General features: G+C 32.4%; 50 protein-coding genes and 1 other RNA gene. 50 read left to right on the top strand and 1 reads right to left on the bottom strand.

Going from position 1 to position 57,671, the window contains the following annotated elements; translation table 11 throughout:
• Positions 1 to 237: 237 nt before the first annotated feature.
• The 49 genes from ACO5GE_RS00255 (at position 238) to ACO5GE_RS00015 (ending at position 55,361) form a co-directional block, all read left to right on the top strand.
• Positions 238 to 1,446 (top strand): AI-2E family transporter, encoded by a 1,209-nt coding sequence (locus ACO5GE_RS00255; RefSeq protein ID WP_484828911.1) that lies wholly within the window; start codon positions 238 to 240, stop codon positions 1,444 to 1,446.
• Between the two features lie 50 nt (positions 1,447 to 1,496).
• Positions 1,497 to 3,053, top strand: coding sequence for an ABC-F family ATP-binding cassette domain-containing protein (locus ACO5GE_RS00250; RefSeq protein ID WP_484828910.1), 1,557 nt, complete (start codon positions 1,497 to 1,499; stop codon positions 3,051 to 3,053).
• A gap of 87 nt (positions 3,054 to 3,140) precedes the next feature.
• Entirely contained in the window at positions 3,141 to 3,425 is a 285-nt protein-coding gene (locus tag ACO5GE_RS00245; protein ID WP_484828909.1) for a DUF503 domain-containing protein, read from the top strand.
• On the top strand, positions 3,422 to 4,057 hold the full coding sequence (gene nth / locus ACO5GE_RS00240) for an endonuclease III (protein ID WP_484828907.1): 636 nt from the start codon (positions 3,422 to 3,424) through the stop codon (positions 4,055 to 4,057). Before ACO5GE_RS00245 ends, nth begins: the two co-directional genes overlap by 4 nt.
• Before the next feature lie 18 nt (positions 4,058 to 4,075).
• A complete protein-coding gene (locus ACO5GE_RS00235) occupies positions 4,076 to 5,473 on the top strand; it encodes a VanW family protein (RefSeq protein WP_484828906.1) in 1,398 nt (465 codons plus the stop codon).
• 121 nt (positions 5,474 to 5,594) lie between these two features.
• Positions 5,595 to 6,065 carry a tRNA (cytidine(34)-2'-O)-methyltransferase gene (locus tag ACO5GE_RS00230; RefSeq protein WP_484828905.1) on the top strand — a complete coding sequence of 157 codons (471 nt, stop codon included), beginning with the start codon at positions 5,595 to 5,597 and terminating at the stop codon, positions 6,063 to 6,065.
• Between the two features lie 29 nt (positions 6,066 to 6,094).
• Entirely contained in the window at positions 6,095 to 7,192 is a 1,098-nt protein-coding gene (locus ACO5GE_RS00225; protein WP_484828904.1) for an AI-2E family transporter, read from the top strand.
• A gap of 181 nt (positions 7,193 to 7,373) precedes the next feature.
• Positions 7,374 to 8,645: a UDP-N-acetylglucosamine 1-carboxyvinyltransferase gene (gene murA, locus ACO5GE_RS00220; protein ID WP_484828903.1), complete on the top strand. Its 1,272-nt coding sequence runs from the start codon at positions 7,374 to 7,376 to the stop codon at positions 8,643 to 8,645.
• A 20-nt stretch (positions 8,646 to 8,665) separates the two neighbouring features.
• The gene (gene mreB, locus ACO5GE_RS00215; RefSeq protein ID WP_484828902.1) at positions 8,666 to 9,685 is read left to right on the top strand and encodes a rod shape-determining protein MreB; all 1,020 of its coding nucleotides are present in this window, start codon (positions 8,666 to 8,668) and stop codon (positions 9,683 to 9,685) included.
• A 66-nt stretch (positions 9,686 to 9,751) separates the two neighbouring features.
• Entirely contained in the window at positions 9,752 to 10,696 is a 945-nt protein-coding gene (locus ACO5GE_RS00210) for an AEC family transporter (RefSeq protein WP_484828901.1), read from the top strand.
• Positions 10,697 to 11,296: 600 nt separating this feature from the next.
• Positions 11,297 to 11,803 carry a tryptophan transporter gene (locus ACO5GE_RS00205; RefSeq protein WP_484828900.1) on the top strand — a complete coding sequence of 169 codons (507 nt, stop codon included), beginning with the start codon at positions 11,297 to 11,299 and terminating at the stop codon, positions 11,801 to 11,803.
• Between the two features lie 288 nt (positions 11,804 to 12,091).
• Positions 12,092 to 12,649 (top strand): biotin transporter BioY, encoded by a 558-nt coding sequence (locus ACO5GE_RS00200; protein ID WP_484828899.1) that lies wholly within the window; start codon positions 12,092 to 12,094, stop codon positions 12,647 to 12,649.
• A 313-nt stretch (positions 12,650 to 12,962) separates the two neighbouring features.
• On the top strand, positions 12,963 to 14,390 hold the full coding sequence (locus ACO5GE_RS00195) for an alanine/glycine:cation symporter family protein (protein WP_484828898.1): 1,428 nt from the start codon (positions 12,963 to 12,965) through the stop codon (positions 14,388 to 14,390).
• Between the two features lie 128 nt (positions 14,391 to 14,518).
• Positions 14,519 to 14,701, top strand: a non-coding RNA gene (gene ssrS / locus ACO5GE_RS00190) — 6S RNA.
• 178 nt (positions 14,702 to 14,879) lie between these two features.
• A complete protein-coding gene (gene mtaB, locus ACO5GE_RS00185; protein WP_484828956.1) occupies positions 14,880 to 16,154 on the top strand; it encodes a tRNA (N(6)-L-threonylcarbamoyladenosine(37)-C(2))-methylthiotransferase MtaB in 1,275 nt (424 codons plus the stop codon).
• A gap of 34 nt (positions 16,155 to 16,188) precedes the next feature.
• Positions 16,189 to 16,524, top strand: a complete 336-nt coding sequence (locus ACO5GE_RS00180) for a histidine triad nucleotide-binding protein (protein WP_484828897.1) — start codon at positions 16,189 to 16,191, stop codon at positions 16,522 to 16,524.
• 618 nt (positions 16,525 to 17,142) lie between these two features.
• A complete protein-coding gene (gene pyrR, locus ACO5GE_RS00175; RefSeq protein ID WP_484828955.1) occupies positions 17,143 to 17,679 on the top strand; it encodes a bifunctional pyr operon transcriptional regulator/uracil phosphoribosyltransferase PyrR in 537 nt (178 codons plus the stop codon).
• A 13-nt stretch (positions 17,680 to 17,692) separates the two neighbouring features.
• Positions 17,693 to 18,937, top strand: a complete 1,245-nt coding sequence (locus ACO5GE_RS00170) for a uracil-xanthine permease family protein (RefSeq protein WP_484828896.1) — start codon at positions 17,693 to 17,695, stop codon at positions 18,935 to 18,937.
• Between the two features lie 178 nt (positions 18,938 to 19,115).
• A complete protein-coding gene (locus ACO5GE_RS00165; RefSeq protein ID WP_484828895.1) occupies positions 19,116 to 20,339 on the top strand; it encodes a dicarboxylate/amino acid:cation symporter in 1,224 nt (407 codons plus the stop codon).
• A gap of 219 nt (positions 20,340 to 20,558) precedes the next feature.
• Positions 20,559 to 21,920, top strand: a complete 1,362-nt coding sequence (rsmB, locus tag ACO5GE_RS00160; RefSeq protein ID WP_484828893.1) for a 16S rRNA (cytosine(967)-C(5))-methyltransferase RsmB — start codon at positions 20,559 to 20,561, stop codon at positions 21,918 to 21,920.
• A gap of 12 nt (positions 21,921 to 21,932) precedes the next feature.
• Positions 21,933 to 22,970, top strand: coding sequence for a dual-specificity RNA methyltransferase RlmN (rlmN, locus tag ACO5GE_RS00155; RefSeq protein ID WP_484828892.1), 1,038 nt, complete (start codon positions 21,933 to 21,935; stop codon positions 22,968 to 22,970).
• A 5-nt stretch (positions 22,971 to 22,975) separates the two neighbouring features.
• The gene (locus ACO5GE_RS00150) at positions 22,976 to 23,722 is read left to right on the top strand and encodes a Stp1/IreP family PP2C-type Ser/Thr phosphatase (RefSeq protein WP_484828891.1); all 747 of its coding nucleotides are present in this window, start codon (positions 22,976 to 22,978) and stop codon (positions 23,720 to 23,722) included.
• A 21-nt stretch (positions 23,723 to 23,743) separates the two neighbouring features.
• Complete coding sequence (gene pknB, locus ACO5GE_RS00145; protein WP_484828890.1) at positions 23,744 to 25,642, top strand: Stk1 family PASTA domain-containing Ser/Thr kinase; 1,899 nt, start codon at positions 23,744 to 23,746, stop codon at positions 25,640 to 25,642.
• A 27-nt stretch (positions 25,643 to 25,669) separates the two neighbouring features.
• Positions 25,670 to 26,560: a ribosome small subunit-dependent GTPase A gene (rsgA, locus tag ACO5GE_RS00140; protein ID WP_484828889.1), complete on the top strand. Its 891-nt coding sequence runs from the start codon at positions 25,670 to 25,672 to the stop codon at positions 26,558 to 26,560.
• Between the two features lie 46 nt (positions 26,561 to 26,606).
• Positions 26,607 to 27,260 carry a ribulose-phosphate 3-epimerase gene (gene rpe / locus ACO5GE_RS00135; protein WP_484828888.1) on the top strand — a complete coding sequence of 218 codons (654 nt, stop codon included), beginning with the start codon at positions 26,607 to 26,609 and terminating at the stop codon, positions 27,258 to 27,260.
• Positions 27,261 to 27,289: 29 nt separating this feature from the next.
• Positions 27,290 to 27,952, top strand: coding sequence for a thiamine diphosphokinase (locus ACO5GE_RS00130; RefSeq protein ID WP_484828887.1), 663 nt, complete (start codon positions 27,290 to 27,292; stop codon positions 27,950 to 27,952).
• A 171-nt stretch (positions 27,953 to 28,123) separates the two neighbouring features.
• Complete coding sequence (locus ACO5GE_RS00125) at positions 28,124 to 29,011, top strand: DUF1385 domain-containing protein (RefSeq protein WP_484828886.1); 888 nt, start codon at positions 28,124 to 28,126, stop codon at positions 29,009 to 29,011.
• A 39-nt stretch (positions 29,012 to 29,050) separates the two neighbouring features.
• Positions 29,051 to 29,890, top strand: coding sequence for a peptide chain release factor N(5)-glutamine methyltransferase (gene prmC, locus ACO5GE_RS00120; protein WP_484828885.1), 840 nt, complete (start codon positions 29,051 to 29,053; stop codon positions 29,888 to 29,890).
• A gap of 27 nt (positions 29,891 to 29,917) precedes the next feature.
• Entirely contained in the window at positions 29,918 to 30,982 is a 1,065-nt protein-coding gene (gene prfA, locus ACO5GE_RS00115; protein ID WP_484828884.1) for a peptide chain release factor 1, read from the top strand.
• Positions 30,983 to 31,019: 37 nt separating this feature from the next.
• Positions 31,020 to 32,039 (top strand): L-threonylcarbamoyladenylate synthase, encoded by a 1,020-nt coding sequence (locus tag ACO5GE_RS00110; RefSeq protein WP_484828883.1) that lies wholly within the window; start codon positions 31,020 to 31,022, stop codon positions 32,037 to 32,039.
• Between the two features lie 198 nt (positions 32,040 to 32,237).
• Positions 32,238 to 32,681, top strand: a complete 444-nt coding sequence (gene rpiB, locus ACO5GE_RS00105; RefSeq protein WP_484828882.1) for a ribose 5-phosphate isomerase B — start codon at positions 32,238 to 32,240, stop codon at positions 32,679 to 32,681.
• Positions 32,682 to 32,703: 22 nt separating this feature from the next.
• Positions 32,704 to 33,339 (top strand): uracil phosphoribosyltransferase, encoded by a 636-nt coding sequence (gene upp / locus ACO5GE_RS00100; protein WP_484828881.1) that lies wholly within the window; start codon positions 32,704 to 32,706, stop codon positions 33,337 to 33,339.
• 148 nt (positions 33,340 to 33,487) lie between these two features.
• Positions 33,488 to 33,793 (top strand): 50S ribosomal protein L21, encoded by a 306-nt coding sequence (rplU, locus tag ACO5GE_RS00095; protein ID WP_484828880.1) that lies wholly within the window; start codon positions 33,488 to 33,490, stop codon positions 33,791 to 33,793.
• A gap of 5 nt (positions 33,794 to 33,798) precedes the next feature.
• On the top strand, positions 33,799 to 34,131 hold the full coding sequence (locus ACO5GE_RS00090) for a ribosomal-processing cysteine protease Prp (RefSeq protein ID WP_484828879.1): 333 nt from the start codon (positions 33,799 to 33,801) through the stop codon (positions 34,129 to 34,131).
• On the top strand, positions 34,131 to 34,415 hold the full coding sequence (gene rpmA, locus ACO5GE_RS00085) for a 50S ribosomal protein L27 (RefSeq protein ID WP_484828878.1): 285 nt from the start codon (positions 34,131 to 34,133) through the stop codon (positions 34,413 to 34,415). The genes ACO5GE_RS00090 and rpmA overlap by 1 nt, the downstream gene beginning before the upstream one ends.
• Before the next feature lie 540 nt (positions 34,416 to 34,955).
• Positions 34,956 to 36,245, top strand: a complete 1,290-nt coding sequence (locus tag ACO5GE_RS00080) for a serine hydroxymethyltransferase (protein ID WP_484828877.1) — start codon at positions 34,956 to 34,958, stop codon at positions 36,243 to 36,245.
• A gap of 18 nt (positions 36,246 to 36,263) precedes the next feature.
• Positions 36,264 to 37,148 (top strand): pyridoxamine kinase, encoded by an 885-nt coding sequence (locus tag ACO5GE_RS00075; protein WP_484828875.1) that lies wholly within the window; start codon positions 36,264 to 36,266, stop codon positions 37,146 to 37,148.
• 91 nt (positions 37,149 to 37,239) lie between these two features.
• Positions 37,240 to 38,028 (top strand): prepilin peptidase, encoded by a 789-nt coding sequence (locus tag ACO5GE_RS00070; protein ID WP_484828874.1) that lies wholly within the window; start codon positions 37,240 to 37,242, stop codon positions 38,026 to 38,028.
• Positions 38,029 to 38,827: 799 nt separating this feature from the next.
• Complete coding sequence (uvrB, locus tag ACO5GE_RS00065; protein ID WP_484828873.1) at positions 38,828 to 40,798, top strand: excinuclease ABC subunit UvrB; 1,971 nt, start codon at positions 38,828 to 38,830, stop codon at positions 40,796 to 40,798.
• 12 nt (positions 40,799 to 40,810) lie between these two features.
• Entirely contained in the window at positions 40,811 to 43,669 is a 2,859-nt protein-coding gene (uvrA, locus tag ACO5GE_RS00060; protein WP_484828872.1) for an excinuclease ABC subunit UvrA, read from the top strand.
• A complete protein-coding gene (locus ACO5GE_RS00055) occupies positions 43,666 to 44,304 on the top strand; it encodes a regulatory protein RecX (protein ID WP_484828871.1) in 639 nt (212 codons plus the stop codon). Before uvrA ends, ACO5GE_RS00055 begins: the two co-directional genes overlap by 4 nt.
• Before the next feature lie 68 nt (positions 44,305 to 44,372).
• Positions 44,373 to 46,220 carry a translational GTPase TypA gene (typA, locus tag ACO5GE_RS00050; protein ID WP_484828870.1) on the top strand — a complete coding sequence of 616 codons (1,848 nt, stop codon included), beginning with the start codon at positions 44,373 to 44,375 and terminating at the stop codon, positions 46,218 to 46,220.
• Positions 46,221 to 46,558: 338 nt separating this feature from the next.
• A complete protein-coding gene (locus ACO5GE_RS00045; RefSeq protein WP_484828869.1) occupies positions 46,559 to 47,296 on the top strand; it encodes a C40 family peptidase in 738 nt (245 codons plus the stop codon).
• Positions 47,297 to 47,487: 191 nt separating this feature from the next.
• Positions 47,488 to 49,470, top strand: coding sequence for a DNA gyrase/topoisomerase IV subunit B (locus tag ACO5GE_RS00040; RefSeq protein WP_484828868.1), 1,983 nt, complete (start codon positions 47,488 to 47,490; stop codon positions 49,468 to 49,470).
• Between the two features lie 21 nt (positions 49,471 to 49,491).
• Positions 49,492 to 51,693, top strand: coding sequence for a DNA gyrase subunit A (locus tag ACO5GE_RS00035; protein WP_484828867.1), 2,202 nt, complete (start codon positions 49,492 to 49,494; stop codon positions 51,691 to 51,693).
• Between the two features lie 22 nt (positions 51,694 to 51,715).
• Complete coding sequence (gene mnmL / locus ACO5GE_RS00030; RefSeq protein WP_484828866.1) at positions 51,716 to 52,651, top strand: tRNA modification radical SAM protein MnmL/YtqA; 936 nt, start codon at positions 51,716 to 51,718, stop codon at positions 52,649 to 52,651.
• A gap of 174 nt (positions 52,652 to 52,825) precedes the next feature.
• Positions 52,826 to 53,509 carry a phosphoribosylaminoimidazolesuccinocarboxamide synthase gene (locus tag ACO5GE_RS00025; protein WP_484828865.1) on the top strand — a complete coding sequence of 228 codons (684 nt, stop codon included), beginning with the start codon at positions 52,826 to 52,828 and terminating at the stop codon, positions 53,507 to 53,509.
• 211 nt (positions 53,510 to 53,720) lie between these two features.
• Entirely contained in the window at positions 53,721 to 53,990 is a 270-nt protein-coding gene (locus ACO5GE_RS00020; protein ID WP_484828864.1) for an ACT domain-containing protein, read from the top strand.
• A 15-nt stretch (positions 53,991 to 54,005) separates the two neighbouring features.
• The gene (locus tag ACO5GE_RS00015) at positions 54,006 to 55,361 is read left to right on the top strand and encodes a DUF711 family protein (protein WP_484828863.1); all 1,356 of its coding nucleotides are present in this window, start codon (positions 54,006 to 54,008) and stop codon (positions 55,359 to 55,361) included.
• Between the two features lie 256 nt (positions 55,362 to 55,617).
• On the opposite strand, the gene ACO5GE_RS00010 is transcribed toward ACO5GE_RS00015, so the two are convergent.
• Entirely contained in the window at positions 55,618 to 56,520 is a 903-nt protein-coding gene (locus ACO5GE_RS00010; protein WP_484828862.1) for a hypothetical protein, read from the bottom strand.
• A gap of 300 nt (positions 56,521 to 56,820) precedes the next feature.
• On the opposite strand from ACO5GE_RS00010, the gene ACO5GE_RS00005 reads away from it, so the two are divergent.
• Positions 56,821 to 57,513, top strand: a complete 693-nt coding sequence (locus ACO5GE_RS00005; protein ID WP_484828861.1) for a TMEM165/GDT1 family protein — start codon at positions 56,821 to 56,823, stop codon at positions 57,511 to 57,513.
• Positions 57,514 to 57,671: the final 158 nt, after the last annotated feature.

Genomic DNA, 57,671 nt, shown 5'->3' with positions numbered 1-57,671 from the left:
TTGCTTCATTTATTGAAGAAAACTCTTTTTGTATATTTACATAATATGTTTGATAAAATTATCATACTTTCAAAAAGAATAATCAGTAAATCTGACTTTTTTATTATTTCAATAATATGTTATTAAAAGTTAAAAAACTAATGTTATAATTAGATAAAATAATAGGTATGTACATTTATTTATGATATAATGATATGATGGAAATAAGATTTAGAAAAAATTGAAACAGGAGTTGTTATGATAGATAATTTAAAAGAAAAAGAATTTAAGAAAGAGCTGATTGCAAAAGGAATTTTGATTTCATTTGCCATACTTTTTTATTTCTTTGTAAAAAATATACCTTCTGCACTTGAAAGTATTAGAGTTTTTTTTGGTACAATGAGTCCATTTATTTATGGGATGGTAATAACATATTTGATGTTTCGACCTGTATGTTTTATTGAGCGACAATTATTTCGCTTATTAAAAAAGAATGAGAAACGTCGTCAACTTTCTCGAAATTTATCGATATTCATTGTTTTTTTGATGACTTTTGGGATTTTAATTTTTATTGGAAATGTATTTATTCCACAGTTAGTGGAAAGTTTGACAGCTTTGACGGAAAAAGTTCCTGAGTATATTAAGCAATTTGAAACGATTTGGGAAGATGTTCTTCAAAATCAAAAAATCTTGCATCAATTACGGTCATTCGGTTTTACTAATATTTCACAATACAAAGTTGACTTTTGGGACAATTTGAATCAAAAAATAATTGAATTTTTTCAATTTTTAATACCAAGTGTAATTTCTATTTCCGGGACTTTTACCGGAAAAATAGTGAATATTCTTATGGGAATTATTGTATCTATTTACTTGTTGAGTGGAAAAGAAGTTTTTGAGGCACAAAGTAAAAAGGTATTGTACGGTTTTTTTCCGAATACAGTTGTTCAAAAAATATTTGAAATTGGTAGGTTGACAAATGAAACATTTCAAAATTATATTGTCGGGCAGATAACGGATGCAGTTGTTCTTGGAATTATCACTTTTATTTGTATGTTAATACTTCGTTTGCCTATGGCTTTTATGATTAGCTTTTTGGTAACAGTTTGTAATGTGATTCCGATGATTGGGTCTATTTTGAGTGGAATTATTGGCGTTTTTTTGATTCTTGTAATCAATCCATCTCAAGCAATTATTTTTGCAATTTTGATTCTTGTGTTACAACAGATTGATGGAAATATTCTTTTGCCAAAGATTGTTGGAGATTCGACAGGATTGTCCGGCTTTTGGGTGTTTCTTGCTATCTTTTTGGGTGGAGTCATCGGAGGTTTGCCGGCTATGATAATTTCAGTTCCAACTATGGCAGTAATATATACTTTGATTAAAGAACAAGTGGAGAAACGATTGAGCAATAAAAAAATGCCCGTCGAAACGGAGAAATATTTTTCAAACAGAAAACAATGTTAGGTTTAATATGATAGATAAAGTTGAAGGTGTAAAACGATAAGGAGTCAAGTATGAGTTTGTTGACAGTAAAAAATGTAAGTCATGGATTTGGAGGAAGATCTATTCTAGAAGATGTATCGTTCCGTTTGTTGAAAGGGGAGCATGTTGCTTTGATTGGTGCAAACGGAGAAGGAAAATCTACATTTATGAATATTATTACAGGTCATTTGATGCCTGATGAAGGTACGGTAGAATGGTCGAATCGTGTAGAAGTCGGTTATTTAGATCAGCACAGTGTTTTGGAAGATGGAACAACGATTCGTGAAAATTTGAGATTAGCTTTTTCACACATGTATGAGTTGGAAGAGGAGTTAAATGCAATTTACGATAAGATGGGTTCGGCTGATGAAGAAGAATTAAATCGATTGATGGATGACTCGGCAGAGATTCAGACAATATTAGAAAACAGCGGATTTTATGTTTTAGATTCCAAAATTGAAGAGGTAGCAGGCGGTTTGGGATTGAGAGATATCGGTTTGGATAAAATGGTCAATGATTTGAGTGGTGGGCAACGTTCCAAGGTATTGTTAACTAAATTATTATTACAAAATCCAACTATTTTATTATTGGACGAGCCAACTAACTACCTGGATTTTGAACATATAGAATGGTTAAAGAGGTTTTTAAGTGAATATGAAAATGCTTTCATTTTAATTTCTCACGATATTCCATTTATTAATGCGGTAACAAATATTATTTACCATGTGGAAAATGGATATTTAAATCGTTATGTCGGAAATTATGATGAGTTTCAAAGATTGTATGAGTTGAAGAAATTGCAACATGAAAAAGCATACGAAAAACAACAAAAAGAGGTTGAGAGACTAGAAGACTTTATTGCACGAAATAAAGCAAGAATTTCTACTACCGGTAGAGCGAAGAGTAGAATGAAACAATTGGATCGGATGGATATGATTGAAAAACCGAAAGAGAAGATAAAACCTACGTTTTCATTCAGAGAAGCAAGAACTCCTTCAAAGGTAGTAATTGAGGCGAAAGGGTTGGTACTCGGATATGATGAACCTTTGACAAGGTCTTTCGATTTGGAAGTTGAACGTAATAAAAAGATTGCCATTAAAGGAGTTAACGGTATTGGAAAATCTACATTATTGCGTACCTTGCTCGGTAAGCAGAAGCCCTTGGCAGGAGAAATTCATTTAGGACAACATGTTGCAGTTGGATATTTTGAGCAAGAAGATAGTAAGAAGAATACAAATACTGCAGTAGAGGAAGTATGGAATGCATTTCCTTCTATGACTAACCATGAAATTCGATTAGAATTAGCCCGTTGTGGCCTTACTAATGAACATATCACTTCTCAGATGATGGTGTTATCAGGAGGAGAGAACGCAAAGGTACGTCTTTGCAAGGTCATGTTGGAGGAAATTAATCTACTGGTATTGGATGAACCTACAAATCACTTGGATGTTGAAGCAAAAGATGAACTTAAGAGAGCGTTGAAAGAGTTTAGAGGGACCGTTCTTTTAGTTTCACATGATCCGGAATTTTATGAGGGTGTAGTAGATTCAATTTTGAATGCAGAAGAGTGGTCCACAAAAATTCTTTAATTGTATAAAAATAAATTTTTTGGTAGAAAATTTTGGGTATCAATATTTAAAATGTGATAATAAAAAAAATATGGTGGGCATTTGGATATGAAAATAGGAATCTTAGAAATCACATTATTGTTGTATGAAGTAAATTCTTTGAAAGAAAAAAGAATTATTTTGAAAAGTTTGATTCAGAAGTTAAAAAACAGATATAATATCTCTATTTCGGAGATATCGTACAATGATATTTGGAGAAATGCAAAAATTGGAATAGCAGCTGTTTCAAACGATCACGCACATTTAGATTCTACATTAGATCATATTCTTGATTATATTGATGCAGATGGTAGAGTGGAAATGATTGATGTGAAAAGAGAGGTTATATTGTGAACAAGGCAAGAAAGATAATTTCTATTCTTCAAGAGACGTATCCGGATGCAAAGTGTGAATTGAACTATGGGACACCATATGAGTTGCTTATTGCGACAATGTTAAGTGCCCAGTCAACAGATAAGCGAGTTAACATTATTACAAAAGACTTGTTTTTGAATTACAATACGCCGGAAAAAATGGTTTCTCTTTCAGAGGAAGAATTGATTGAGCTTATTCGTACAATTGGATTTTATAATAATAAAGCAAAAAATATTTTGATGACCTCTCATATTTTATTGGAAAAGTATGGGGGAGAGGTCCCAAAAACGAGAGAAGAATTGGTGAAATTACCCGGAGTCGGTAGAAAGACAGCAAATGTTGTTATCAGCAATGCTTTTGGAATTCCTGCATTTGCTGTGGATACACATGTCGGAAGAGTTACAAATAGGTTGGGATTAACGACATCCCAAAACCCAAATCAGATTGAGATTGATGTAACATCACAGTTACCAAAAAAGCTATACACACAAGCACATCATTTATTTATTTTTCATGGAAGAAAGTGTTGTAAAGCGATTCGGCCACTTTGTGATATCTGTCCTTTGACAGTAAACTGTACCTATTACAAACAAAATAAAATAGAAAAATGATAAGAAGGAAGTGTTGTTATGAAAAAAATGGTGGGTATAGCCGCAGGAGTCATTTTAATTGGAATTGTTGTAGGAATTTATCTGAATTACTATATGCAACAAGATATCATTTATTCAAACGTATTTGTCAATGATATTTCTGTTGGAAATATGACAAAAGAGGAAGCGCTAAATACCTTGTCTGAAACAGAGAAGTTTCAAACAGTTGTGTTTCAATTTGAAGATAAGGAATTTAGATATCCGTTAGAAAAGTTAGGTTTTTCCTATAATTATGAAGATGCGGTAGAACAAGCATATTCCATAGGAAAAAATGGATCTTTTTTTGACCGTGCTAAAAATATTTTTTTATTAAAAATCTTACATCATAAGCAAAATATTGAATTACAATATATAGAAGACAACTCTAAATTACAAGAAATAGCTACGGAAATAAACGGGAAGATTTATCGACAAGCACAAGACGCAACAATTGCGGTGGACTCGAATTTTGCAATTACACCGGAAGTTGTTGGAAGAAAGCTAGAGATTGATAAAATAGAAGATCTCGTTAAACAAAATTTAAAATCGAATGAAGATGTAGTCATTACGTTACCGGTAAAAGAAGTAGTTCCTAAAGTAAAAAAAGAAGATTTGAATCATATTAATGGTAAATTAGGTGAATTTTCCACTCGCTTTAACAGCTCATTAACGGGAAGAACTGAAAATATTCGTGTGGCTACCAGTACAATTAATGCAACTGTTTTAATGCCGGGAGAAGAATTTTCGTTTAATAAAAAGACTGGAAATAGAGGACTTGATGATGGTTATAGAGAAGCATCCATTATTTTGAATGGAAAATATGAAAAGGGTGTTGCAGGAGGAGTGTGTCAAGTATCGACTACGTTATACAATGCTGCACTATATTCCGGATTGGAGATTACACATCGTCAAAATCACTCAATTCCTGCATCTTATGTAGATATTGGAAGAGATGCCGCTGTCGTTTCAGGCGATTTTGATTTAAAATTCAAAAATCCTTATGATTATCCGATTCTTTTAAAAGGTTTTGTTTCCGGAAATCATGTGACCTTTCAAGTTTATGGAGATCTTTCTCAAGTGCCGAAAGTTGTGTTGTCTTCTAAGGTAGTTAGTAGTATTCCTAAAAAAGTTGTGTATCGAGATGATCCTGCTTTGCCAATAGGACAACAAGTGGTAGAAGAGCCGGGAAGACCGGATATTCGATCTGTCACATATATTAGTGTCAATGGAGAAAGTAAGATTTTAAGCCGTGACAGATATCCAGGAAAAACAGAAATAATAAGACGTGGAACAAAACCTGTGACTCCGGTAGTTGCTCCGACTACTACTCCCGGCACAGTACCAGCACCTGCACCTACTTCGGATCAGGATAATAATCAGAACAGTATTGTAGGTTAATAGTTTGAAATATGGTATGCTTGTGCAAGTATTTGAAATAAATAACACTAAAATTGGAAGAGTATGTCTTTATGATTTACTTAAGTTCAATTAAATGTGATTGGAATGAGGAGAAAAGCGGATGGCAATAAATATTGTGTTAATTGAACCTGAAATACCAAGTAATACGGGTAATATTATACGAACCTGTGCATGCACGGGCTCAAGATTACATTTGATACGCCCGTTAGGATTTTCTATGGAAGAAAAGAAATTACGAAGAGCAGGATTGGATTATTTAGATTTAGTTGAAATCTTTTATTATGATAGTTTCGAAGACTTGGAGAAAAAGTATCCGAACGGACAGTTTTTTATGTATTCTACAAAATCAAAGAAGAATCATACAGAAGCAACGTATGAGGATGAGTGTTTTCTTGTTTTTGGAAAAGAAACGAAGGGAATTTCGACTGAAATTTTAGATAGATATTCAGATTGTATGGTTAGAATTCCAATGTTAAATGAAGAAAGAATGCGTTGTTTAAATTTATCAAATTCAGTTGCGATTGGTGTCTATGAGGTAATTAGACAGTTGGGTTATCATCAGTTTAGATAAGGTTTTTTCTTGTTAGGAGGGTATTTTGAATGCTTAAAAGACTGGAGAAGAATAAAGATATTATTTTTATTGTTACTATTCTTTTAGTGATATATCAAATTATTCAAAATTATGAATGGTTTTTTTCGTTCGCATATCTCATTTTGAGTATTTTAGTTCCATTTTTTTGGGCATTTGGAATTGCATTTCTACTAAATCCTTTGATGGTATATATCGAAAAAAAGAGAAAGTTCAATCGGATTGTGACCTTACTTTTTATCTATACATTCTTAATAGGTCTACTTACACTATTACTTGTAATTGTAACACCTCAATTAGTAAAGAGTATTACAGACATCGTTAAAAACATGCCTGACTATTACGATATTATTGAGAGTAAAATTTCAGTTTTGTTGGATTCCAAGTTTTTTGAAAATCCGGAGCTAAATACAATAATAAAAGAATCTGTTGATAAATTGGCGAAAAACACATTCGATTATTTCAATGATTCATTGAGCGATATTTTTTCAGGGTTACTCGGATTGACATCGAGATTTCTTCAATTTATCGTAGGGTTGATTGTATCCATCTATATGCTATATGATAAAGAATATTTCAAACTTTCCACTAAAAAAATAGTATATCGATTGTTTGGAGATCAAAAAGGAGAGTCTATTATTCATTGGGGTGATATTACTAACAATGTATTTCAAGAGTTTTTTATCGGAAAATCTTTGGATTCATTTATTATAGGTCTTTTGTGTTGGGTTGGTTTGTTATTTCTGAATGCTCCATATCCGTTTTTATTAGCTGTCATTGTTGGAATCTTTAATATGATTCCTTATGTAGGCCCGTTCATTGGTGCAATACCGGTAGTTTTTTTATCATTTTTTATGAAACCTTCCACTGCTCTATGGTCTGCTATTTTTATTTTAGTTTTACAACAATTTGATGGAAATATTTTGGGGCCGAAAATTTTGGGAAATCGAATGGGAATTAAACCGATATCGGTTATGTTGGCTATTTTTATTGGTGGTGGATTATTTGGAATTTTTGGAATGCTGGTAGGTGTTCCAATCTTTAAGTTGCTTAGTATTATAATAGAACAATTTATAGATAGCAAAGATGATATGAAAATTTTAGAATAAAAGAAAGATGTAAATTTATTGGTACTACACTATGATAAAAGGACATAGTGTGGTATACTTAGTAATTGATTACTGAGCTTTTCAGATATAGAAAATTGTCTTAAGAAAATTTACTTAAAAACAGGTAAAAATCGTTTGGGATGTGCAAAAGCAATTATAAATCATGAAGGGAATGGATTCTTTGGCGTATATTACAGTAAAAGAAAGTCCTAGTCTAAGAGGGACTGTCCAGATAAGCGGTGCAAAAAACGCTGTATTACCAATTATTGCTGCAACATTATTAGCAGACGGCACCTCCGTTATTAAAGGAGTACCCAATCTAAAGGATGTGCAAGTAATGGTGGAGCTGTTAACAACTTTAGGAGCAAAAGCGGAATTAAAAGGGGATTCGCTTTTTGTAAATGCTTCTCATATCACTTCTTTGGAGGCTCCACATGAACTTGTGAATAAGATGAGAGCTTCTTTTTTGGTGATGGGAGCATTATTGTCCAGATTTCAAAGAGCAAAAATTTCTTTACCGGGGGGGTGTGCAATTGGTAGCAGACCAATTGACTTGCATCTAAAAGGATTTGAAGCTTTAGGAGCAACAGTAAATATCATGGATGATGGACTTCAGTCAGGATATATTGAAGCGTATGCAGAGGAATATTTACACGGAGGAAAAGTATATTTGGATTTTCCATCTGTAGGAGCAACCGAAAATATTTTGATGGCAGCATCTTTAACTCCTGGAGTAACAGTTATTGAAAATGCTGCAGAAGAGCCTGAAATTGTAGATTTGGCCAATTATTTAAATAATATGGGAGCTAAAGTCAGAGGTGCGGGAACTAACACAATTCGCATCACAGGTGTTGAGAAGCTCCATCCAATTGAATATACAGTAATTCCTGATAGAATAGAAGCAGGTACCTTTATGGTGGCAGCAGCCATGACAAAGGGTGATGTTTTAGTTGAGAATGTAATTACCGACCATATTAAGCCTGTGATTGCAAAGTTAACAGAAATTGGATGCACGATAGAAGAATTTGATAATGCTGTTCGAGTAATTGGACCTGAGGTTATCAAGACTGCGACCATTAAAACAATGCCTCATCCTGGTTTTCCGACCGATTTACAGTCGTTATTTATGGCTTTACTTTGTATTGCAGACGGTGAATCTACTGTAACTGAGAGTGTGTTTGAAAATCGCTTTATGAATGTTCCTGAATTGATTAGAATGGGAGCAGATATTGAGATTAATGGAGAAACTGCAACAGTACATGGTGTTTCCAAGTTACATGGTAGTGAAGTTATTGCGACAGACTTAAGAGCAGGAGCTGCTTTGATTATCAGTGGCCTGGTAGCGGAAGGTACTACAAAAGTTAGAAATATTTATCATGTTGACAGAGGGTATGTAGATATCGTTGGAAAATTATCAAAATTGGGAGCAAATATCAGTCGAGTAGAAGATTAATTAAGGAAGAGAGGAATATTATGAAATTTACACCGGATATCGGAATCGATTTGGGAACTGCGTCTGTATTGGTTTATGTAAAAGGAAAAGGAATTGTATTGAATGAGCCATCTGTTGTTGCAGTCGATACTTCAACAGATACAATTTTGGCAGTTGGAGAAGAAGCTAGATCTATGCTTGGAAGAACTCCAGGAACCATAGTAGCTACAAGACCTTTGAAAGAAGGCGTTATTTCTGATTATGAAGTGACAGAAAAAATGTTGAAATACTTTATTGAGAAAGTAACAGGAGGCGTTAGCGTATTTAAGATTTTCAAACCGAAAATTATGGTATGTGTGCCTTCAGGAGTAACAGAAGTAGAGAAAAAAGCAGTTATTGATGCAACAATGGATGCAGGAGCTAGAGAGGTATTTTTGATTGAAGAGCCAATCGCAGCTGCAATTGGTTCGGGAATTGATATTTCTAAACCGACCGGTTGTATGGTGGTAGATATCGGAGGTGGAACTACAGATATCGCTGTTATTTCTCTAGGAGGTATTGTTGTAAGCTCTTCTATTAAAGTTGCAGGAGATCAATTTGATGATGCGCTAATCAAATATATGAGAAAACAACATTCTATGTTAATCGGAGAGAGAACTGCAGAAGTTATGAAAATGGCAATTGGTACTGCATTCCCTCGTGATGAAGAAGTTGTATTGGATGTTAGAGGAAGAAACTTGGTATCTGGATTACCAGAAGTTAGATCTATTTCATCGTCAGAGGCACTGGAAGCATTGACTGAATGCGTCACGCAAATTGCCGATGCAGTTCATGTTGTATTAGAAAAAACTCCACCTGAGTTATCTTCTGATATCAGTGATAAAGGAATTCTTATGACAGGTGGGGGCTCTTTGTTATGGGGATTAGATAAATTGATTTCCAAGAGAACCGGTATTGATGTATATGTTTCAGAAGATGCAGTTTCATGTGTTGCGAGAGGAACAGGTGATGCATTAAACTCTCTTAAAACATTGTCAAAGAGTTCATACAAAAAAAGATAGTAACCCTTATAGTGCATATTGTTTTTGAATATGCACTATGTTTTTGTCTATAGAGAGGAGGAATATATGGAGAGTTTTTGGGTATCGTTTAATGCTGTTGCACCTTTGTTGCTTTTGGTGGCATTAGGTTTTTATTTAAATCAAAAAGGATTGTTGGCCGGAGAAGTTTTATCGACAATCAATTATTTATGTTTCCATTTGTTTCTCCCTTTTTTACTTTATACAAATATTATTCATAATGATGTAAAAAAATTATTAAATCCGAGATTGTTCTTTTTTGTCGGGGGAATGGTATTGTTTATCTTTATTATTACCAGTTTGTTTATTCCACTGGTTGAAAAAGATTCAGGTTCAAGAGGTGCTTTGATACAATCTCTTTTCAGAAGTAATTATGTTATTTTGGGTGTTCCACTGAGTTATGCTATTTATGGGGAACAGGGAAGTGCCATTGCATCAATGTTGATAGCACTGGTCATTCCTATGTACAATGTATTAGCTGTAATTATTTTAGCAATTCATGGAACACAAAATGATGATGAGAAAAAAGAAAATATCTTGATAAAGATTGCGAAGAATCCATTGATTAAAGGTTGTTTCTTTGGTATTTTAACCTTACTGTTGCCTTTTGAAATTCCGAAATTTTTAGATACAACAGTATCAAATATTGCCAAGATAGGATCTGCATTGCCGATTATTCTGTTAGGATCTGCATTGAATTTGAAAGGTATGAAAAAAAATGTGTTGAAACTGAGTTTAGCAGTATTTGGAAAGCTGATTATCATTCCTGCAATTGCAATTCCAATCAGTATATTGTTTGGATTTCGTGGAGCAGAACTGACAGTAATTTTGACCGTATTTGCTACACCGCCTTCAGTATCGTCAGGAATTATGGCAGAGCAGATGAATTGTAATGGAGAATTGGCATCGGAAATAATCGTTTTGGCATCTATTTTTTCCTTTTTATCTATTTTTCTATGGGTATTCTTTTTAAGTTACTATCAGTTATTGTAATGAGAGAATAGTATTTAGAATCATAGACACTGTCTATATAATACTTTTTCTAACATAAATGAAGTGCTATCTTTAGCATAACGGAAAACAATGTGGATTTTAGAAAATTTAGAAAATTTATAAATACAAGGCTTGACACTTTCATAAAAGATTGGTAAGATATACAAAATTAAATCATTCTCATTGAATAGGAGTAGTATTTTTGGAAGAAAATGTAGAGAGTCGGTGTGTGGTGAAAACTGATTTTTCAGAAAAGAAGAATGGACCTATGAGAGTAAAGATGAAAGGCTTATGCTGACTAGTTGGAGCGTGTTCCTCACGTTATAGGGGTAGAGTATGATTGTACTTGAAGTTGAGATGAATGACTTATATTGATGTTTTGAATTAAGTTATTTAAGAAGGATGGCACCGCGAATTTTAAACCATTTGTTCCTTTGTAGATAGAGGAACGAGTGGTTTTTTTTATGGGATAGATAAAAGGAGTGGTTTGTATGTTGTGAACAGTAAAAATGGTGAAAGAGTTCTTGTTAAAAGTGATACTTTATACATGAACATATCGGTGGATGGGATACAAAATAGATAGGAGAAAGGATATTTTAAATGAAAACAAAAAATATGATTATAACAGCATTATTATTAGCAATTGGAATGGTATTACATTTTATTACACCTCCGGTGTATGGTGGAATTAAACCCGATTTTTTACTAAGTTGTATGTTTATCGCTATTTTGATTCAGGATGATTTTTCAAATGCTCTTGCAGCAGGTTTAACTGCAGGAATTATGAGTGCTATGACAACTTCTTTTCCGGGTGGTCAAATTCCTAATTTACTCGAAAAGCTGATAACAGCAGTATTTGTATTCATATTGGTGAAAAAAATTTATAAAAACAATATTAATACAATAAAACTAATTCTTTTAGCTGGAGTTGGAACTTTTGTTTCCGGAGTACTATTTTTATCTTTCGCCTACATCTTAGTGGGATTACCGGCTCCATTCTATGCTTTACTGGTAGTAGGCGTTTTACCGGCAATTATTTCCAATATAGTAGCCTCTTTAGCAATTTATAGGGCATTTATTTCGATTAAAAAAAGTCGAATAATATAAATTTTACAAGTAATGATATTATTTCATGATACAATTTACATTTTCGATTGCATCGTAAACAGTTTTGACGAAAAGGACTCATTAAATAATGTAGTAGAGCATATTTTTGAGAATGACTGATGTTGTAATCTCTGTTTAGGATCTTGATAAATTCATATTTCTAAAAAAAATTTTTTGTACTGACATTATATTGTAAAATAATAGTATATCAAAATTGACAAAAAGAAAGAAGTGTGCTATATTCAATAATCAAGATTATGATAAAATAAGAAGATGGGAGATTTGAGCATGGGAATTACAAAAAAACAGTTAAATACTAGAAATTTAATATTGGTGGCGTTGTTTACTGCACTAACTGCAATTGGTGCTTTTTTAAGAATACCGATGCCGATGGTACCGTTTACTCTTCAAAATTTATTTTCAACTTTGGCAGGTTTATTGTTGGGAAGTTATTTGGGATCAATGTCGGTAGGGATTTATGTTTTATTGGGATTGTCCGGAGTACCTGTTTTTACCTCCGGTGGTGGAATTGGTTATGTTTTCCAACCGACTTTTGGATATCTGCTTGGATTTATTGTAGGTGCATGGGTAACAGGAAAAGTAAGAGAGAGTATGAGCAATATTACATTCAAGAATATGATGATTGCAAACGCATCAGGTATGGCTTTGATTTATGTGATAGGAATAGGATACTATTATTTGATGGCAACCTTTTTGCTTGGTCAAGAAATAGGAGCGAAGGTTTTGTTAGTTAAATTTTTCTTGATGACATTACCGGGCGATGTTGTAAAATGTATACTTGCTTCAATACTTGGTGTAAAACTACTAAAAGTGTTTCAAGTGTAGATTTAGTTAGAATCGAATAGACGTCAGATTGAACGAAATAGTTAGAAGCGATGTTTTTGATTACTTCTAACTATTTTTATGTCAAAGAAATCTTGAAACTAGAGATTTATATGGTGATAGAGTGTAACGATGAAGTTAATAAAAATGAAATATGACATACTAATTATAAAAAAACTTATATTTATACAAAAAAAAGATTGATTTACATCTAATTTAAATGTATAATATGTCTTATAAATTAAATAGGATGATTATTAGAACATTCTTTATCAATTAATATGTGAATTTAGAAGTGGAAATGAAGGAGGAAATCATGGGATTTATTTTGGAAATTAACTCCAAGATTGGAGATATAGTTTGGGGTTGGCCAATGCTGATTTTGTTGGTGGGAACAGGTATTGTGTTAACTCTAAGATTAAGATTTATTCAAATTAGAGGGTTTGTCTATATCATTAAAAGTACATTATTTAAAATGTTTTCGAAGTCAAACGATGGTCATGGAGAAGTAACAGCGTTTCAAGCTGTTGCGACTGCCTTAGCGGCAACGGTTGGAACAGGTAATATTGCCGGTGTTGCGCTAGCGATAGCTATCGGTGGACCTGGAGCTATCTTTTGGATGTGGCTATCTGCTTTCTTTGGAATGGCGACAAAGTTTTCAGAAGTAGTATTAGCTATCGTATATAGAGAAAAGAATCAAGACGGCAGTATTTCAGGTGGACCGATGTATTATATTAAAAATGGAATCAAGATGCCTTGGTTGGCAAAATTCTTTTCTGTATTTGGAATGCTTGCTACATTTGGTGCAGGTAATATGACACAGTCAAATGCTGTTGCTGCTGTTTTGAATCAAACTTTTGGAATTAATAAATTATTAGTAGGTTTCGTATTATCTATTTTGGCAGGAATTGTTATTATTGGCGGAATCAAAAGAATTGGAGTGGTAACTGAAAAATTAGTACCATTTATGGCGGCCTTCTATATTATTGGTTCACTCATCATCATTGGAAAAAATGTTGGAGAAGTTCCAAGAGCGTTTGGTTTGATTTTTGGAAGCGCATTTAGTACACAAGCAATGACAGGAGGATTTGCAGGTGCTTCTTTAAAATTGATGATGAAAATGGGAATTGCTCGTGGAGTGTTTACAAATGAGGCCGGACTTGGTACAGCTCCTATTGCACATGCTGCGGCTACTACAGACCATCCTGTTCGTCAAGGTATGTGGGGAATTTTTGAAGTATTGATGGATACGTTGATAATTTGTACCATGACTGCGCTCGTTATTATTGTGACAGGTCAGTGGAATAGTGGATTGCAGGGAGCAGTTCTTACAACAACTGCATTCGAAACAGGATTAAAAGGTGGAAGTTTCATTGTAGCTCTTGGATTAACATTCTTTGCTTTTTCAACTATTCTTGGATGGGCATACTATGGAGAACGTTGTATGGAATTCTTGTTTGGAAAAAAATCTGTTATTTTCTATCGAATTGTGTTTATTCCTGCAGTAGTAGTAGGAAGTATTGGAGGATTACAAGAAGTTTGGGCAATTTCTGACACATTGAACGGTTTGATGGCAATTCCTAACTTAGTTGCAATCTTTATGTTACAAGGTGTTGTAGTATCGATGGTAAAAGATTTCTTTGCAGATCCTGATTATGTTAGAGAATCTCACCATGAGTATATCAGTGCATTACCAATCACAGAAGAAGATAAAAAAGAAGTTGGAAACTTAATTATGAAATAAGGAAGAAGTGTTTTGAGTTATGTAATTGAAGTTACATAATCAAAACACTTTTTTGATGAGGGACATATTAAATTTAATATCTATTACACTTTATCATTTTTTAAAATAATGATATAATATAGAAAACAATTAATCTGGAATGTTCGTTTGTGCCTATAAATTCAACCGACATTATTATTTAGGGAGCTCGATTGCAGTTTTATCTAATGACCTGCCTTCTTGAAAGGACTTCAGCAGTAATTTGCAGGGCACCCACCTGAGTTGAGCTCGGGCATGAATTTACAGGTGTGTGACGGCATTCTGGATTTTTGCCTTTTTATTAAGAATAAGTGAATTGGATTAAATTCTATGGAAGGAGATGCTTTCATAGAAATTATTTTTTAGAAGGGAAAGTTAGTCACATTGAATTTGATCACAACGATAAAAGATTATACAAATAGTCATATAGAATACAACGAAGAACATGTAGTACATCCGAAAGTTGCATTTATGACATTGGGCTGCAAGGTAAATCAATATGAAACTGAAGCGATGGAAGAGTTGTTTTTGCAAAATGACTATGATTTAGTCAATTTTGACGATGTTGCAGATGTATATGTTATTAATACATGTACTGTTACTGCAATGTCGGATAAAAAATCAAGACAGATGATACGACGCACTAAAAAAATAAATCCAAATGCTATTGTAGTTGTAACCGGTTGTTATTCACAAAAATCACCTGAAGATATTATGAAGATATCAGAAGTGAATTTAGTGATGGGAACTTCCAATCGAAATACGATTATAAAAGAAGTTTTAAGAACATCTCCACAAGATAAAAGAGTAGTTGTTGATGATATCATGAAGAGAAAAGATTTTGAAGAAATGAATATCACAACAGCAGGTGATCATACAAGAGCGTTTGTAAAAATTCAAGATGGGTGTGATCGTTTTTGTACTTACTGCATTATTCCTTTCACAAGAGGTCCGGTAAGAAGTAGACCATTAGAGAATATTGTTTATGAAGTGCAGAAATTAGTAAATAATGGTTATAATGAAGTGGTTTTGACAGGTATTCATGTAGCTTCTTATGGAAAAGATACAAAAACAGAAACTTTGATTGATGTCATAGAGCGTTTGTCAACGATTGATGGATTAGAGAGAATTCGCACATCTTCCGTTGAACCGATTATTATTACGGAGGATTTTTTACAGAGAGTTTCCAAAGTTCAGCAGTTTTGTCCTCATTTTCATCTTTCGTTGCAAAGTGGATGCAACAAAATATTGAAGAAGATGAATCGAAGATATACAGTAGAGGAATATAAGGATGCAGTTGATCAGATTAGGAATACTTACTCTTATCCTGCAATCACTACAGATGTGATTGTTGGATTTCCTGAAGAGGAAGAGAGTGATTTTGAAGAAACTAGAAATTTTTTGGAAGAACTCAAATTATATGAGATGCATGTATTTCCATATTCACCGAGAGAAGGGACTGTTGCATACAGCAGGGGAGAAACGGTATCCAAGGAACAGAAGCACATTCGTAGTAATAAGTTAATCTCTATCAGTAATAAAAATAAGAAAGAATTTATGCAATCTCAAATAGGACAGATTCTTCCGGTATTATTTGAGACAAGAGAAGGAAATGTTTGTACCGGACATACGATGAACTATATGAAAGTGAAGGTTGTTACAGAAGACTCTGTTGAAAATAAAGTCTGTGATGTACTGTTGAAAGAAGTAAAGGAAGATTATATTGAGGGTGTTATTGTTTCATAATAAATCATAAATATGAGTGATTGGAGGGAAAGAGATGAGTTGTTTATTTTGTAGCATTGTGTCTGGAGAAATTCCGTCCACAAAAGTATATGAGAATGAATGGGTTTATGCATTTAAGGATATTGATCCACAAGCTCCGGTTCATATTGTGTTGATTCCAAAAGAGCATTGTGCGAATTTTATGGAGTTAAAAGATATGAAGATTATGTCATATTTGGGAGAAGCAATTCAAAAAATTTGTGTCCAAGAAGGAATTGATCAGAATGGATTTAGGGTTGTAACAAATTGTGGGAAACAAGGTGGTCAGACTGTAGATCATCTGCATTTTCACATTCTGGGAGGAAGAAATTTAATGTGGCCACCAGGCTAACATTTCTGATTTGAAATATAGGAATGTGTATTTTGAATTTCGTAGATTATGAATTGGCAGTAGAACTTATGATGAATTTTTCTTTATTTCAAAAATTGATTTCACATCAAGTAAAGAAATTGTTATGATACGTCGATAGAATATGAACTTCAGTCTAACAGGGATTGTTAGATGATACGAAATTGTGGAATGTTAAAAACAACAATTTCAATAAAGATGATCGTATGATAGCGTATTGTAATAGAGAAGTAGGTATACTAAGAGGATTGAAACAATTTATTGCTTATAGAAACATGAAATAATGAATAAAGCAGTTATCCAACAGAACAAATGATATATTGTTTACGTAAGATGATTTCTGTGTGACATCTATCGTTTAAGTGAGATGTTTTCAATAAATATTGGATAATCCTAACGATTTTGTTTATTTTTTATCATAAAATATATTGCATATTTAATAAAAGTAGAATATAATATTCTATTGAAAAATAGAAAAATCCTTTAATTGATGTACGAGATACACAGAAGGAAATGCAAGTTTGTAAAGTTTGAGCTTTCTGTGTCTTTTGGTGCAGAAAGCTTTTTGTTGTGAAATCGGAAAGGAGGAGATGAATATTGTTGAGAGAAAAAGCGATGATTATGGATCAAAACTCTATGGAAAGAGGAATTACTCGAATCAGCCATGAAATTTTAGAAAAAAATAAAGGTGCAACAGATATTGTTATTATAGGAATTTATCGTAGAGGAATTCCACTTGCACAGAAGATAGCAAAAAAAATATTTCAAATAGAAAATACTAAAGTGTTGGTTGGCGGAATTAATATAACCAATTATAGGGATGACATTCAGGAAAAAAATATTAAAAATATTGAAAATGATATTTCCAAGCTAGAGGTTAGCGGAAAGAAAGTCATTTTGGTAGATGATGTACTTTACACCGGAAGAACAGTTCGAGCAGCCATGGATGCACTGATAGACATGGGCAGACCTAAGTCGATACAACTTGCAGTGTTGATAGATAGAGGACATCGAGAATTACCGATTCGAGCAGATTATGTTGGAAAAAATCTTCCTACATCAAGAGAAGAAATTGTCAACGTATATTTAGAGGAAATTGATCAAAAAACCGGAGTTTTTATTTTAGAAAAAGAATAATGGAGGAGTTCTTATGACAGATAGTAAAATAGTAGAAACAGTTGGAGTGGATATTAGTCAAGATACAACACCTACACAAAAAATTATATTGGCGCTACAACACTTGATTGCTATGTTCGGTGCGACAGTACTAGTTCCTATTTTAACCGGATTAGATATTTCTGTTGCTTTAGTGTGCGCAGGGGTAGGGACTTTGATATTTCATATATGTACAAAAAAGAAAGTTCCTGTTTTCTTAGGTTCATCATTTGCCTTTATTCCGGTTATTGTTGCGGTAGGAGAGCAATATGGAGATTTGAGATATGCTCAAGGAGGAATTGTGGTTGCCGGATTATGTTATGTATGTTTATCTTTTGTTGTAAAGAAGATAGGCGCAGAAAAAATCACAAAATTCTTTCCACCACAAGTAATAGGACCTATGATCATTGTAATTGGGTTTAATTTAATTCCTACTGCATGTGGAATGGCATCCAATCACTTCTTAGTGGCTTTTGTAACTTTAGCAGTTGCGTTAGGGATTGCGAAATTAGGAAGAGGTTTTTTGAGACAGCTTGCAATTATTATTGCAGTGGCGACCGGATACCTATTATCTTTAAAATTCCATATTGTTGATACTTCTATCATTACAAGTTCTTCTTGGGTTCAAGTTCCGAACTTTACTTTTCCTAAATTTGATTTGGGTGCTATTTTAATCATCGTTCCTGTTGTCTTAGCTGTTTTTATGGAGCATGTTGGTGATATTACAACAAATGGAGCTGTTGTAGGTAAAAATTTTATAGAAGATCCGGGTTTGAATCGCACCTTGCTTGGAGACGGACTTGCAACAATATGTGCAGGTATGTTGGGAGGACCTGCAAATACTACTTATGGTGAAAATACCGGCGTATTGGCAATTACTAAAAATTATGATCCTGGAATATTAAGAATTGCTGCTGTATTTGCCATTGTTTTAGGAACAATTGGAAAAGTTGGTGGAGTATTGAGAAGTATACCTGTACCGGTTATGGGAGGAATCTCTTTGATGTTATTTTCAATGATTGCCTATATCGGTTTCAAAAATATAAAAGATAAAAAAGTTGAGATGAATCCAAAAAATATCTTTATCATGGCAACGATTATTATCATTGGGTTAGGTGGACATATTGGATTAAATATTGCAATTCCAATCACACAAAACGTTTCCTTGTCAGGATTGAGTTTAGCTGCTTTAGTAGGTATTATTTCAAATTCTATCTTATATAGAAAAGAACTAGTATAAGGTTATATTAAGAATAGCAATAATCATATAGGAATAGCAAATTAGACAAAGGGATATTTTCTAATTTGTTATTTCTTTTTTTGTTAAATATGAATTGAAGAATTGACATAGTTGTAATATTACTAGTATTATGGTCGATAGGTATTATCATATTTGAAATAGAAAGGAATTATATGTTATGTTCAGTAATCTATTTTTGAAGAAAAATTTATATTTTAGAATAGCTATCGGTTTTGTTGTAGGGATTTTTTTTGGTATTTTTTTTCCTGCTATATCTAAAAATTTGAAGTTTATAGGTGATATCTATTTAAATTTAATAAAAATGATGATAGTTCCAATTATCTTTTTTTCTGTAACAACAGGCGTGTTGAACTTGGGTAATAGAAATGATTTTAAAAGAATTGGTTTCAAAACAATTTTTCTTTTTATTGCTATGTTTTTTGTATCATCAGCAGTGTCATTATTAGTTGCTTATGCAATTCAACCGGGACATCATTTGACATTAGAAAATACTCCGGTTTATACTGGAGAATTGGCAACGCCTTCTGCTGTTGACTTTTTCTCTAATATTGTTCCCAGCAATATTATCGATGCTATGGCAAAAGGAAATATTTTGTCTGTAATTTTATTTTCAGCATTGTTTGCAATAGCATCTGTTTCGATAGAAAAAGAATCAGAGAAAGTTAGAGAACTGTTACAGAGTTTTTCTGCAGTATTTTTTAAGATTTTAGATTATATTATGGAAACTTCTCCGATTGGAGTAGCGGCTTTGATGTCATATTCTATTGCAGAGTATGGACAAGGGATTTTTACGGCATTGAGTAAGTATATTTTGACAGCTTATTTTGCTTGTATTGCTGTATTTATTATTGTGATGCTTATACCGACACTAGTCTATACAAAAATTTCATTTAAGAAATTTATTTCAGGACTCTCCAAAATATGGTTGGTGACATTATCTACAACAAGTTCTGCTGCTGCGTTACCGACATCACTAAAAATAAGTAAAGAAGAATATTCTGTTCCTGAAGAAATTAGCAACTTTGTTCTTCCGTTAGGTTGTACCATAAATATGTGTGGAGGAGCAGCTTCTTTTTGTTGTTTAGCTGTATTCGTATCCGGTTTTTACAACATTACATTCACTTATGAACAAATAGTTTATTTTGTTATAATTGCTACTTTGATTAATATGGGTGCTCCGGGAATCCCGGGAGGAGGAATTATTTTAGGTGCATCTTTCTTGTCCATCATTGGATTACCATTTGATTTGATGGGGCCTATAGCGGCATTCTATAGATTGTTGGATATGGCATTTACTACGATGAATGTTACAGGAGATATTGCTGCAAATTTATTGATTGCGAAGTCTGAAGAAAAACACAGAAAAAAGAGTTCTTCATAAAGATAGTGTATGAACATTCTAATATGGATTATAAAACTCAAGTTTCAAACAGAGACAATTTGATTATCTTGTCTCTGTTTTTTAATTCAAAAGTTTTCTTTCCTGTTCCATTCATCCATTGAAATACGCTAATGTTACATTATTGAATACGAATGGTATTTATGGTATCATGGAAAGAAAAATATAATGTTTTGTCATGCTTTCAGAAAGGAAATCCTATTGAAAAAACAATCGTTAAGAAAAGAAAAAAAGAATACGCCACTTTCTATCAGAAGATTGGCTTATGATAGCGTTTATGCAGTAAAGTATAGAGGAGTTTACTCGAATCTATATATTTCTCAATCAATTAAAAAGTATAGACTGATGGATAGAGATAGGGCTTTTTATACAGAGTTGGTTTATGGAACCTTGGAAAATATTAGATTCTTAGATTATGTGATTGATAAGTTTTCAAGTGTTAAAGTTGATAAACTTTCTAGAGAAGTTTTGACTATTTTGGAATTATCTTTATACCAGATTCATTGTATGTACGGTGTTCAGAATTTTGCAGTAGTAAATGAAATGGTTAATTTGACAAAAAGTGTGTGTTACAATCCAAGACTATCTTCTTTTGTCAATGGAGTTTTGAGAAATATTTTAAGAAGTCCTGATGCTTTCGATATTCTTCTACCTCCAGGAAAAAAAAGACTTAGTATTGAATACTCTGTAAGTGAATGGATTTCAGAAATGTTGATAGATCAGTATGGTTTGGAAGAAACAGAGAATATTTTATATGCATTGTCACAACATCCTACTATCTTCCTTAGAGTCAATATAAATAAAATTACCCCTAAGTTATTGAAAGAGAAACTATATTCTTTAGGTGTTGATACAGAAGAGGTAGTAGGATTTGATAATCTATTGCAAGCAAAGTATTTTAAAGGAATCGAAAAAAATGAGTATTTTGTGGAGGGCTATTTTACAATTCAAGACATCAGCTCTATTTGTTGTATAAAAGCACTTTCGCCCAAAATGGGAGAAAAAATATTGGATATTTGTGCAGCTCCGGGAGGGAAAACAACAGCAATTGCAGAAGTAATCGGTAACAATGGTAGTGTTTATGCTAATGATAAGGGAGCAAACAAGCTCAATTTGATTTCCGATAGTGCAAAGAGATTATGTTTAAATAATATTAAACTTTCAGATATAGATGCTTGTGATTTTCAAGAGAACTGGAAGGATATGTTTGATAGAGTGTTAGTAGATGTTCCATGTTCCGGCTTGGGAGTGATTCGAAGAAAACCTGAGATTAGATATAAACAGGAAATAGAGTTCAAATCATTGTATCCTATTCAAAAAAAGATTTTGGAGAATGCTTCACAATATGTAAAAAAAGACGGGATTCTTATTTATAGTACTTGTACTTTGAATAGAGCGGAAAATCAGGAGGTTGTTCATCAATTTCTATCAACTCATACTAATTTCATATTAGAGGATATGACAATTCCGACATTTGGAGAAGTACACGGAATGGTTGAGTTATTACCAAGTAAAGGTCAGTGGGACGGTTTTTTTATCAGTAAGTTAAAGAGAATACAGTAGGAGTTTGATGATATGTGTGTTGATTTGAGAAGTATGGAATATTATGAAGTAGAAGAGGCGGTATTAAGTTTAGGTGAAAAAAAATATCGTGCCAAACAAATCTATAATTTTTTAGCCAAAGGAGTTTCTTCTATAGATGAGATGCATACACTTTCAAAAGACTTTAGAGAAAAATTAAAAGAGCATTACTATATCTGTAAAACTGATATTTACCATAAGCTTGAATCTAAGATTGATGGGACTCGAAAGTATTTGATTGAATTAGGTGATGGCAATTTAATTGAAACTGTTCTGATGATATATAAAAACGGACCTTCTATTTGTTTATCTACACAAGTAGGATGTAGAATGGGTTGTAAATTCTGTGCATCTACAGTAGATGGTCTGGTAAGAAATCTAACACCGGGTGAAATCATTGGTCAAATGATTGCTGTTCAAAAAGATTTAGGAGAGAGAATTGCAAATATTGTAGTTATGGGTTCAGGAGAACCGTTTGACAATTTTGAAAATTTAGTTAAGTTCTTGAAATTGGTTCATGAGGATCATGGATTGCAGATAGGTTATCGACATATCACAATATCCACATGTGGTCTTGTTCCAAAGATTAAGGAGATGGAACAGTGGGGAATACCAATTAATTTAGCAATTTCTTTGCACCAGGTAGAACAACATAGAAGAGAAGAAATTATGCCGATTGCAAAGATCTATAATATTGAAGAATTGATTGCAACAGGGAAACATTATGCGAATGTCACAAAAAGAAGAGTTACTTATGAGTATGCTTTGATTGAAGGTGTGACGGATTCTTTGGAAGACGCACATAAACTGGGGAAATTATTAAAAGGAAGTTTATCTTTAATCAATCTTATTCCAATAAATCCAATTAAAGAAAAAACTTTTAAGAAGCCAAATTTGCAAAGAGTACAGGCTTTTCAAAAAGTTTTATTAAACTATCACATCATTACGACCGTTCGAAGGGAATTAGGGTCAGATATTAACGGAGCTTGCGGACAGCTACGAAGAGATGTCATTGATCGAGATAAGAGGTGAATCATTTGAAGTATAGTTTGTTGAGTGATAAAGGCAATGTAAGAGAAATGAATGAAGATTACTCTAAAAGTATGAAAGTATCTGACAATGCTCATTTGTTCCTTCTTGCAGATGGAATGGGAGGACATAATAAAGGAGAGGTTGCAAGCAAACTTGCTGTAGAGTCTGTTGTAGAATATTTTCAACGACATATGGAAACAATCTCTAATCTTTATGAAAAAATAGATCTTCCTAAAATTCAGGAGTTTATAAAAAGAGCTATTATGTTTTCAAATGAGAGGGTAAATAAAGAGTCGTTGAAAGAAGATCAACGTGGAATGGGTACAACTCTTGTGGTATCTTATCTCACAAAAGAATTTGTTGTAATGGCTAATATTGGTGATAGCAGGGCTTATTTATATTGTGACAATACTTTCGAACAGGTTACAAATGATAATTCTTATGTTGAAGAATTGGTTAAACTAGGAGTGATTTCTAAAGAAGAAGCACGAAATCATGACAAAAAGAATATTGTGACAAGAGCGATTGGAACCGACTCCAGCGTAGAAATTGATTTCTATCAGCGGGAAATAAAGGAAAAAGATATTTTGTTGATGTGCAGTGATGGTTTGACTAATATGTTGAAAGATTTTGAAATAAAAGAAATCTTGGATAGGAAATATCTCCCTTCTTTTTGTTGTGAACAACTCATAAAAGAGGCAAAACAAAAAGGTGGATATGACAATATTTCTATCATTTTGGTTTATCTTTAAAATGATGAATACGAGGGAGCAGTGGAGAAATTGATAGGAAAAATTTTAGGAAATAGATATGAGATATTAGAAAAGATAGGCGAGGGAGGTATGTCCGTTGTCTACAAAGCAAAGTGCCATAGTTTAAATAGGATTGTTGCAATTAAGGTGCTAAAACAGGAATATTCCGATGATGATGAGTTTTTAGTTAAATTCAAAAACGAGGCACTCTCTGTTGCTAAGTTGAATAATGGAAATATCATTAATGTGTTCGATGTAGGACAAGAAGAAAATATTTCTTATATTGTAATGGAGTATGTAGATGGAAGAAACTTGAAAGAGTTATTAAAAAAACAAAAAAAATTTCCTGTAGAAAAAGTTCTTGATATCTCAAAACAAATTGCAATGGCATTAGAAGAAGCACACAATAAAAAAATCGTTCATAGGGATATCAAAGCGCAAAATATTATGCTCACCACAAAAGGTGTAGTAAAAGTTGGAGATTTTGGGATTGCAAAAGCTGTGAGCAGTTCGACAATTACTGCATCAGGAGCAATCATGGGCTCTGTTCATTATTTTTCACCGGAACAAGCACGTGGAGGATTTGTTGATGAGAGAAGTGATTTATACTCTTTGGGGATTATCATGTATGAAATGGTAACCGGAAGACTTCCATTTGACGGAGATAGCCCTGTTAACATCGCTTTAAAACATATTCAAAATGATATTAGTTTCTTAGAATCTGATGATGTTCCTTTGGAATTACAAGATATGATAATGAAATTAACTCAAAAAAATCCGGATAAACGCTATTCCAGTGCAACAAGTTTGATTCGTGATATCAGTTATTTACAGGATGGAAAAAAAGTTCATAGGTATTCTTATGATGAAGAAAACGATTATAGCACGAAAAAAGTACCAATTATAAAACGAGATGATTTTTATAAAAACGAGAGATTGAATATCGAAGAAGATTCTGAGATTGAACTTGAAAAAAAGGGAAATAAAAAACCTTCTATTGTTACAATACTTGCTATTATAACTGCAATAGGGTTACTGGGAATTGTTTTTTCAATGAGAGGTTTTTTATTCCAATCGTCAAAAAATACAATTCCGGTTCCGCACATTATAGGTATGTCTGAACAAGAGGCAAGAGAAACTCTTGAAAGAGTAGGTTTACAACTTAATGTGGTAAAAACTGAGCCTAACACAAAATATGATAGCGGTCAGGTGACTGATACAAATCCTAATGAAGGAATTAAAGTTCCAAAAGGTACGATTGTAAATGTCATTTTAGCAGATTCTTCAAAAGAAAAAATTACTTTAGAAAACTTTGTAGGACAAGATTTTTCTGAGGTGGAGAAAAAATATCTTGGGAAATTACAATTTAAAACAGAATTTATACCTAGTACAGAACCGACAAATAGGATTTTAGAACAACAACCATCAGAAGGAACAGAAGTAGAGTTAGGAAGTCAAGTGATTCTGTTTTTAAGTAAAAATGCAAACGATATTCCAATTTCTGTTCCAAGTGTAATTGGGAAAGATGCATCTGAAGCAAAGGGAATGCTTTCTTTATTCAAGGTGTCTGAAAGTTATAAAGAGGATAAAGATCAACCGGAAGGGGTTGTGCTATCGCAAAAACCGGAAGAGGGAGAGCAAGCAAAACCGAAATCAACAGTGCATATTGTTGTAAATAAGTATGAACGTCCAAAAATTGTGACAAAACAAATTGTAGTTACTTTGCCACGAGATAGTGAAGTTGTGTCTGTTAAGATAACAGATCAAAGTTCATCCAAGGTGATTTTTAATAGGAATGTTACAGTATCAGATGTAGATGGAATATTATCATTGGATGTCGAAGGATTGCAGGGGGAAACTAGAAGGTTTGAAATTGAGGTTGATTCAAGTTTTTACGATACAACAGAAATCAATTTTTAACATTATATTAGAAAGGACAAATCAATTATGTTGGAAGGAATTATTACGAAAGCAATATCATCCTTTTATTCAGTAGATACGGAGGAAGGAGTGTTTCTCTGTAAGGCAAGAGGGCTGTTTAAAAATAAAAAACAATCTCTACTTGTTGGTGATAGAGTAAACATTGTTATTACCGATAATGTTGCAAAAGAAGGAGTAGTTGAAAAAATAATTCCAAGAACAAATATTTTGATTCGTCCGTCAGTTGCTAATGTCAGTCATGCTCTATTGTTTTTTTCTATTAAAAATCCTGATCCTAATCTATCATTAATTGATCGCTTTATTGTTTTAGCACAAGAACAAGAATTGAAAATTACACTTTGTTTTTCTAAAGCTGATTTAGATGATGGAACAAAGTTACAAAAATTATTGGATATTTATAAAAACATCGGTTATCCTGTTATTTCGATTAGTACGTATGATAATAAAAATTTGGATGAACTTAAGAGTACTCTCAAAAATCATATTACAGTAATAGCAGGACCATCTGGTGCGGGAAAAAGTTCTTTTATTAACACGTTAAGTAAGAATTTCAATATTAAGACAAATTCTGTGAGTAATAAAATCGGTAGAGGAAGACATACCACAAGACATGTAGAGTTGATGAGGATAGAAGCTGACTCATGGATTGCTGATACACCGGGATTTAGTTCATTATCTTTGTCACATATTCCATATAATGAGTTAAAAGAATATTTTTTAGAATTTCATGACTATGATATAGATTGTAAGTTCTCTAACACTTGTCTACACTACAAAGAACCGGGGTGTTGTGTTATTGATGCTGTGAAAAATAATGAGATTTCTTCGGAGAGATATCAAAGTTACTTGCAATTATTGGAAGAAATTAAAGAGAGTGAGAGACGAAAAAATTGGTAATGAATAGCGTGTTACTATATAGATTTTAAAGATAGGGGTAATTGTTATGATAAAATTAGCACCATCTATACTTTCGGCAGATTTCAGTCAGTTGGCAGAAAGTGTGAGAGAAGTTGAAAATGCAGGATGTGAGTATTTGCATATTGATGTGATGGATGGACATTTTGTTCCGAACATCACTTTTGGAGCTGTTGTTTTTGAAAAACTGAGAAAGAAATCAAATATGATTTTTGATTGTCATTTGATGATTGAACAACCTGATTTATACTTGGAGGATTTTTCAAGGGCAGGAGCTGATATTATTACAGTTCACCAAGAGGCCTGTATTCATTTGAATCGTACTATTCATCATATCAAAGAGTTAGGTTGTAAAGCCGGGGTGGCAATTAATCCTGCAACACCACTTGAAACTCTGGAGTATGTGTTACAAGATATTGATATGGTTCTAATCATGAGTGTAAACCCGGGATTTGGAGGTCAAAAATTTATTCCTCAGTCAATAGATAAAATCAAAAAATTAAAACAAATGATTGATTCAAAAAATTATACTGTTGATATCCAGGTAGATGGTGGTGTCACTGTAGACAATATTCATGACATTGTGAAAGCGGGAGCAAATATATTGGTTGCAGGCTCTGCAATTTTTGGAAAAGAAAATATTCAAAAAGCCGTATCTGATTTGAGAGATTCAGCAGTATAGTTTTGAAGGACAGGAGTACAAATCAAAAGATGAGCCTTTTAGAGAACAAAACAGCTATATTATGGAATGGAAATTTGCGAGATACAGAATTTATTGTTTCGCAGTTAAATCATTTTGATACGATTATCTGTGCGGATGGAGCTGCTGATTTCTTGAAAGAAAATGGTTATTTTCCTAAAGTTATCATTGGAGATTGTGATTCAATTTGTGAAGATACATTACAATACTTTCGTGAAAGACAAGTTGTATTTTTAGAATTTCCAATGGAAAAAGATTTTACAGACAGTGAGCTTACAATTCGATATTTGATTGAACAAGGTATTTATCATGCAACCGTATTCGGTTTTTGTGGGAATAGATTGGATCACAGTATCGCGAATTTAGGTTTGTTATACTATGCTGTTAATCAAGGGATGTCATTAATTTATACATCTCGAAGCAATAGAATTATGTGCCTAAAACCGGGGACTTATTTTTTTGAGAACCAACAGAAATTTTATTTTTCTTTGGTTTCTCTTTTTGGAAGTGTAAAGAACATTTCATTATCCGGTGCAAAATATTGTCTATCCTCTTATACAATGAAGCAGGGAGAAACAATTGGTATTTCTAATGAATATTTACAAAATATTTGTTTGGAGTTTGAAGAGGGCTATTTACTTGTTATAGAGAGTGAGAAAGAGATTTCTATATAATATTTTCTTTTGATATATGGTATAATGACATTGCTGAAAAAAGTTAAAAAATAGAGTTTTGCTTTTGATATTGAAGTAAGTTGTGCTGATCTTGACAATACGGTTTGTAATGTCAGTAGAGATTGTAAGATATGATTTTAATAGTAATTCGAAAGAACAAGGAGTATATGAATGAGAGAAGCGGTCGGTGGACAAGCGTTAATTGAAGGTGTAATGATGCGATGTGGAAAGAAAAAAGCTATAGCCATTCGCAAGCCTAATGGTGAGATTTTTACAAAAAAATTGAAACCATATATCCTTTTTGAAAATAGTGTAATCTACCAAATTCCATTTATCAGAGGTATTTTTATTTTGATAAATTCCATGATAGAAGGCAGTAAAGATTTAACTTATTCTGCTAGTTTTTTTATGGAAGATGAAGAAAATTCTAAATTGGAACAATGGTTGGAAAAGTTTTTTGGAAAAAATACGCAAAAGATAGTGGATGGAGCAATATTTATATTTTCTTTTCTTTTTGCAATGTTTCTATTTGTCTTTTTACCTACAATGATAGCGAGGAATCAATTGCAACACACGTGGTTTATTTCTCTCAAAGAAGGTATCGTTAAAATATTGCTGTTTATTGCATATTTATTTTTGGTATCCCGAACAAAAGATATTCATCGTGTTTTTGAATATCATGGTGCAGAGCATAAGAGCGTATTTTGTTATGAACAGGGAAAACCTCTTACTGTAGAAAATGTTAGAAAAATGAGCAGATTCCATCCGAGATGTGGTACCAATTTTATTTTTTTAATTTTGATTGTATCTGTCCTGGTTTTCTCGTTTGTGAATGTAAGAGTTGTATTGGTTAGAAGTGTGATTAAACTGGCGTTATTTCCGGTTGTTTCTGGTATTTCTTATGAGATTCTCAAAATAGCGGGATGTAGAGATTTTTTTGCAATTAAGTTGTTTGTTTATCCGGGAATGTTATTGCAACATATTACGACACAAGAACCGGATGATAGTCAAATAGAAGTGGCAATCTCAGCACTTTTAGCAGCAGTGGAAGAATCATAATCATGATAGTAAAATCATAAAAAATAGTAAGGAAGTTTAATGAATATTAAAGAATTATTGCAAGAGGGACAACATCTATTAAAAAGTAGTTCATCAAGTGCTATGCTGGATGCACAATTATTACTCATGTATGTATTACAAGTGGATAAGTTATACTTAATGATTCACGTGAATGAAGAGGTTCCGGTAAACAAAATTGAGGCATATAGGGAACTTTTAGCAAAAAGGAGACAATCTGTTCCTATTGCATATCTAATTCATAAGAAGCCATTTTATGGAAGAGATTTTTTTGTTTCACCTGGGGTTTTAATTCCAAGACCGGATACAGAAACCTTGATTGAAAAAACATTAGATAATATATCAAACAAAAAAAAGGTATCCGGGATAGAAATAGGTTGTGGAAGTGGAGCGATTTCAGTTACTTTACTTTTAGAACATTTGTCATTGTCTATGGTAGCAACTGATATTGAAGAAATTCCTATTGAAATTACATCTAAAAATGCACATTTGAACAATGTTGAGAGTCGACTAAGATTGATTAAAACAGATTTATTTGATGGAGTTGCTTTAGAACATGTTGATTTTATCATATCAAATCCACCATACATCGCGTATGATGACTTAGGGAACCTTATGAAAGATGTGGTAGAATATGAACCGAAAGTTGCTTTGTTTGCAGAAGAAAATGGGACTTTTTTTTATCGAAAAATACTGGAGGATGGAAAAAAATTTTTGAAAGAAGATGGTTTTGTCGCATTTGAGATTGGATGTACACAAGCTGAAAAAGTGAAGGAATTATGTTTGAAAGAAGGGTTTGAACATGTTTCTGTCCATCAGGACTTGTATGGATTAGATCGTGTTGTAATAGCCTTTAGATAAAAAGCTAATCAAGATGGAGGAATAATAATGTTTGACAATTTAGAAGCGTTAGAAGAAAAGTACGAAGAGTTAAATAAAATTGTGGCAGATCCGAGTACCATGAATGATATGGACAAATGGAAAGCTTATATGAAGGAAATATCAGATACAGAGCCAATTATTCAGAAGTATAGAGAATTTAAACAGACAAGAGATGATATTGAAGGTTCTAAACAAATATTGGAAGAAGAAAAAGATGAGGAATTAAGAGAATTGGCAAAAATGGAATTATCCGAAAAAGAAGAGTTGATGGAAAAAGTTCAAAATGAACTAAAACTACTTTTAATTCCAAAAGATCCAAATGATGAAAAGAATGTTATTGTTGAAATTCGTGGAGGAGCCGGAGGAGATGAAGCAGCACTGTTTGCAGGAGTACTGTTTAGAATGTATTCTATGTATGCATCGACACGTAATTGGAAAGTAGAGATGATGTCTGCAAATGAAACAGGAATAGGTGGATACAAAGAAGTTGTATTCATGATTACAGGAAAAGGAGCTTATTCGAGATTAAAGTATGAATCCGGAGTACACAGGGTACAGCGTGTTCCTGAAACAGAATCCAGTGGTAGAATTCATACGTCAACATCAACGGTTGCAGTTCTTCCGGAAGTAGATGATGTTGAAGTAGAAATTGATATGAACGATGTTAGGGTAGATGTTTTTCGTTCTTCCGGAAATGGTGGACAATCCGTTAACACTACTGACTCTGCGGTTCGTTTAACGCATAAACCTACAGGAATCGTAATTTCTATGCAAGATGAAAAGTCTCAGCTTAAAAATAAAGAAAAAGCATTTAAAATTTTGAAGGCGAAATTATATGATTTAGAGTTAGAGAAAGCACAAAAAGAATTGGCACAAGAGAGAAAAAGTCAGGTAGGATCAGGGGATCGTTCTGAAAGAATCAGAACATATAATTATCCTCAAGGGCGAGTAACTGACCATCGTATCGGACTGACATTATATAAATTGGAAAACTTTTTGAATGGAGATATCGATGAGATATTAGATGCATTGATCACGACTGACCAAGCTGAAAAGCTACAATCCGTTTAATTGTTGAACAAAGGTTTTTTTTTGAAAGGGAAATGATATGAGTGCAAAATTGTATACAATAGAAGATGTGAATACAGATGATGATAAAATAAAAGAAGCATCAAATATTATTCTAAATGGAGGACTTGTCATATTTCCTACAGAAACAGTATACGGATTGGGAGCAGATGCATTCAATCCCGTAGCATCAGAAAAAATATATTCAGCAAAAGGTCGTCCTTCAGATAATCCTCTCATCTTACACATATCAGATTTCGATATGTTAAACAGAATTGTAAAAAAAATTCCGGAAAATGCTAAAAGACTCATAACTAAATTTTGGCCGGGGCCACTTACCGTTATCCTTGAAAAAAAAGATATTGTTTCTGATAAGATTACAGGAGGCTTGAACTCGGTTGCAGTACGAATGCCGTCAAATCCGATTGCATTATCATTTATTAGAAATGCAAACACACCAATTGCTGCTCCGTCTGCAAACCTATCAGGAAGACCTTCCATTACACGGTGGGAAGATGCAGTTGAAGAAATGGGAGAGCGTGTGGATGCAATCTTGTTATCGGAACCCAGTGAAATTGGATTGGAATCCACTATTATTGATTTAACACAAGATACTCCAATGATTCTAAGAGTAGGGAAAATTAGCAAAACGGAAATTGAAAAAGAGATAGGAAAAATTGGAATTGACAAAACGATTCTTGGAGAAAAAGATGTTCCTAAAGCTCCTGGAATGAAATATAAGCACTACAGTCCAAATGCACAAGTGTTTATTGCCACTAAAGAGAATTTTGTGGAAAAAGTTAAACAAAATTATAAAAGATCGACTTCTTCAAATCCTGTTGTTTTTACAATGACAGGGAACAAATCATATTTCAAGGATGAAAATGTATATCTATTGGGAGAAACAACATTACAAGCAGCAAAGGTATTTTTTCATTTTTTAAGGAAAGCAGATAAAGAGGGTTATGATACGATAATTATGGAGGACATTTCTTTTGATGAAATCGGAGAAGCAGTAATGAATCGAGCACGTAAGTCAGCGGGTAATAAATATTTATAGAAAACTTAATTAGATTGTTTTAGTTTTATTTTACAATTGGATAACATTTCTATTTTTCACATAGTTTTTAATTTTCAAAATAATAGCAGATTTACAAAAAATATTTTAGGAATCCTTGAAAATATATTGTATTCTTAGCTTGATATCGTTAAAATAAATAGAGGACAAATTTTAAAAGTCTATTAGAGGAGGATTGTAATGAAAATTGCTTTAGGTTCAGATCACGGTGGATACCACTTGAAGGAGTCTATTAAAGAATACTTGACAAAGAAAGGGCACATTGTTACAGATTATGGAACGAACAGCATAGATTCAGTTGATTATCCTGACTATGCAGAAAAGCTTTGTTATGGAATTTTGAATGGAGAAGCTGACAGAGGTATTTTAGTATGTGGAACGGGAATTGGCATTGCAATAGCTGCAAATAAAGTCAAAGGAATTCGTTGTGCTACTGTGTCAGATGTTTTTTCTGCAAAAAAATGTGTAGAACATAATAATTGTCAAGTTATGTCACTGGGAGAAAGAACGATAGGTTTCGGTTTAGCATTGGAATTGGTGAAAGCTTTTTTAACAGCAACATTTGAAGGAGATAGACATCAAAGACGAGTAGATAAGATTATGGCGATTGAAAATCAAAAATAATTATTAAAGGAGAGGAAAACTAATGTCTAAAGGAAATGTAATTGTAGTTAATCATCCAATGGTACAACACAAACTAACCATATTGAGGGACAAAAAAACAGGCTCTAAAGAATTTAGAGAACTTGTAAAAGAAATTGGTATGTTTATGGTGTATGAAACAACTAGAGATTTACCTATGCAAGAGATAGAAATTGACACACCTATCTGCAAAACAAAGTCTAAAGTGTTAGCAGGTAAAAAGCTTGGAGTAGTGCCTATTCTAAGAGCTGGATTAGGAATGATGGAGGGTGTTTTACAATTAATTCCTGCTGCCAAAGTAGGACATGTCGGATTATATAGGGATCCTGAAACACTAAAACCGGTAGAATATTATTGTAAATTACCGCAAGATGTGGAAGAAAGAGAATTGTTGTTAGTAGATCCTATGCTAGCAACAGGAGGATCAGCAAGTGCGGCTATCGAGCTTCTAAAAGAAAAAGGTGCAAAATCTATCAAATTAGTTTGTATTGTTGGATGTCCTGAAGGTATAGAGGAAGTACACAAATATCATCCTGAAATTGATATTTATTTAGCGTCCATTGATGAAAAACTAAATGATCATGGATATATTGTTCCTGGATTGGGGGATGCAGGAGATCGTATCTTTGGAACAAAATAGTATATTTATCTCTTTAAGTTAGGAGAAACACTTGACATTAGCAGTATATAACTGATATACTTGTGTAGTTAATACCGCATAGCTATGGTTACATAAATTTGTTTAGACAAATACCTAAGCTAGCGAGATCGTTATGAGGAGGTGCAGTATGTACGCAGTTGTAGAAACAGGTGGGAAACAATACAGAGTACAAGAAGGCGATGTAATCCAAGTTGAAAAACTAGCTGTAAGTGAAGGCGAAGTAGTTTCTTTGGATGTAATTGCTCTTGGAAAAGACGGAAAAGTTTTCGTTGGAGAAGATCTTGCTAATGTAAAAGTAAGCGCGAAAGTGGTTTCTCACGGAAAAGGAAAAAAAGTCATCGTTTTCAAATATAAACCTAAAAAAGATTATAGAAGAAAACAAGGACACAGACAACCATATACAGAATTAGTGATTGAAACTGTTGAAGGTTAGGAAGTATGACTAAAATTTCAATCATTGATAACCAACTATCTAAGAAATTACAAGTTTCTTTAGAAGGACATTCAGGATATGCAGATGCAGGAGAAGATATTGTTTGTTCAGCAATATCAGTGTTATCTTATGCCATTTTCAATGGAATAACGGAAGTTCTTAAGTACGATATTCCATATAAACTGCAAGATGGTTATTTATATTTTGAAATTCCTGATAGTATTTTGAAAGAAGACAGTCGAGTGAAAGTTTTACTTGACACATTTGTTCTAAATTTGAAGGATTTAGAAAAACAGTATAAAGACTATATTAAGCTATGTATAGAGGAGGTGCACTGATGCTTCGTATTAATCTTCAACTTTTTGCGAGTAAAAAAGGGGTAGGTTCTTCAAAGAACGGTAGAGACTCTGCCGCAAAAAGATTAGGCGTTAAGGCAGGAGATGGACAATTAGTTTCTGCAGGATCTATCTTGGTTCGTCAAAGAGGAACTAAAATTCATCCGGGAACTAATGTAGGAATCGGTGGAGATGACACTTTGTTTGCAAAGGTGACTGGGCATGTTAAGTTCGAAAGAAAAGATAAAAAACGCAAACAAGTAAGTATCGTTCCAGCAGTAAATTAATGATAAAGAACCGAATATTTCGGTTCTTTTTTTATGATATGGATGAGAATTGAAAAAATAATTACATACGAATCACTAGTATACCAAATTATAAAACGTATAATTATCAATGATAAATATCATAGATTTGTTTGTACTAGTTGATGAACTAAGAAGAAGTAGAGAATTAAAATTATCTCAAAGAAAAGTCACTTATTGTAAGTAACTTTTTGATTTATACCGTTTGTATTTTCTGTAAAAATCCGGTACTTGAAAATTGTATAAATTGAGGTCTCGATAATAAAGATATTTCAATAGATAAACATTAAAAAATCATAAGGACATAAAAAGTTTATATTCAAAGGACTGAGAATAAAAGACTTGTTATTTTTTTGCATGTGTAATATCATGATAAGTATATCAGTTAGAATTATCTATCAATATTATTGTTAGATAATAGAGCAGTAGTAGTCTCTTTTAAAATAGGATATTTGATATGATAAAAGAGAAATGTTGTTATTATTCATATAGAAAAGCATGGTAACGGAAGGAGAAGTTAAAATGTACAATTATTATCATTTAATGCAAACAGATTCTGATGTATACAACGTATTAGAGGAAGAATTACAAAGACAGAAACAAAATTTGGAGCTAATTGCTTCTGAAAATATTGTAAGTAAAGCAGTAATGGAAGCAATGGGTAGTTGCTTTACCAATAAATATGCGGAAGGTTATCCATCCAAACGATACTATGGTGGATGTGAATTTATCGACAAACTGGAAGTATTAGCCATTGAAAGAGCAAAAAAAATATTTGGTGCGGATCATGCTAATGTTCAACCTCATTCAGGCTCACAAGCAAATATGGGAGTGTACTTTGCTATGTTAGAATATGGAGATAAGGTTTTAGGAATGGACTTATCACAAGGAGGACACTTGACACACGGCTCACCTGTAAATATATCCGGAAAATATTTTCAATTCTTTGATTATGGAGTAGAGAAAGACACCGAAATAATTAACTATGATGTTGTGTTGCAACGTGCAAAAGAAGTGCAACCAAAACTAATCGTTGCAGGTGCAAGTGCATATTCTAGAGAATTAGATTTTAAGAAATTTAGAGAAATTGCAGATGAAGTAGGAGCATACCTTATGGTAGATATGGCGCATATTGCAGGGCTCGTTGCAGCAGGATTACATCCAAGTCCTTGTGAATATGCAGATTTTGTGACTACAACAACACATAAAACATTGCGTGGACCAAGAGGAGGTCTGATTTTGTGCAAAGAGGAATACGCAACTAAAATAGACAAAGCAATCTTCCCGGGAATACAAGGTGGACCATTGGAACACATTATTGCTGCAAAAGCAGTTTGTTTCAAAGAAGCTTTGCAACCGGAGTTTAAAAACTATCAAAAACAAATCGTCTTGAACGCGAAAACTTTAGCAGATTCTTTAGCTCAAAAAGGATATCGTCTTGTATCCGGAGGAACTGACAACCACTTAATTCTTGTAAATTTAATTGACAAGAATATGACAGGAAAAGAAGCAGAGTTAAAATTGGATGAAGCGAGAATAACTGTTAATAAGAATTCAATTCCTTTTGATCCTCAAAGCTTCTTTAAGACATCAGGAATTCGTATTGGAACTGCTGCAGTGACAACAAGAGGAATGAAAGAATTAGAAATGAAACAGATTGCTGATGCAATTGATTTAGTATTATCGAAAGATGATATCGCTTCTGCAACACAAATTGTAGAAGAATTAACAAAAAAACATCCAATTTATGAAGAACATGATGAAAAAATCCTTCATTGGGGACAGAATATTTGGGATAAAACAAGAAAATAATTCCATTGGAGTTTATATATGAGTATGAATAAATTGATAAAAACGGTAGCAGCGATCCATGATTTGTCCGGAAGTGGACGTGGTTCTTTAACGACAGTGATATCAATCCTTTCTACGATGGGGGTTAGAGTTTGTCCAATGCCGACGGCAATTTTGTCAGCTACAACTGAATTTGAACATTATAGTTTTTTAGACCTTACTGATTATCTGCCGGAATATATCTCAAATTGGAAAAAGAACAACATAACTTTTGATTGTATTTATTCCGGCTTTTTAGGTTCTTCTAAACAAATTGAGATTGTATCAAAATTCATTGATTCTTTTCAAAGAGAGGATACATTGGTAGTGATTGACCCTGTGTTGGGAGATAATGGAGCATTGTATGAAACGATGGATGAAGAAATGGTTTGTTTGATGAGAACATTAATAAAGCAAGCACACATTATTACACCAAATTTTACAGAGGCAAAGTATTTGCTGGGAGAGAGATGTGATGGCCATATTTCTAACAAAACTTCTTTTGATGAAATCAAGGAAGAACTCAAAAAATTGTCTGATATGGGACCTGAAATTGTTGTGATAACAAGTGTTCCTGATGAAGATGAGAGTAAAACAAATACCGTTGCTTATGATAAAAAAACAAATCGTTTTTGGAAAGTTCCTTGTCAATATATTCCTGCTTCATTTCCCGGCACTGGAGATGGTTATACCAGTGTTATGATTGGAAGTTTATTACAAGGAGATAGTTTACCTATCGCCCTGGAAAGAGGAGTTCAATTTATTACACAGTGTATTCGAACCAGTTATGGATTTCATTACCCTTATATTGAAGGAGTATTATTAGAAAAAGTTTTACATCTGTTGAATGTTCCGATTATTTCAGAAAGTTATGAAGAAATGTAATTTCTTTTTAGATCATTATAGATTTATTATGTGTAGTTGTTCAATTTGAAAAATCAACAGTATGTATTGATGATATTCGGAGAAGTTTAAAATGGAAGTTGTTTTACTAATAATAATTTTTTATATAGGAGCGTGTTTTGCTAGTCTCTATGATTTTTTGATTTATCGTTTGCCTAGAGAAATTAATCTTGTGCAAAACCGTTCCTATTGTCCCACTTGTAAACATTATTTGATGCCGGTAGATTTACTTCCAATCATCAGCTTTTTATGTCTAAAAGGCAAGTGTAGATATTGTAATGAGAGTATTTCAATTCGTAGCTTTTTTATTGAAATTTTGTCCGGTATTTTGTTTTCTCTTGCTTTTTACAAATATGGTTGGACAAGTTTTACTTTGATTCAGATTATTTTTTGGGGAATGTTGATACTGGTCAGTTTCATAGATTATGATACAATGTATATTTATGATTCTATGTTGTTGTTCTACTTTATTATTTTTGTAATTTATTACGGAATATCAGGAAATATGAATATATGGACATCTATAAAAGGTGCTATATACTGTTTTGCTATCTTCTCTGTTATTTATTTTTTATCTAAGTTGTATTATGGACAAGAAGCATTTGGATTTGGAGATGTACTGCTTAACAGTGTATTAGGATTTTATTTAGGTAGCCATTATACATTTTTGATTTGTTTTCTTCCGTTTTATGTTGCAACTATAGATTTGTTGTTACGTACTTTATTATGCAGAAACAACACTTTTCGTAGAGAAGTTTCTTTTGCACCATATATGTGTGTTTCAGCGTGGATTATTTCTTTGTATGGAAAAGAAATCTATATATTTCTAGGGAAGTATTTGAGTGTGTTTGGAGGAGTGTAACTAAAGGATGGAAATAGATAATGAGACAGTAGGATGTTTTTTGTAATGTTTAATTCTAGCATCTATTATTTGATAACATGAGAATACCGTGTATTAAAACTGAAGTTTCTTTTCAGCAATCAAAAATTGTCTGAAACAGAATAACGGTTTTTGAGATATAGGATTCAAAAGTTTTCTCTTATACTCTAACAAAAAAATCTTTATAGTATAGTGGATATACTTTTCTATTTGTTATTCAAAATAATTGAAGGATACCACAAGTAATGGTATAGGGTATACTGTATTTTTCGAATTGATTATTGAGATAAGTGTATCCATATCAGAAACATTGTAACATTAAATAATAGAAGTATATTTATTGATGTATTGAGAAAATACATTTTCAAACTATATTTAAAAATCATCCTTGAAAAAGAGGGTGATTTTTAAATATAAAGAATAGTTGTCTATTATTTTGAATGATAGTAAGAATTTTAAATAAATGAAATCTCTGAAAAGTTTTTTGTAAATGAAAAATTTTATAATAAAAATGAAAAAGTAATGATTGTTGCTTAAATGAGATACTAAAATTAAAAAAATCATTTCATAGAAAGAAGGGATTTTATCAAAATTACTCTTAGATACAATGTTTATAATATTGTCTTTTGGATATAGTATAAAAGTAAAATTAGGAGTATATTAGATAGAAGTAATTTTAAAATTTTACGATGAAATCAACAATTATGACGATAGCGATTAAATGGAAAATGATAATGAGTATATGATTAAGATAATGATATTTTGATGAAAGGACAGTTCTATGCCGAAGTTTAATTTAACAACCTCATATCAACCTACCGGAGATCAGCCGAAAGCCATAGATGATATGGTGAATTCCATTCGGCAAGAAAATAAATTTCAAACGCTACTGGGAGTAACGGGTTCCGGAAAAACATTTACAATGGCAAATATTATTCAACAAACTCAAAAACCTACACTGGTAATTGCACATAATAAAACGTTAGCAGCACAACTATATTCTGAGTTTAAAGAATTTTTCCCAAATAATGCAGTAGAGTATTTTGTTTCTTACTACGATTATTATCAACCGGAAGCGTATGTACCTTCATCTGATACTTATATTGAAAAAGATGCCAGTATCAATGATGAGATTGATAAGCTAAGACATAGTGCAACGGCAGCGGTTATTGAAAGACGTGATGTCATCATTGTTGCATCCGTTTCCTGTATCTACGGTTTGGGAGACCCCGATGACTATCGATATATGATGGTTTCGTTGCGTCCTCAAATGATTAAAGATAGAGATGAAGTAATTAAACAATTGGTAGAGATTCAATATGAAAGAAATGATATCAATTTTATTAGAGGAACATTTCGAGTAAGAGGTGATATTTTAGAAATTATGCCTGCTAACACTGACATCAAAGGATTGAGAGTAGAATTTTTTGGGGATGAGATTGAACGAATTGTTGAAATCGATCACCTTACAGGAGAGATTATCGGAGAACTAAGACAAGCGTCAATCTTTCCTGCATCTCACTATGTCACCACAAAAGAAAAATTAGAGCAAGCTATTGTAGGTATTGAAAAAGAATTACAAGAACGATTGCAATATTTTCGTGAAAATGATTTTTTGTTAGAAGCGCAAAGATTGGAACAACGTACCATGTATGATATTGAAATGCTGAGAGAAATTGGAACTTGTAAAGGAATTGAAAACTACTCCAGACATTTAACCGGCAGGAAACTAGGAGAAAGAGCGTTCACACTAATGGATTTTTTTGATGACGATTATTTGATTATCGTTGATGAGTCTCATGTTACGATACCGCAACTAAATGCTATGTATTCCGGTGATAAGGCGAGAAAAGAATCTTTAATTGACTATGGATTCAGATTACCTTCAGCAGCAGATAACAGACCATTAAAATTTGAAGAATTTGAGCAAATGATAAACCAAATTCTTTTTGTGTCAGCAACTCCAGGAAAGTACGAGATGGAACATTCAAGTTGTTTTGGAGAACAAATTATTCGTCCAACCGGGTTGTTGGATCCTATAATAGAGGTAAGGCCAATTGATGGACAGATTGACGATTTATTACATGAGATTCAAAATACAGTACAAAAAAATGAAAGAGTGCTTGTAACGACTCTGACCAAGAAAATGGCAGAAAGTCTTACAGACTATTTAAAACAGGCGGGTGTATTAGTTGAGTATCTACATTCAGATGTAGATACTTTGGAACGAATCAGACTCATCAGAAATTTAAGATTAGGAGAATTTCATGTTTTAGTTGGAATTAACTTACTAAGAGAAGGGTTAGATATTCCTGAAGTTTCGCTTGTGGCAATTTTAGATGCAGATAAGGAAGGATTTTTGAGATCTGAAACTTCTATGATTCAGACAATAGGTCGAGCTGCAAGAAATGCCGGTGGACGTGTAATTATGTATGCAGATACCATTACAAGGTCAATGAAGAGTGCGATAGATGAAACTGCTAGAAGACGTGAAATACAAAATCGGTATAATGAAGAGCATGGGATTGTACCAAAAACAATTGATAAAGAGGTTCGACAAGAAATTTCGATGTTAGTTGCAGAAAAAGAAGAAACTTATAGTGTAAAAGAGGTTATTTCCAGACAAGATTTAATCGAAAAAATCGAACTATTAAAACAGCAAATGATAGAGGCAGCAGAAAATTTAAATTTTGAACAAGCTGCCATTTATAGAGATTCTATTTTAGAATTGGAAAAAAAGTTAAATTATTAAGGAGTCGTTATTTTGAAATTAAACAAAGATAAGATTATTATTAAAGGGGCCAATGAAAACAATTTAAAAAATGTTGATTTGGAACTTCCGAGAAATAAGTTTATTGTATTTACAGGATTATCCGGTTCAGGGAAATCTTCACTTGCATTTGATACGATTTATGCAGAAGGACAAAGAAGATATGTTGAAAGTTTATCGTCTTATGCAAGACAATTTTTGGGAAAAACAAACAAACCGAATGTAGAATATATTGAAGGATTGTCACCTTCCATTTCAATTGATCAAAAAACTACTTCTCATAATCCTAGATCTACGGTTGGGACAGTAACAGAAATATATGATTATATGAGATTGTTATTTGCCAATGTCGGTATTGCACATTGTCCTATCTGTGGAGATGAAATCAAAAGTATGACAATCCAAGAAATTGTGGATAGAGTCATGGAATTACCTGAAAGGACCAAAATACAAATTATTTCTCCGGTAATTCGTAGTAAAAAAGGAAAACATGAAAAAGTACTGGAGTCTATCAAAAAAGAAGGATTTATTCGTATCAGAGTAAATGGGGAACAAAAAGAAATTACAGATGAAATTAAATTGGAAAAAAATAAAAAAAATTCTATTGATGTTGTTGTTGATAGAATCGTAATTCGTGCTGATATTGAGAAACGATTGGCAGATTCTATAGAGATAGCAGTAAATATGTCCGGTGGAATGGTAAATATTGCTATTGTTGATGGAGAAGAGAAATTGTATTCAACAAAATTTTCCTGTTCAAAGCATGATGTGACAATTGAAGAAATCTCCCCAAGAATGTTTTCTTTTAATGCTCCTTATGGAGCATGTCCTGCTTGTAACGGACTGGGATTTATGAGTCAAATTGATCCGGAATTAGTCATTCCTAACAAGGCATTAAGTCTTAGAGAGGGTGCGGTAGAACCATGGATGACGTCTGATAAAAATAATGAAGAATCCTATTATTTTAAAATGATTAAAGTATTGGCGGAGAACAATAATGTCTCGTTGGATACTCCATATCAAGATTTACCTGTAGGGTTTCAAGAGAAATTATTATATGGAACATCAGAAATGCTCACTTTTTCATTTGAAAGTAAGTTTACAGATGAAAAAAGAGAATATAATGCTCCGTTTGAAGGTGTAATTCCTAATTTAGAGAGGAGACTATTAAACTCTCCATCAGAACTGATTCGTGAAAAAATGCAAAAATATGTGATAGAAAAAGCATGTCCGGATTGCATGGGAACAAGATTGAAAAAGGAAGTTTTGAGTATTACTGTAGGAGATAAAAATATATCTGAATTGACCAATCTTTCGGTAGAAAGCCATTTAGAATTTCTTAAAAACCTAAAATTAAGTGAAAAGAATACTTTTATCGCAAAAGAAATTTTAAAAGAAATCAACAATCGTTTAACTTTTTTAAAGGATGTAGGACTGGAATACCTTACTCTCAGTAGAAAAGCATCTACTTTGTCCGGGGGCGAATCTCAAAGAATACGCTTAGCTACTCAAATCGGTTCTGCTTTGGTAGGAGTTTTATATGTCTTAGATGAACCGAGCATAGGCTTACATCAAAGGGATAACGATAGATTGATTCACACATTGAAAAATTTAACTGATATTGGAAATACTCTTATTGTTGTGGAACACGATGAAGATACGATGCATGCAGCAGACCAAATTATCGATATTGGGCCGGGAGCAGGAGTTCATGGTGGACAAATTATTGCTCAAGGAACAGTAGATGAATTGAAGCAAAATTCAAATTCCATCACAGGACAATATTTAAGCGGGAAGAGAAGAATTCCGATTCCGAAAACAAGAAGATTGATTGATAAAGAGAAACAAATTACGATTATCGGAGCAGAAGAAAACAATTTAAAAAATATTACAGTTTCAATTCCTTTGGGTGTATTCACCAGTATTACAGGGGTGTCGGGAAGTGGGAAAAGTTCTTTGATTAATGAAATTCTATATAAGGCTGCTGGGGCAAAAATCAATCACTCAAGAGAAAAAGCAGGAAAATATAAACAGATAACAGGTTTAGAACATATTGATAAAGTAGTAAATATTGATCAGTCGCCTATTGGAAGAACCCCACGTTCTAATCCCGCAACTTATACAGGAGTATTTGATTTTATTAGAGATGTTTTTGCCGAAACACAAGAATCTAAAGCAAGAGGATATAAAAAAGGACGATTTAGCTTTAATGTAAGTGGTGGTAGGTGTGAAGCATGTAAAGGAGATGGTATTTTAAAAATTGAAATGCACTTTCTTCCCGATGTATACGTTCCGTGTGAAATCTGTAAGGGGGATAGATACAATCGTGAAACACTAGAAATTAAATATAAGGGAAAATCGATTTCAGATGTTCTCAATATGAATGTAGAAGAAGCATGTTTATTTTTTGAAAACATTCCAAAAATAAAACGAAAATTAGATACACTAATGGAAGTTGGATTATCTTATATCACTTTGGGGCAACCTTCTACTGAATTATCCGGTGGAGAAGCACAACGGATTAAATTAGCATCGGAGCTAAGTAAAAAAGGAACAGGAAACACATTATATATTTTAGATGAGCCTACTACAGGACTTCACATGGATGATGTCAGCAAATTGCTTGCAGTGTTGCAAAAATTAACCGATAACAGAAATACTGTTGTTGTTATCGAACATAATTTGGATTGTATTAAAGTTTCGGATTATATTATAGATTTAGGACCAAATGGTGGAAACAATGGTGGAGAAGTTATTTTTGAAGGAACGCCGGAAGAAATCATAGACTGTAAACATTCTTATACCGGAGAATATCTAAAAAAATATATAGATTATGAGGAAAAATTGGTATGATAATTGAAAAAATAGTAAAAACAAAAAATCGATATCATTTATTTTGCTCAGAAAATCATGAAATTACAGTTACGGAAGATTTATTTTATTTATTAAATTTAAAAGTTGGAAAAGACTGTGATGCTATTGAGAATTGGAATGAAAATCTGGAAGAAGATAGAGTGAAGCAATGTTTTCAGTCTGCCATTCAAAAGTTGAACTATTCTATGTTATCTGAAATGCAATTAAAAAAAAAGTTAGAAAAGGAAAATTTTAACACTTCTCATATTAAACAAGCATTGTTGAGATTAAAGGAATTAAACTTTATTAATGATAGGTTGCTATCTGAAGAATTGATTAGAAGTTCAGAAAAACAAAACTTATCAAAGAAACAAATTGAATCAAAATTGTTCCAAAAAGGAATTAAAGAGTCAATTTGGAAAGAACAATTGGAACAGGAAACTTCAGAAGACGGAGAGATAGAAAAAGCATACTTATTCTGTTGCAAAAAGATAAAAAACTATAGAGGAAAAACAAAGGAAGAAATTCGAAGAAAATTATACTATTCTTTAAATTATAAAGGTTTTTCCTATTCCGTTTCTAATAAAGCGGTTTCAAAAATATTAGATGAAAATATTTTTGAAGAAAATCCATAATGAAATCTTGAATTATGATATAATAATAAAGTTGTAGATTTATAGAAGTTGATTGTCTTGTTATAGCAATGAAAGAAATGGGGATTATTTTGAAAAAAGAACAAATTAGAAATGTAGCAATTATTGCACACGTAGACCATGGAAAAACTACATTAGTAGATTCTTTGTTGAGACAAAGCGGTGTATTTAGACAAAATCAAGAGGTAGAAGAACGTGTAATGGATTCAAACGATTTGGAAAAAGAGCGTGGAATTACAATTCTTTCAAAAAATACGGCCGTAATGTACGGAGATGTTAAAATTAATATTATTGATACTCCGGGGCATGCTGATTTCGGAGGAGAAGTAGAGCGTATTCTAAAAATGGTAGACGGAGTGGTGTTGGTTGTAGATGCCTTTGAAGGACCGATGCCTCAAACAAAATTTGTATTAAAGAAAGCATTAGAATTAAATCTTCCTTCTGTTATTTGTGTTAATAAAGTTGATAGACCGGAAGCTAGACCGGATGAGGTTGTAGATGAAGTATTAGATTTATTTATTGAATTAGATGCTAATGAAACACAATTAGATTCACCATTTATTTTTGCATCTGCTAAAAAAGGAATTTCCGGAACAGATGCAGAACTGTTGCAAGATAGTATGAAACCACTATTTGAAGCAATTATTGAGAATATCCCCTGCCCAAATGGAGACGAAGATGGATTAACTCAAGTTCTGATTTCCACAATCGATTATAACGAGTATATTGGAAGAATCGGGATTGGAAAAGTTGAACGAGGAAGTGTGTCTATAGGTGAAGACCTTTGGGTTTCAAATTACGAAAACTCTGAGAAATCATATAAAGTTAGAATAGGAAAACTATATGAGTATGACGGATTGAAAAGGGTAGAGATTGAAGAAGCAATTACAGGAAGTATTGTTGCCATCTCCGGAATTGAAGATATAGAGATTGGTGATACTATCACATCAATTGAGGATAAGCATCCGCTTCCTTTTGTAAAAATTTCAGAACCTACTTTGGCCATGACATTTTCTGTTAACAATGGACCTTTTGCAGGTCAAGATGGAAAGTATGTTACTTCCCGACAAATTCGTGCAAGACTACACAAAGAGTTGAATACAAACGTTTCTTTGAGAGTTGAAGATACTGATTCAGCTGATTCTTTTAGAGTAGCTGGAAGAGGGGAATTACACTTATCTATTTTAATGGAACAAATGCGTCGTGAGGGATATGAGTTGATGGTATCCAAACCGGAAGTTTTGATGAAAAAAGATGAGAATGATAAATTGATTGAGCCAATTGAGAGAGTAATTATTGATGTTCCTGAGGAATTTATGGGTGCAGTAATTGAAAAGTTGGGTTCAAGAAAAGGTGAAATGGTCAATATGGTACAATCTAAGGGTGGATATACAAGAATTGAATTTTTGATTCCAACTCGAGGAATGATTGGATATCGTTCTGAATTTTTGACTGATACCAAAGGAAATGGAATATTGAATACATTGTTTGAAGGATATGAACCATATAAAGGAGAAATTCCAAGAAGAAGTCAAGGTTCATTGGTTTCTTTTGAAACAGGAACGGCTGTAGGATATGGGTTGTATAATGCTCAAGAACGTGGAATTTTATTTGTTTCTCCGGGAGATAAAGTTTATGAAGGAATGATTGTTGGAGAAAATGCGAAACCGATGGATATTGATGTCAATGTTTGTAAGAGAAAACAAGCTACCAATATGAGAGCTTCCGGTTCTGATGATGCGTTAAGACTTTCTCCTCCAAAAAAAATGTCTTTGGAAGAAGCGTTGGAATTTATCGAAAAGGATGAATTAGTAGAATTAACTCCAAAGAATATGAGGATTAGAAAGAAAATATTAGATAAACAACAAAGAGCAAAACAAAGATCAAAAAATTCATAATGATTTTTACTGCTTAATTAGTTAAAAGCAATTCAAATTATTTCATTAGTATAATATTGAAATAAGTACCCTTTCAGCTACAAATTATCACGATGTAATTTTGTTTTTGTATGGGAAAGACTGTATTTAAGAAGAATCTGTTTAGAGAATATAAACCCTTAACAGATTTTTTATGTAAATATTTATGAAGAGTAAATGTTGGTATTTTGTAAAAAAAATGTAATATTTCTCCTCGTTTCTTGAAAAAAGAATATCCCTGTAGTATTATGACAATAGTTACAAAATAATTACAAAATAAAAATAAAATAATCGGTGGTTATTTTTAGGGGGATATTTATATGAAAAGATACGGCAGATTATCAAAACGTTTGAGCATCATACTATGTGCGGGGATGTTAATTGGATTTGTGCCGGTTGAAATTTCAGCAAATCAAAATACAAGTAATGCTGATGTTTCTTATTTAGCTCAAGATGAAACTGAATTATACTATGAAACTACTTCAAAACAAGTTATTTCTTTGCTTTCAAAAGGCGATAGTGTAATTGTTACTGAAAAAGGGAAAGAATATTCAAAAGTCTTAATTGAAAACGGACAGATTGGATATGTTAAAAGCGAATTGTTAACAAATAAACCGATTGTTTCAGAAGATGAAGACTCAGGAGAGGCTACTTCAAGAGGTTTTTTCAGGGATAAGAAAAGCACTTCTACTCTTATTTCTCATGCAAAAGGGAAGTTGGGTAGTCCGTATTCTTATGGCTCTAGAGGTCCAAATAGGTTTGATTGTTCCGGTTTCGTCGGATATTCGTATGAAAAAGCTCTTGGTATAAAGTTACCTAGAGACTCCAGATCCATGAGTGTGACAGGAGTTTCTGTTAAAAAAAGTGACCTTCAAGAAGGGGATTTGGTATTTTTCCATACCGGTGGAGGAAATAGGGTATCTCATGTGGGGATATATATAGGAGATGGAAATTTCATCCATGCATCTTCAGGAAATGTTCAAAAGGTAGTTATCTCCAATTTGAGTTCCGGATACTATGCTAGGTGTTATCATTCTGCAAAAAGAATAATTAAATAAATACTTAATTTTTCATAGACCAATATAACAGACTGAATAGTGATTGATGATATAAGTTGATCCTAGGACAGTCTGTTTTTTTATGGAGGATTCATTGAGATTAGAGATATAATTATTAGAATTTATGGTATAATAGACGGCGTACTCAAAAAATGTTATATTAGGAATCAATTAGTTAGGATGTTTTATATATGAAAAAAGAAAAAAAACAAGATTTAGATTACGGAAACAATAGTATTAGTTCGTTGAAGGGGCCGGATAGAGTGAGATTGCGTCCTGCTGTTATTTTTGGTTCCGATGGAATAGAAGGATGTCAACATGCCATGTTCGAAATTCTTTCTAATGCCATAGATGAGGCAAGAGAAGGAAATGGTACTAAAATCAATGTTGTTCGACATAGTGACTATTCTATTACGATTGAAGACTTTGGGCGTGGCGCTCCGTTAGATTTTAATGAGAAGGAAAATAGGTATAATTATGAACTGATTTTTGAAGAACTATATGCAGGAGGAAAATATAATACCAACCAAGGGAAAAACTATGAATATTCATTGGGCTTAAATGGTTTGGGGTGTTGTGCCACTCAATATTCTTCTGAATATATGGATGTTGAAGTAAAACGTGATGGATATATTTATCAAGTTCATTTTGAAAAAGGATATAGTATTGGAGGCCTAAAAAAAGAAAAAGAGTTATCTCCCGGAACTTATACAAAAATCAAATTTAAACCGGATACAGATGTATTTACAGATATTAATATTCCATTAGAATTTTATTGTGATACGCTGAAAAGACAAGCAGTAATCAATAGAGGCGTACTATTTCATTTATTTGATGAAATTTCAAATAGTGAGTTCGACTATTATTATGAAAATGGGATTGTAGATTATGTAAATGAATTGTTGGGTGATAATTATATATCCTCTCCTCATTCCATTTTTTTAGAAACGAAGGGGAGAGATCGTGATGATAAACCACTCTATAAATTGAAAGCAGATATTTGTTTTGCTTTTTCTAATGAAGTAAATCGTTTGGAATTCTATCATAATTCCAGCTATCTAGAACATGGAGGATCTCCTGAAAAAGCAACAAAATCAGCATTTGTTTCAGCTGTGGATTCTTATATCAAAAAACTGGGAAAATACTATAAAAATGAAAAGAAAATTTCGTTTGTAGATATAGAAGACAGTCTACTGTTGGTTATCAATTCATTTTCTACAATGACTTCTTATGAAAATCAAACAAAGAAAGCCATTACAAATAAGTTTATTCAACAAGCGTTGACAGATTTTTTGAAAGAGCAATTAGAAATTTATTTTACTGAAAATCAACAGGAAGCAGAAAAAATAATCGATCAAATTCTAGTGAATAAACATTCCAGAGAGAGTGCTGAAAAGACAAGAATGGCTATCAAAAAGAATCTAAAAACAACATTTGATCCATTGACTCGTATCAAAAAGTTCGTTGATTGTAGAACAAAAAATCCTGATGAAAGAGAATTGTATATTGTGGAAGGAGATTCTGCTCTAGGTTCTTGTAAACAAGGAAGAAATTCTGATTTTCAAGCAATTATACCAATTCGTGGAAAAATATTAAATTGTTTAAAATCAGATTCTTCTAGAATATTTGCAAATGATATTATAACAGATATTATCTCTATTCTTGGAACAGGAGTTGAGATGAATAGTAAACATCTAAAAGACATTGCTGATTTCAATATTGATAATCTTCGCTGGAATAAAATTATTATTTGTACAGATGCTGATGTAGATGGATTTCAGATTAGAACACTTCTTTTGACAATGTTTTATATGTTGACGCCAACTTTAATAGAGAAGGGCTATATTTATATTGCCGAATCACCTCTTTATGAAATTTCTTCAAAGAATAAAACTCATTTTGCATATTCTGAAAAAGAAAAAGAAGCGATTTTATCAAAAATAAAGGGATCTTATCATGTTCAACGATCGAAAGGGCTTGGAGAGAATGAACCCGATATGATGTGGGAAACAACAATGAACCCTGAAACAAGAAGATTGATACAAGTAAAAGAGTACAATCCGAAAGATACGAAAGCAGTGTTTGATACCTTGCTTGGAGACGATCTTCAAAGTAGAAAAGAGTATATTGAAAACTTTGGACACTTGTATTTAGAACAAGTAGATGAAATATAGGTAGCTTAATAAGGAGTTTCTATGAAACAGAAAACAAAAAATAATTCTACACCGAAATATATTGAAACAAATAAAAGAGTAGAAAATATTGTAGACACATTAAAACAAAATTATATGCCATATGCTATGAGTGTCATTGTATCTCGTGCTATTCCTGAAATTGACGGATTTAAGCCTTCCCATAGAAAATTGCTTTACACGATGTATCGTATGAATCTATTAAATGCGAATAGAACAAAATCTGCTAATATTGTAGGACAGACGATGAAACTGAATCCCCATGGAGATGCTGCAATTTACGAGACAATGGTTAAATTATCGCGTGGAAATGAATCGTTACTCCATGCTTATATTGACTCTAAAGGAAATTTTGGGAAATCTACATCTAGAGATATGCAGTTTGCAGCACCAAGATATACCGAAGCAAAACTGATGCCTTTGTGTAAAGAGTTATTCGGAGAAATAGAAAATGATACTGTAGATTTTGTAGATAACTATGATTCAACCATGAAAGAACCGGTATTGTTACCTACTACCTTTCCAAATATTTTGGTGAAATCTAATAAAGGAATTGCTGTAGGAATGGCAAGTTCCATACCTAGTTTTAATCTTTCAGAAATTTGTAATTATACTATCTCATATCTGAAAGATCAAAACTGTAATATGTTTGACTATATATTAGGACCGGATTTTCCATCCGGTGGAGAACTATTGTTTGATCAAGATGAAATGAGTTCTATTTATGAAACAGGTCGTGGAAGTTTCAAATTAAGAGGAAAATATCGTTATCTAAGAAAAGAACAACTTATCGAAATTTATGAAATACCATATACCACTACTGTAGAAGTCATCATTGAAAAAATAATAGAATTAATCAAAGATGGTACTTTAAAAGAAATTACAGATATTCGTGATGAAACAGATTTGAATGGACTTAAAATTACGATTGATGTTCGAAAAAATACAGATATCGAAGCGATGATGGGTAAAATATTTAAATACACTACTTTGGAAGATTCTTTTAGTTGTAATTTTAATATTTTGATTGATAATAAACCTAAAATATTAGGAATCAAAGAAATTATTTTTCATTGGTTGAATTTTAGAAGGCAATGTATTCTAAGAAGAACATTGAATGAAGTTGAAGATAAAAGTAAAAAGTTATTTTTGTTACAAGGATTAGAAAAAATCATTTTGGATATTGATAAGGCAATTTCTATTATTAGAAAGACAGAAAAGGAGATTGATGTTCTTCCGAATTTAATGAATGCTTTTTCTATCGAAGAAAAACAAGCTGAATATATCCTTGAAATAAAGCTTAGAAACCTGAATAAGGAATATATCTTAAAAAGAGTTCGTGACATTAAGGAATTAGAGACTTCGATTACTAAGTTAGAAGAGATATATCATTCACAAAAATTACAAGATAAGTTAATTATTTCAGAATTAAAAAATATTATCAAAATATATGGTCAAGAGAGAAAAACGACTATAGTATCAAAAAAAGATATTGTAGTTTATTCAAAAGAAGATTTTACAGAAGATTATTCTGTAACTATGTTTTTAACAAAAGAAGGATATCTAAAAAAAATACCGGAATTTTCCCTTAGAGCGTATTCTGAACAAAAGTTAAAAGAGAACGATGTCATTCTACAACAGATGGAGATGAACAATACAGATATTTTTATGTTGTTATCTACAAACAATGTATTGTATCAAGTAAAAGTCAGCGAATTAAAAGATACGAAAGCATCTTTGCTTGGACTGTTTCTTCCTAACTATCTAAAAATGGATGAAAATGAAAAAATAGTACAAATGATTTTTCCTGACAAGTATGATGGATACTTGGTTTACTTTTTCGAAAATGGAAAAGTCGCTAAAATTAACTTTTCTTCTTATCAAACAAAATCGTTTCGGAAAAAATTGCAAAATGTATATTCTACATTGAGTCCATTGGTGGATTGTTTCCATATCAAAAATGATGAAACATTTGTTATGTTTACTGATAACGATCGTTGCTTATGTATCAATACTTCTTCAATACCTGAAAAGGTGAGCAGAACAAGCCAAGGAGTAAAAGTGATTCAATTAACTAAAAATACAAAAGTAGAAAGAATAGAATTATTGGAAAGTGACGACAGAGAATGGGATTTTTGTAAGGCAAAAACAATTCCAGCCTCTGCGAAGAAAAACAAAAGAATTACTACGATTTCTTTCTTATAAAATAAAAAGGAGTACCATTTCAATGGAACCATACTATGTTTATTCTAATTTTTTAAGGGAAAAATATGGAGAAAAAGTATATAGAATCCCGATTAATCTCCCGTTGACTTGTCCGAACAGAGATGGAAAAATCGGAGTAGGTGGATGTACATTTTGTGGAGATGTCGGAGCAGGCTTTGAAAGCAGGAACAATCTGGAGTCTGTCGAAGAACAATTAGAGAAAAATATAAAATATATAGGCTCAAGATATCATGCAAAAAAATTCATTGCTTATTTTCAAAATTATACCAACACATATGTAGAACAATCAAAATTTGAGGAATATATTTTATCTTCCATTAGAGAAGATGTTGTTGAAATTGCTATCTCAACTAGACCGGACTGTGTTACGCAAGAACAACTACAATTTTTAAAAAATGTCAAAGAGAGGTATCATGTTGAAATTAATATGGAATTAGGCTTACAAACAGTGAATTATCATACCTTAAAAAACATCAACAGAGGACATACTTTAGCTGAATTTATTGATTGTGTTATTCGATGTAAAAAGCATGGTTTTCAAAACACAGTGCACATGATTTTGAATCTTCCTCAAGACTCTATAGACGATGTGGTGGAAGGTGCTAAAATTTTATCTGCACTTCAGGTTGATGGAGTAAAACTTCATTCACTCTATATTCCAAAGGGAAGCATAATGGCTCAAGAATATGAAACAGGACAGTTTCAACTAGGAACGATGAACGATTATATAGAAAGAGTTGCTTTGTTTTTAAGCTATCTATCCCCAAATATTGCAATACAACGTATCATAGGACGTGCGCCGGAAAAAGACGTTATTTCTTGCAATTTTAATACTTCTTGGTGGAAAATAAAAGACTATATTATAGAATATATGAATCAAAATAATTTATATCAAGGATGTTATTTTAATTATCTAGGTGGAAAAATTTTTAGATAATTCCGTATATTAAAACGAAATTTACTTTAAATAATTCCGAATTATATCTATAAAACTATGTTTTTTCTAATAGATTGAAAGAAATTTTAATATTTTTACTAAAAAACTTGAACATTTTTTAAAATAATCGTATAATCGTTTTGTATCGAAATGTCAATTTTAAAGGGGGATATTATGAAAAAAATTTATGAAGGAAAAACAAAAGATGTTTTTGATTTGGAAAATGGAAATTATTTGTTAAAATTCAAAGACGATGTTACCGGAGTAGACGGAGTGTTTGATCCAGGCGCAAATGAAGTAGGTCTTACGATAGAAGGAGCCGGAAAAGCCGGATTAAAACTAACGAAGTTTTTTTTCGAAAAGATAAACAATGCAGGGATAGCTACTCATTATGTTGATTGTAATATAGATGAGTCTACTATGACTGTTCTTCCAGCACAAGTGTTTGGAGAAGGTGTGGAAGTTATTTGTCGTTATAGAGCTGTTGGAAGTTTCTTAAGACGATATGGAAAATACGTTAAAGAAGCAATGCCTCTAGATGCTTATGTAGAAGTTACACTAAAAGATGACGATAGAAATGATCCCCTTATTACTGACGATGCATTGGATATGCTTGGCATCTTAACAAAAGAGGAGTATGCTACTTTAGTTTCTATGACAAAAAAAATCGGAGCTATTGTAAAAGAAGAATTGGCAAAAAAAGAGTTGGAACTATACGATATCAAATTTGAATTTGGAAGAGTAGGAGAAGATGCTCATATCGCTCTAATTGATGAAATCTCAGGTGGAAATATGCGTGCTTATAAAAATGGAGAGTACGTGGAACCACTAACTTTAGAAAAACTAATGCTTTCTTAATAGTAAAATATTGGGAATATATAGCAAAATTGAAAAAGAATCTTATTAATAATTTATTAATAAGATTCTTTTTCAATTCAAAATTAAGTTACAAAATCATAATAAAAGAAATCATTTTATTTTATTGTAAAATATCGTATAATAAATCACATAATGATATTTTTATACATATTTAACAAAATTTTTATATAAAGTGAACGGAGGAAACAGATTGAAAGCAGTAATCACAGTAATTGGAAAAGACAGAGTAGGGATAGTAAGTCAGGTTTCCCAAAAAATAGCAGAATGTCAATTGAATATTTTAGACATCAATCAAACTTTAATGGAACAATATTTTACTATGATTATGTTAGTTAACTTAGAACAATCAAAATACGATATTGCTACATTATCAGAAATTTTTTCTGAATTAGGAACAAAAATGGGACTATCGATAAGAATTCAACACAAAAACTTATTTGATTCGATGTATCATGTATAGGAGGATTTTAACAGTATGAATCGATTTAATATTCAAGAGACAATTAAAATGCTTGATGAACAAAATTTAGATATCAGAACAGTTACAATGGGAATTTCTCTATTAGATTGTTGTGATTCTAATGCTGAAAAATCATGCACTAAGATATATGATAAAATCACTCATTTAGCGAAACATCTTGTTTCTACATCTGATAAAATCGGAAATAAATATGGTATCGAAGTAGTTAACAAGCGTATTTCAGTTACACCTATTTCTTTAATTGCAGGCGCAAGCAACGAGAAAAACTATGTTTCCTATGCAAAAGTTTTAGATAAAGCAGCAAAAGAGACGGGTGTAAACTTTGTTGGAGGCTTTTCTGCTTTAGTGCATAAAAAAGCAACACAAAGTGATTTGATATTGATGAATTCTATTCCGGAAGCTCTTTCTGAAACAGATTTAGTTTGTTCCAGTGTGAATGTAGGGAGTACAAAGACAGGAATTAATATGGATGCCGTTGCATTGATGGGAAGAGTAATTAAACAAACTGCATATCTAACAAAAGAGAAAGATAGTTTAGGTTGTGCAAAACTTGTTGTTTTCTGCAATGCAGTTGAAGATAATCCTTTTATGGCCGGTGCATTTCATGGTGTAGGAGAAGGGGATACAGTCATCAGTGTAGGAATTAGCGGACCGGGTGTAGTGAAGTCAGCGCTTGAAAAAGTAAAGGGAGAGAGTATTCAAGTAGTATCAGAAAAAATTAAACAGACTTCTTTTAAAATTACAAGAATGGGTGAATTAATTGGAAAAGAAGTTGCCCAACAATTAAATTTACCTTTTGGAATCGTAGACTTATCACTTGCACCAACTCCTGCGATAGGTGACAGTGTTGCCAGAATTTTAGAAGAAATTGGATTGGAACAAGTAGGAACTCATGGTACAACTGCAGCACTTGCATTATTAAATGATGCGGTGAAAAAAGGTGGTACGATGGCTTCTTCCAATGTAGGTGGATTAAGTGGTGCATTTATTCCGGTTAGTGAAGATGAAGGAATGATTGCAGCAGCAGAAAACAGAGCAATTTCTCTAGATAAGCTGGAAGCTATGACATGTGTTTGTTCGGTTGGATTAGATATGATTGCTATTCCCGGGGATACCTCTGCTGAAACAATTTCTGCCATGATTGCAGATGAAAGTGCAATTGGTATGATTAACCAAAAGACAACAGCAGTTAGAGTGATTCCTGTGTATGGAAAAAAGGAAGGTGAAGTTGTAGAGTTTGGTGGATTATTAGGCTATGCTCCTATTATGAAAGTGAATTCAGCCAAAAGTAATCTCTTTATTGAACGTGGAGGATTTATACCTGCACCTATCCACAGTTTTAAAAATTAATGACAAAAGAAATATATTGATTCAAATAAATATTCATTTGAATCAATATATTTGAAACGCAATAGTATAAGATTGGTTAATTGTATATAAAAATTTTTGAAAATATCCAAATCATAAATTGTTATTCTTTCATTACCAAAAAACTCAAAATGAAAATATTTAACTATCTATAGTTTATTTATTTAATAATCGTATATGGATTACCTAACATCCGAAGTGCCGTTTTTGAAATCAATAAAACAGTACTTCGGATTTTTCAGTCTTGAAACAATTCATATAGGACTTTTTTGCAATCTTCTAGCTCAATAAAATATGGACTTGTTGCAATAGTGATAAGCTTTGATTGTTGGATTAATTTTTTTAAAATTTTTTTCTTTTTTTGAAATGAAATATAATCCATATCTTTTGAAAAAAAATCAAGGTCTAAATCCAATACCATATTAGATAAGTCAATTGTAGTAATTTGTTCCAGTGCATAACTGGAATCTACACAGTAATAAGATTGAAAAATATTTGTTTCTAACAATGGAGGAATAAAATTCCCTACATTCAGAACAAAGTTTGTATAAATCCATGCAATGAAGTCATTCTGTTCTATAGGTGAAGAGGGAATTTCAAGCTCAAAGTTTGAAAAATAGAGTTTTTTACTTAATGATGAAATATGGTACGGTTTTTTCGTCATTGATGTGGCAACTTCAAAGAAAATTTTTTCATAAAAAATATGATGTGTATCATGTGGAAAAATGATACCAACTGCACCACTATTTTGAAAAAGTAACCTACAGTAGGATTGAAATTCCAAAAAGGATAATCTAGGAATCCTACTATCCTTGTGTTGATCAACATGTATTAAAGTGTCCCATTTTTCTCCATATAGATAGTGATGGTAAATAAAATAAAAAGCATGATTGTGATTGTCAAATAGATAAGAATTATATTGATTATCATAGATAAAAGGATAGATTCCCTTCATACAACAGTCCTTGTTTTTTTCTTCATCATATTCACAAAAAGCAATATGATTGCTTTCTTCAAATTGAAATAGTGAATTTTCTTCTAATTTGCTAATATCAATCTGTTTTGTTGTTCTCAAAGAATGTGAAAATTCATTATTTCCTATATTAGCAGAAATCGTGAAAGAATTTTGATACGCATTCAATAAAATCACCTTTCCATAATATTTTCAATTGATTTTTAGTCGATAATGTGTTATAGTCTTTGTAACATGAATATAGCATATATCATTTTCTTATACAAGGAACAGTGAAGGGGAGTAGCACCATTTGGCTTGTTTGTTAAATGGGATGCAGTCAACATACTGAGCGAATGCTCTGGTTGTATCAATAGTTTATTTGCGAGACTTTCAATATGACAGATAGTTAATCATATTGGATAAGTCTCATTTTTTTGTATAAGACAGAATTTGGGGGATTCTGATGAACATAGGGGGAGAAACATTATGAAGGAGTTTTTATCTGCATTGCTTCTTATCTTTGTTGCGGAAATGGGAGATAAGACACAGTTGTTAGCATTTGCGTTTTCAACACAGTATCATTATCGAACTGTATTGACAGGTGTATTCATAGGAGCATTTTTAAATCATGGGCTTGCTATTTTGTTCGCCCATATCATTGCAAAATTTTCTTCTATGCAATATCTTCAAATGACGTCTGCGATATTATTTATTATGTTTGGATTGATTTCTTTGAATGCAAAGAGCCAAGATGATGAAGAAGAGAAATGTTATAAACCTACAAATTTTGGAATTCTCGCAACGATAGCGATGTGCTTTTTTGTTGGTGAATTAGGGGATAAAACGCAGTTGACTGCAATGACATTAGGTTTACGTACAGGGCAACCTATGTTTACTTTACTGGGAAGTAGTATAGGAATGGTTCTTGTTAGTACAGTAGGAATTTTGATAGGTAAAACCTTTTCTTCTCGTATCAACTCACTTTATCTATCCCTTTTATCATCAGGTGTATTTCTTGTATTCGGGTTATGTGGAGTAATCAAACTCTATTTAGATAATATCATCGGTTATGAAATTACAATTTTGATTGTGGGAAGTACCGGTTTAATGTTGATCTATTCTCTCTATAAAATGCATAGAAGAAAATATACTAATCGTGAGTATAGAGATATTTTGTAATAGCTACCTTATTTTATAAAGATAGAAAAAATAGTATAGATACTATTCATTTTTTATAAAATTTGATATACTGTCAAGAGAGTAAATTTTTATAAAAATCTCATTTTCTGATAGGTATAGGCTACCGTAGCTCAGTTGGTAGAGCAGCTGATTCGTAA

The sequence above is a fragment of the Filifactor sp. genome (assembly GCF_057248345.1).
This window is presented reverse-complemented; position numbering and strand designations above follow the sequence as displayed.

Excerpts from the sequence above, each read along its gene's own strand:
- ACO5GE_RS00090 (WP_484828879.1), top strand. The coding sequence starts at position 33,799 with ATGACTAAAATTTCAATCATTGATAACCAACTATCTAAGAAATTACAA.
- ACO5GE_RS00035 (WP_484828867.1), top strand. The coding sequence starts at position 49,492 with ATGAAACAGAAAACAAAAAATAATTCTACACCGAAATATATTGAAACA.
- upp (WP_484828881.1), top strand. The coding sequence starts at position 32,704 with ATGTCTAAAGGAAATGTAATTGTAGTTAATCATCCAATGGTACAACAC.
- ACO5GE_RS00225 (WP_484828904.1), top strand. The coding sequence starts at position 6,095 with ATGCTTAAAAGACTGGAGAAGAATAAAGATATTATTTTTATTGTTACT.
- rpmA (WP_484828878.1), top strand. The coding sequence starts at position 34,131 with ATGCTTCGTATTAATCTTCAACTTTTTGCGAGTAAAAAAGGGGTAGGT.
- rpiB (WP_484828882.1), top strand. The coding sequence starts at position 32,238 with ATGAAAATTGCTTTAGGTTCAGATCACGGTGGATACCACTTGAAGGAG.
- ACO5GE_RS00250 (WP_484828910.1), top strand. The coding sequence starts at position 1,497 with ATGAGTTTGTTGACAGTAAAAAATGTAAGTCATGGATTTGGAGGAAGA.
- ACO5GE_RS00170 (WP_484828896.1), top strand. The coding sequence starts at position 17,693 with ATGACAGATAGTAAAATAGTAGAAACAGTTGGAGTGGATATTAGTCAA.
- typA (WP_484828870.1), top strand. The coding sequence starts at position 44,373 with ATGAAAGAAATGGGGATTATTTTGAAAAAAGAACAAATTAGAAATGTA.
- prmC (WP_484828885.1), top strand. The coding sequence starts at position 29,051 with ATGAATATTAAAGAATTATTGCAAGAGGGACAACATCTATTAAAAAGT.
- mnmL (WP_484828866.1), top strand. The coding sequence starts at position 51,716 with ATGGAACCATACTATGTTTATTCTAATTTTTTAAGGGAAAAATATGGA.
- ACO5GE_RS00080 (WP_484828877.1), top strand. The coding sequence starts at position 34,956 with ATGTACAATTATTATCATTTAATGCAAACAGATTCTGATGTATACAAC.
- ACO5GE_RS00230 (WP_484828905.1), top strand. The coding sequence starts at position 5,595 with ATGGCAATAAATATTGTGTTAATTGAACCTGAAATACCAAGTAATACG.
- rlmN (WP_484828892.1), top strand. The coding sequence starts at position 21,933 with ATGTGTGTTGATTTGAGAAGTATGGAATATTATGAAGTAGAAGAGGCG.
- ACO5GE_RS00210 (WP_484828901.1), top strand. The coding sequence starts at position 9,752 with ATGGAGAGTTTTTGGGTATCGTTTAATGCTGTTGCACCTTTGTTGCTT.
- ACO5GE_RS00255 (WP_484828911.1), top strand. The coding sequence starts at position 238 with ATGATAGATAATTTAAAAGAAAAAGAATTTAAGAAAGAGCTGATTGCA.
- ACO5GE_RS00180 (WP_484828897.1), top strand. The coding sequence starts at position 16,189 with ATGAGTTGTTTATTTTGTAGCATTGTGTCTGGAGAAATTCCGTCCACA.
- ACO5GE_RS00055 (WP_484828871.1), top strand. The coding sequence starts at position 43,666 with ATGATAATTGAAAAAATAGTAAAAACAAAAAATCGATATCATTTATTT.
- uvrB (WP_484828873.1), top strand. The coding sequence starts at position 38,828 with ATGCCGAAGTTTAATTTAACAACCTCATATCAACCTACCGGAGATCAG.
- ACO5GE_RS00110 (WP_484828883.1), top strand. The coding sequence starts at position 31,020 with ATGAGTGCAAAATTGTATACAATAGAAGATGTGAATACAGATGATGAT.
- ACO5GE_RS00125 (WP_484828886.1), top strand. The coding sequence starts at position 28,124 with ATGAGAGAAGCGGTCGGTGGACAAGCGTTAATTGAAGGTGTAATGATG.
- prfA (WP_484828884.1), top strand. The coding sequence starts at position 29,918 with ATGTTTGACAATTTAGAAGCGTTAGAAGAAAAGTACGAAGAGTTAAAT.
- rpe (WP_484828888.1), top strand. The coding sequence starts at position 26,607 with ATGATAAAATTAGCACCATCTATACTTTCGGCAGATTTCAGTCAGTTG.
- ACO5GE_RS00025 (WP_484828865.1), top strand. The coding sequence starts at position 52,826 with ATGAAAAAAATTTATGAAGGAAAAACAAAAGATGTTTTTGATTTGGAA.
- ACO5GE_RS00245 (WP_484828909.1), top strand. The coding sequence starts at position 3,141 with ATGAAAATAGGAATCTTAGAAATCACATTATTGTTGTATGAAGTAAAT.
- ACO5GE_RS00015 (WP_484828863.1), top strand. The coding sequence starts at position 54,006 with ATGAATCGATTTAATATTCAAGAGACAATTAAAATGCTTGATGAACAA.
- ACO5GE_RS00195 (WP_484828898.1), top strand. The coding sequence starts at position 12,963 with ATGGGATTTATTTTGGAAATTAACTCCAAGATTGGAGATATAGTTTGG.
- ACO5GE_RS00205 (WP_484828900.1), top strand. The coding sequence starts at position 11,297 with ATGAAAACAAAAAATATGATTATAACAGCATTATTATTAGCAATTGGA.
- ACO5GE_RS00165 (WP_484828895.1), top strand. The coding sequence starts at position 19,116 with ATGTTCAGTAATCTATTTTTGAAGAAAAATTTATATTTTAGAATAGCT.
- mreB (WP_484828902.1), top strand. The coding sequence starts at position 8,666 with ATGAAATTTACACCGGATATCGGAATCGATTTGGGAACTGCGTCTGTA.
- ACO5GE_RS00130 (WP_484828887.1), top strand. The coding sequence starts at position 27,290 with ATGAGCCTTTTAGAGAACAAAACAGCTATATTATGGAATGGAAATTTG.
- ACO5GE_RS00040 (WP_484828868.1), top strand. The coding sequence starts at position 47,488 with ATGAAAAAAGAAAAAAAACAAGATTTAGATTACGGAAACAATAGTATT.
- ACO5GE_RS00075 (WP_484828875.1), top strand. The coding sequence starts at position 36,264 with ATGAGTATGAATAAATTGATAAAAACGGTAGCAGCGATCCATGATTTG.
- rsgA (WP_484828889.1), top strand. The coding sequence starts at position 25,670 with ATGTTGGAAGGAATTATTACGAAAGCAATATCATCCTTTTATTCAGTA.
- ACO5GE_RS00070 (WP_484828874.1), top strand. The coding sequence starts at position 37,240 with ATGGAAGTTGTTTTACTAATAATAATTTTTTATATAGGAGCGTGTTTT.
- mtaB (WP_484828956.1), top strand. The coding sequence starts at position 14,880 with ATGACATTGGGCTGCAAGGTAAATCAATATGAAACTGAAGCGATGGAA.
- ACO5GE_RS00200 (WP_484828899.1), top strand. The coding sequence starts at position 12,092 with ATGGGAATTACAAAAAAACAGTTAAATACTAGAAATTTAATATTGGTG.
- rplU (WP_484828880.1), top strand. The coding sequence starts at position 33,488 with ATGTACGCAGTTGTAGAAACAGGTGGGAAACAATACAGAGTACAAGAA.
- ACO5GE_RS00045 (WP_484828869.1), top strand. The coding sequence starts at position 46,559 with ATGAAAAGATACGGCAGATTATCAAAACGTTTGAGCATCATACTATGT.
- ACO5GE_RS00005 (WP_484828861.1), top strand. The coding sequence starts at position 56,821 with ATGAAGGAGTTTTTATCTGCATTGCTTCTTATCTTTGTTGCGGAAATG.
- ACO5GE_RS00235 (WP_484828906.1), top strand. The coding sequence starts at position 4,076 with ATGAAAAAAATGGTGGGTATAGCCGCAGGAGTCATTTTAATTGGAATT.